The sequence below is a fragment of the Streptococcus sp. HMSC061D10 genome (assembly GCF_001808865.1).
Classification (GTDB): Bacteria; Bacillota; Bacilli; order Lactobacillales; family Streptococcaceae; genus Streptococcus.
This window is the reverse complement of record NZ_KV794988.1, coordinates 92,518-142,591: the sequence shown is the minus strand read 5'-3', so window position 1 is coordinate 142,591 and position 50,074 is coordinate 92,518. Positions and strand designations below refer to the sequence as shown.

Genomic DNA, 50,074 nt, shown 5'->3' with positions numbered 1-50,074 from the left:
CTCTCTGAGAAGGGCTTTGCGGCCTTTAAACCGTTCGTCTGTCCAGAGTTTCGTTTAATTTTTTTCTTACAATAATTGTTTTTTATGAAACACATATCATTTTTTGAAAACATTTCTTCATATTATTCAAGTAACTGTTGCATTCTTGTTTTCAGAAAATTTGAATCATTTCCTCTAAGAGAGCATTGACATAGGTAAACTTGTATTTTATTTTCTATATATCGAAATCTTTGATTTAAATTTGAGTTCCCTTAACTTTTTATAAAAAAACAGAGAAAACTTGTGCCTCCTCTGTTTATAGTATTTAAGATAATTAATTTTCTTCACTCATTTTTGATTTTACTTCATCATAAGATAGTGCATGTGATTCCTCTTCTACTGTTTCAGGCATCTTTCCTGTTTCGTATAGAGATTTAATTTGTGTACTATCCAATGTTTCGTATTTCAATAATGCTTCTGCAATTAGCTTGTGAGTTTCACGATTTGACTGGATAATTTCAGCAGCTTTGTTTCGTGCTTCATTCAATAATGAACGAACTTCTTCGTCAATTTCATAAGCTGTTTGTTCTGAAATTGATTTTTGAGGGGTTTGTGCACCAAACATGGCATGACTTCCTTCATATTGTACTGGACCAAGTTTTTCACTCATACCATACTCTGTAACCATTGCACGCGCCATCTGAGTAGCTTGTTCGAAGTCATTAGATGCTCCAGTTGTTTGGACGTTAAAGATAATCTCTTCAGCTACACGTCCACCCATTAAGCCAGCTAATTGTTCTTTCATATCTTCTTTAGATAGAAGCATTTGGTCTTCCTTAGGAAGTGCAATCATATATCCGCCTGCACGTCCACGTGGTACTATGGTAACTTTATGAACAACACGGGCATTTGACAATACTAGACCGACAATGGTATGTCCTGCCTCATGGTAGGCAACCAATTCACGTTCTTTTTGTGAAACAGTCTTGTCTTTCTTAGATGGTCCAGCGATAACACGATCTTCTGCCTCATCAATATCAGAAGCATCAATCACTGATTTATTGCGACGAGCTGCAACCAAAGCTGCTTCGTTCAATACATTTTCCAAATCGGCACCAACAAAACCTGGAGTTTGTTGTGCTACCAATTTTAAATCTATATCTTCAGCTAAAGGTTTATTTCTAGCATGGACTTTCAAAATTGCTTCGCGTCCCTTAACATCTGGACGACCAACTAATACTTTTCTATCAAAACGGCCTGGACGAAGTAGAGCCGGATCAAGAACATCTGAACGGTTTGTTGCCGCAATGACAATAATTCCTTCATTTCCTTCAAAACCATCCATTTCAATCAAGAGTTGGTTTAAGGTTTGTTCTCGTTCATCATTACCTCCACCTAAACCGACACCACGTTGTCGACCAACGGCATCAATTTCATCAATGAAGATAATAGCTGGTGCTGCTTTTTTTGCATCCTCAAAGAGAGAACGTACACGGCTCGCACCGACACCGACGAACATTTCTACAAAGTCAGAACCTGAAATACTAAAGAATGGTACACCAGCTTCTCCTGCGACTGCTTTGGCAAGTAATGTTTTACCAGTTCCCGGAGGTCCTTCTAAGAGAACACCAGCTGGAATCCGGGCACCCAATTTTGTAAATCGTTTTGGATCTTTTAAGAATTCAACAACTTCAACAAGTTCTTGTTTTTCTTCCTCTGCGCCTGCGACATCTGAGAAGCGAACTTTGATATCTTCTTTATTAGCAGCTTTAGCTTTACTACGTCCAAAGCTCATTGGATTACGTCCACTATTTCCGCCCATATTTCCCATCATAGAGAAGAGGAAGAAGAATAAGATAGCAAATGGTACTACTGAAACCAGGATGTTAATCCACATACCACTTGAGCTTTCGTGTTTCACTTCAATTTGTGTTTGATGTTCACTTGCTAGCTTTTGCAAATCCGCTACAGTTGTATCTGATGGGAGGACAATACTTGTAAATTTCTCTACTTTTGTAGCAGAGGGTGTAAAAAATTGAATTCCCGTTTCCTGTTTCTCTGTCTTAGCAGTTTTGTAGACACCATACACTTCAATAACACTACCACTTGGTTGGTAGGTCATTTCTTTTACATTGTCGTTAGTGATTTCCTGAACCAATTCTGAGTACTTAATTTGTTGACTATGACCAGCAGATCTGCCAGCAAAAAAGTACTGGAATCCTGTCACTAGCAAGAAAATCATCAACAAATAAAGAAATGGATTTTTTATGAAACCATTATTTTGTTTTTGCATTCAAACACTTACCCTTCTATTTTGAGTAAACTTCCTCTTTCAATACACCTACATAAGGAAGGTTACGATAGTTTTCATTATAGTCTAGTCCATATCCTACAACAAATTCATTTGGAATTGTAAAACATGTATAATCTGCTTCGATTTCTACAGTGCGACCTTCTGGTTTATCAAGCATGGTAACAATCTTCACAGACGCTGCTTCTCTTGCAGTAAACATATCTTTTAAACTTTTCAAGGTTTGACCAGTGTCAATGATATCTTCTACAAAGACAACATGTCGACCTTTAATATCTTGAGTTACGTCTTGTTTAATATTAATGACACCACTACTTACAGTCCCACCATGATAGCTAGAGACCATCATAAAGTCCATTTCAAGATGTGTATCAATATATTTCACCAATTCTGCCATAAAAGGAATAGAACCTTTTAAAATTCCAACTAAAATCGGATTTTTACCCTCATAATCTTTTGTCAACTGAGCACCCAACTTTTTAGCTGCTTCTGTAATTTCATCTTGTGAAATCAAAATTTTCTTGATATCTTTTTCTAACATGATTTTACCTATCTATTTTTTCTATATAAAGTACAGTGTTCATTATATCATTTTTCATTTTTTTACTCAAATCACTGATTTCAATTCCTAAAACTGAACAAATTTTTCCAAATTGCTCAATGATAATAGCTTTTTCTCGTCTTTCTTTAGGAATTTTTAAATCAATAAAAAGTCGCCTTAGTTTTTTACGATGACCATTTTTTATCAAATAATCACCAGGCTGTCGATGCCTTAAAATCAACGATGTTTCACGAGAAACATTCATCTTTTGAATATTTTCCCCTTCTAGAGGGATTCCAAATGAAAATAAATAACCTTCATAATGAAGTTGATTTTGATAGTTTAACACACACTCACTACTTTTTTCATCAGACTTTGGTCTGATTTTACAAATTCTAAAGTGCTGGTATTCTTTTACAAGTTCATAACCATTTTTTATATAATGCCGATATTGACTCTTAGTTTTTAAAATATGATGAATTTCTTGAAATTGTTCTCTTGTTACATTTAAATCAGCAAAACAACTAAGGTATTGTTGTAGTAAAATTCGCTGTGTTGCCTCAGAAAAGAATAAAAACTGAGTTAAATCTTCCACATTGACTGTTTGAGATAATTCAGTCAGAGCAATTTGATAGTCAGATACTTCTTTTCCAAACTCAAAAAACGCTCTCTTTACCTGAATATTTTCTTTTTCCAGTTGTGGTAAGTAAATATTACGAACTCGATTGCGAAAATAGTAATTTTCTTCATTCGTCCTATCTTCAAAATGCTCGATTTCAGGAAAATCCTTCTTATAAAAAGACAGCAAAGGACGAATTAATTCTCCCTTATCAAACGTTTGTCTTTCTTTAATAGCTGATAAGTGTTGTAATCTAACACCCCTAATCATTCGCATAAATACCGTCTCAACCTGATCATCTGCATGATGAGCTGTTACAAGGGCTGTAGAGGAAGTTTTCCCCATTACTTTCCTAAAAAATTTATAGCGAAATTGACGAGCATTTGCTTCTGAAAAATCTCCAGTAAAATGAGCTACGTAAATTGGAACTCCAACTTGTTCAGCTAGTTTTATTAATTCATATTCTTCATGATCAGATTCTAATCGTTGTTTATGGTTTACATGAGCTAAAAATAATTCAATCCCAAGTTCTTCTTGGTAAGTTGAAAGGAGATGAAAAAGAAACATCGAATCCAATCCACCAGACAAGGCTAGTACAACTCGTGAATGATCTTTAAAATAACCTTTTTCTAGAAAATGATTTAAAAAATCTCGGTCTCTCATTTTAGGACCTCATAGACATCCTTAGCAATTTTAGAAATGGTATCATAATCAGAATTTTTGGTAAAGATTGAAATAATGAAAGGAGAATCTGTATAGACTATTCCTACATCGTGTTTAAATTCATCTGCATCCCCAATTTTATGGGCTACCTTAGCAGAAATTTTCTTAGCAATCCTCTGATTATCAAAAGCTGTTTGTGATAGGGATTCTAAAACAAAACCATTCTGATTATAAATAGATTCCATAACTTGACCAGCCATTTTAGCTGAAGCCAACTTATCTGTCACATCCCATTCCTCACCTGCGATAGTAGCCATCTCTTTTTTAAAGGCTTCATCTGATTTATTCGTAATATAATAACCAAGAATATTATGAGCTACATTGTCAGATTCTTTTGCAGTTTTTGTGATTAAATCTTTGAGTGTGTATTCTTTATTGTCTGCTGTTTTAGGGAGGCTTCCACTTCCTTCAGGTTTATAAGAACCAGGGAAATCATTAACTTCGGAAACATACTTTAATTTCGTGTCAAGTTGGTAATCACCTTGATTGATTTTTTCTTGAACATAATAAAGATAAGGCAATTTCATAACACTAGCAGCGTACATTTTTTGATCTTCATTAATCCCAGCTTCCTTACCTGTACTCAATTGTTTAATATAAATAGAGAACTGTTCATTTTGATAATTCGCAGATAACAACTCTTGTACTTTCTGGATACGATTGTCATCATCGGAAATATAATCCGTCGAAATCCAACCAGTTTGTTTGATATGTAAAAATTCATGCCCACCCGCAAAAATAGACATATCTACTTCAACATCTTGATAGGGTACCAAAGTAGATTTTAATTCTTGTTTATCATAAGGGCTATTATAGACAATAAATTCAGGTTCTAACCACACTCGTTTAGAAAAATTGTTGACAATTGAACTATCATATAAAAGTCGTTTATCGGCCATCACAAACTGATTATTAGACAATTTAAAGACAGGCTGTCCTTGTTTATTTAATCTCCATTCTAAAACAGATAATTTTGTATCTGCATTGACTTTTCCTGATTCTTTAATCAAATCTTCTGTAGAATAAACAGATGTTTCACCATAAAATTTTGGAGATTCTATAACATCTTGATAGTAAAAATGATACGAAGCGTGGGTTAAGGAATAAACTTCTTGGTTTGGAATGATAACTGGATTCTCAGTGCTTACTACTTGGACACTTTTTAAAAAAATAGGAAGTAGCAATATCACTAAAAATTTACGCATTCTTTTTTTCCTCTTCTTCCTGTAACCGTAACAGATGATTTTTTTGAGCTAACTCTTCTAATTTTTCATCTGATTGACTTAAAAATTGTTCAATAATATCTAATAAATTTTCCATTTTACATTACCTAGGAAGTAAGTCCGGAATAGTATAAACTTCTTCCCATGATTTTGAATAGTAATATTTTGCACGCAAATACTTGGCTGCGTATGTTTCGTCCTTTAATTTGGTTGCAAGATTTGATTCTTTATCTTTTTCATCGCTCAATTCTTGATACTGTTTTTTCAGATCGGCTAACTGTTGGCGACGTTCGAGTAGTTGCTGATAACTTTGAGTCAAATTATAGGTTGGTAGGATGAACAACAACATAATCAAAATCAAAACCCAGCCCATAAAACGATTTCGTCTTTGTCGTTCTTCCATCAAGTATTTACGACGTTGGTGTTCATTTTGAATAAAAGAATTATTCATTTGCACAATTTTTTTATACATCGTTTTCTACCCTTGTTTCACTGATAATTTCATACATACCTGCAGCATCTTCTTTTTTAGTGCTATCTTTCATTTCTAACACTTTTACGAGCAACAATTTATTTCCAAAACGAATTTCAACTTGGTCATTGATTTTTAAATCTGTAGAGCTCTTAGCAAGAATACCATTTACCTTGATACGTCCCTTATCTGCAACTTCCTTAGCCACTGTACGACGCTTAATAATTCTTGATACTTTTAAATATTTATCTAATCTCATTTTTATTACCTCAAATTATTATTGTACCATTTTTCTACCTTTTATAGAAGAAAAAAGATAACTCCTAATGTGACTCTTTTGATTCTTTTATGTTTGCTAATGATTCTCCAAAAGTTAAAAGACCTTCTAAAATCTCATAATCCTTTTTATTACGAATATCAAAAATAACTTCGATTAAACCTTGATTTTCTGAAATATTGGCCTTCAAACTTGTCTGAGATAAAGCCTGGAAATAATCTTGAGTTAAGAATAGTTGTTGAGATATTTTTTCAAATTGAATAACAAGTTTATTATTTCTTCTTTCAACACGATTGACAAATACTTTATCAAGATATGCTTTAGCTAATCCAATTTCTAAAAGGTAAGCAACCACATCTGGATATTCTCCAAAACGATCGATCAACTCATCTTGTAATCCCTCATAGTTGACACGGTTATCAATCTGACGAATTCTCTTGTAAATTTCAATTTTATGTCGTTCATCTGAAATGTACTCATCCGGAAGATAAGCGTCAATTTGTAGAATTAATTCTGCATTTCCTTTTTCACGTTTTTTGTCAGTTCCATTTTTCTTAGCTATCGCTTCTTCCAGCAACTGAGAATACAACTCAAAACCAACAGAATCAATAAAACCAGACTGCGAGCTTCCTAAAAGATTCCCAGCTCCACGAATGGATAAATCTCGCATGGCGATTTTGAAACCGGAACCTAGTTCAGTGAAACCTTTTATGGCTTCTAATCTTTTCTCAGAAACTTCTGTCAGGGTTTTATCTGGACGATACATAAGATAAGCATAAGCAATTCGGTTACTACGACCAACCCGACCTCTTAATTGATACAAGGTAGACAGACCCATATGATCCGCATTTTCAATAAATAAAGTATTTGCATTTGGAATGTCCACACCTGTTTCAATAATTGTAGTGGTGACAAGAATATCATACTGTCCTTCTATAAAGTCAAGTAGCGTATTCTCCAAACGAATTTCACTCATTTGTCCATGAACAAATCCAATCGAAGCTTCTGGAATCAGTTCTTGTAACTCTGAAACCTTCTTTTCAATCGTGTCAACTTTGTTGTAAAGATAGTAAACCTGACCACCACGATCCATTTCTCTCAATACAGCATCGCGAATGACACGATCATTCTGTTCAAGAACATAGGTTTGAACAGGATATCGATTGGTTGGAGGAGTCTCTATGACTGATAAATCTCGGATACCTAACATAGACATGTGGAGGGTTCTAGGAATTGGTGTAGCTGTCAAGGTTAAGACATCAACCTTCTTTTTTAATTCCTTCAAAGCTTCCTTATGCTTAACACCAAAACGTTGCTCTTCATCAATAATCATCAACCCCAAATCAGCAAACTCAACATCTTTAGATAAAACTCGATGAGTTCCTATCAAAATATCTACTTGACCTTTTTTCAATTTTTCAAGTGTCTCAGTCTGCTCCTTTTTACTTCTAAAACGACTCAAAACATCCACATTGACAGCAAATTGTTCAAATCTTTCTTTAAAATTACTGTAATGTTGCTGAGCAAGAACGGTAGTTGGCACTAAAACAACAACCTGTTTATGATCATTGACAGCCTTAAATGCAGCTCGCATAGCTACTTCTGTCTTACCAAATCCAACATCTCCAACTAAAAGTCGGTCCATCGGTTGAGAAGCCTGCATATCTTTCTTGATTTCTTCGATACTTCGAAGTTGGTCCTCAGTCTCTACATATGGGAATGCTTCGTCAAAAGCGTTTTGGTCTTCATCATCTTTTGAAAATGCAAAACCTTTAAGTTGACTTCTCTCTGCATATAACTTAATCAAGTCATCTGCAATATCTTCAACTTGGCTCTTTACTTTTTGCTTCGCTTTTTTAAAACGTCCATCGTTTAATTTGTTTAACTTTGGAGCCTTACCATCACTAGAGACATACTTAGAAAGAGTCTGTATCTGCTCCACAGGAATAGAAATACGATCTCCATTTTGATATAGAACACTTACGTAGTCTCGATGAATTCCTTTGATTTCAATCGTTTCAATCCCTAAATATTGCCCAATACCATGAATTTGATGAACAACATAGTCTCCTTTTTGGAGCTCGTTATAATCCTTTAATCGCTCAGCGTTGCTTATATTTTGTCTTCTATATTTCCGTTTAATCTTCTTTTTAAAAATCTCATATTCAGTGATAAATACAAGATTTTCATCTACAAAATGAAACCCATGTCGCAGATTTCCTTCAACAAGATTGACAGTTCCTTTACAGATTTCACTTTCGTCATTATTGTCAACTTTAATATCGTATTCATCAAGAATCGTTGACAGTTTCTTTAGTTCAGTATTGCTACTTGATTGAAGAACAATCGTATACTTCAATTTTTTATAACGTTCAATTTCCTCTTTCAGAAAAGAAAACTGATTAAAGAACTCCTGCATAGGATATTGATTGAACTGATACAGATGATGAAATTTTAAATTTCCAAGCCCTTTTTGAAAACTTGAAAAGAAAGTCGCTGGTACATATTTTTTAAACTGACTTTCTACATCAGCAAAATATTGTAAACTTGATACTGTTTTACTGTTGTGTAAATCTTCTGTAAAGTAGCTAGCTGTTTCCTTATCAAAAGCATCGTACTGGGTCATGATTTTTTGAAAATCATCAAAGATAATAGGAACTTGATTCAAATAGTCTATCAAGGTCCACTGTTTTTTATAAAATACAGACAACAACTTGCGAATATCTACATGAAGAACTTGCTCTTTCGTACAACTAAAAACTTCTTCTAAGTAAGACTTTAAAGTCGGAGAAAGTGCCTTATCAATCTCATGTTCTAAAAATTTCTGGCCACGATGATAATCTTCATGCGTTAACAAAATATCACTAGCTGGATAGATTAGTACTTGAGTTTGACTCTCTTTTGATAATTGAGTTTCAGTATCAAATTTTCTAATACCATCAATCTCATCTCCAAAAAATTCGATTCGGTAAGGGGATATTTGAGAGGTTTCAAAGATATCCAGGATATCTCCACGAAGGCTAAATTCTCCCTGACTTTGAACTTGTGTAACTCTCTTATAACCAAGGGAAATCAAGTGATTTTTTAATTCTCTTTGTTCGCATTCTTGCCCCACTTGAAGTTCTAAGATACTATCATCAAAAACTTGAGGACTTGGTAAGAATACCCGACTAGCTGCGACGTTACAAACTAAAATCCCTCTTTGAGACTCATCTCTTAGAAACCGTAAAGCTTCAACCCGAGAAAAAATCTTTTCCTGAGATGATACCAAAAATTCAACCATTGGTGAATCATCTACTAGAAATGGATAAACCAGATCAGAACCTAATATGGAGATTAAATCATTAATCAGACGCTCAGCCTCTCCATATGTGGAAGTCATCACTAAAACCTTATCCTGACTCTTCAGACTACTAGCAATCGCTAACGATTTTGCTGAGCCAGAAAGACCTAGCAATAATTGTCTTTGTTGCTGTGGTAAGTTCTTATGCCAAGATAGAATTTGTTTATTTTCTAAAAAGAAATCGATTAATGCCATTTCCTTACCCATTATATTTCTGCATCGTCTTTTCAAAGTTTTTTTCTTGTAAATAATAATTTACAGCATCGTCAACCTTGTCAATTGACTGTAAAATACCAATATAATCTTCTTGATCAAACTTACTCAAAACATGATGAACTACTGACATTCCTTTTTTAGGTCTTCCAATGCCAATCTTTACACGATTAAAAACCTGTGTACCGATATGTTGAATAATCGACTTAATTCCATTATGACCACCAGCTGATCCTTTAGCACGAAGACGAATTTTTCCGACTTCCATGTCAAGATCATCGTAAATAATCAGTAAATCTTCAATATCTAAACCATAGTAGGTTAACAATGCATGAACAGCTTTTCCACTTTCATTCATAAAAGTCGTCGGTTTCACCAGATAAATTTTTTCACCGTTAAGAAAAAATGAGGCTAACTCAGCTTGGAATATCTTATCGTGTGTAAAGGTAACATTCTGTTTTTTTGCTAGTTGGTCAATCAGCATAAAGCCAACATTATGTTTAGTTTCAAAATATTTATCTCCTGGATTTCCCAATCCTACAAGTAATTTTGTCATTTATATTTCCTTTCAAAAGTCAAAAGGGTTGGAATTTTTTTCCAACCTAATTGACATTATTTTAAATACTGATTAAACGTTAAAGCGGAATTCCATAATATCGCCATCTTGCACGACATATTCTTTTCCTTCTTCACGCAAACGTCCAGCTTCTTTTACAGCCTTTTCAGAGCCGTATTTTACCAAATCGTCATAAGACATGGTCACTGCACGAATAAATCCTTTTTCAAAGTCAGAGTGGATGATACCAGCTGCTTGAGGAGCTTTCATGCCACGTTTAAAGGTCCATGCACGAACCTCTTTTTCACCAGCTGTGAAGTAAGTTCCAAGTCCTAGTAGATGATAAGCAGCTCGAGTCAATTTGTCAACTCCTGATTCTGTCAAACCAATGGCTTCAAGAAACTCTTTTTTATCTTCATCGTCTAACTCAGAAATTTCTTCTTCAGCACGCGCAGAAATAACCACTACCTCTGCATTTTCTGTTGCTGCGAATTCACGAATTTGCTTCACATAATCGATAGAATCTGGTTCTCCAACGACATCCTCATCAACATTAGCTACATAAAGAACAGGTTTCGTGGTCAAAAGGAAAAGACCTTTGACTACTTTTTGCTCTTCATCTGTAAATTCAATGGTACGTGCTGATTTACCGTCTTCAAGAACAGGTTTAATCTTTTGAAGAACGTTAAATTCTGCAACTGATTCCTTATCTTTTTGCGTACGCGCCATTTTTTCTACACGCGCATAGCGTTTATTGACTGATTCTAAGTCAGCAAGAATCAACTCTAGGTTAATAGTATCAATATCTGCTAGCGGATCCACAAAGGCATCTTCACGACCTTGCTCACGCATGACATTTTCATCATCAAAGGCACGAACCACATGAACAATCGCATCAACTTCACGGATATTGGCCAAGAATTTATTTCCCAAACCTTCTCCTCTTGATGCTCCTTTTACAATACCTGCAATATCTGTAAATTCAAAGGTTGTTGGAACTGTCTTTTTAGGAGTAATCATTTCCGTCAATTTTTGGAGGCGTTCATCTGGAACTTCTACCATTCCAACGTTTGGATCAATGGTCGCAAAAGGATAGTTTGCAGCCTCTGCTCCTGCTTTTGTAATTGCATTAAATAGGGTTGATTTACCAACGTTTGGTAAACCTACAATACCTGCTGTTAAAGCCATAGTTTCTCATTCTCCGTTCACATTTCAATCTTCAATATTATAACACAAAAAGGGAAAACTTGCTAACTCTCTTACGATGGGGTTTTAGTCGATGATTTTACTCATTTTTCTTTCAAAATCATAGCGACTCATCATGACCACATGATCACAATTGCTACATTTTATTTTGATATCTGCACCAACACGAGTAATTTCCCAGCGATTTGCCTTTTTGCCTGTTGACTTAATCGTACAAGCATGTGTTTTTTTCATTTCAACAAAATTTCCAACTTGATACATAGTTAGTCTCCTTTTTCTTTTTCGATTATATCATAAAAGAGGCGAGCTAGGCTCAACCTCTTTCCATTAATTTGTACGAACTGGCGTGATGAGCTGCATGAAATCTTCATCTGTATCAGCTGGAACCAGAGTAAATGGACGAACTGCAGAAATAAAGCTGATTGTAACCTTTTCGCTATTTAGAGCTTTTAGTGCTTCAATCAAATAAGTTGGGTTGAAACTAATTGTCAAATCAGCACCACTTACATTTTCAGTATCAATTTCTTCGTTTACTTTCCCTACTTCTGGAGAGTGAACATGGGCACTTACAATTCCTTCTTTGATTTCTAATTTAACAGTACCATTTTGTGTCGCACTTGATAAGAGGCGAGCACGTTCCATAGACTGGCGTAGTTTAGCAACGTCAAAAGTCACTGTTGTATTGAAATCTGTTGGAATCAATCGATCGGTATCTGGATAATTTCCTTCTAAGAGACGTGTGTAGAAGCTAATATTTTCACTTCTAAAGAGAATTTGATTATTGGCGAAGAAAATCTCCACTGTTTCGATATCATCAGTAAAAACAGCTGAAAATTCACGTAGCGAACGACTTGGGATGACAACATCAAAATCATCGCTATTTTTTTCAAGAGTCAACTTTTTCTGACTGAGACGGTGAGAGTCTGTCGCAACTGTTTTTAATTCTTTATGATTGCTCAAGACAAAATGTACCCCCGTCAAAATAGGACGGCTTTCTTGGGTGCTAGCTGCAAAAGCTGTTTCATTGATAATCTTTTTAAGAAGTTTTGTTTCAAGAACTAAAGGATTGCTTGCAGAAATTTCCTGAATACGTGGATATTGCTCGCTATCTTTTCCTTTAAGAGTAATCTCTGATTTTCCACTAGTTAAGACAATTTGCTTTTGTTCAATCTCTTTAAAATCAAGTGTTACATCTGGAAGACTTGAAACAACATTGATAAAGAAAGAAGCTTCCAGTAGAACTGAACCTAAAGAGTTAATCAAGAGACCTGCATTTTCATTTTTTTGCGATATAAAATTTTCGATTGAGATTTGACCATTTGATCCAATCAAGGTAATTCCTTCATTGGTAACATCAATTTTTACAGTCGATAAAATAGGAATTGCATTCTTTGAGCTAATAGCTCTCTTTGTTGTATTTAAGGCTTGTAAAAATAAGTTTTTATTAATTGAAAAATGAATCATGGATTCTCCTTTATTCTTTTTATTATTAGAAGGATAATAGTAATAATAGAGTGTGTGAAATCTGTGGAAAAACACTTGTAATCAAGAAAACTCAAGGACAGAGCCTTGTTTAAAAGATGTGGATAAATGAGATATTTTTTTAAAAGTTATCCACAAGTTATTTAATTTTCTTTTTGATGTTTTCAATTTCTATACGTAAATTATCATCTGTTTCAAGCATGGATTTGATTTTTCCATGAGCGTGAATGACCGTTGTGTGGTCTTTACCACCAAACTCTTTTCCAATCTTAGGAAGGCTATTATCAGTCATTTCTCTGGCTAGATACATGGCAACTTGACGGGCTAAAACGATATTTTGAACACGTCTAGTTCCTTTCATTTCCTTGACACTAACACCATAGAAGTTTCCAACTTCTGTTTGGATTTTATCAATTGGAATCACAATCATTTTGCTGACGTCTTGTTTGCGAGCACGAATAGCCTCAGCAGCGATGTCAACTGTGATATTGTTAATCTTTTTGACTTTGGCCATCAAGCTTATGTCGTTGAGTGCACCCTCTAGCTCTCTCACGTTCGAGTCAAATTGTCCAGCCAAATATTCGAGTGTATCATTCTGAAAATGATAATTGAGATGTTCAGTCTTACTCTGTAAAATCGCAATACGTGTTTCAAAATCAGGTGGTGTTATATCTGTTGTTAATCCCCACGAGAAGCGCGTGACCAGACGTTCAGGAAGACTCTCTAAATGTTCAGGTCTACGGTCGCTTGTCAAAACAATCTGCTTATTATTATTGTGAAGGGCGTTAAATGTATTAAAAAATTCATCCTGAGTTTGCACTTTATTTCCACTAAGAGATTGAATATCATCAATAAGAAGGAGATCTAGGCTTCGATAGGTTTTTTTAAAATTCTTCATATCATTAAGTCTCAAATGATCTAAAAATTCATTAATAAAGCTTTCAGCAGGAATATATTTAACACGCGCATTAGGGCTCTTTTTTAGAATTTCATTGCCAAGGGCATTTAGTAGGTGGGTTTTTCCAAGACCAGGCCCTCCATAGATAAATAGAGGATTATAAGTTAGTCCAGGATCTTCAGAAACTGCTAAAGCTGCTGACTTAGCCCAAACATTACCATTTCCTTGGACAAAATTATCGAAAGTATACTTTTCCTTGAGTCCAGTTTCAGAATATGGAATAGTGGAGGGACTTGTCTGATAAACGCTAATAGAATCAGGTTCTATAGCCACTTGAGAGGCAGCTTCTTCAACTTTCGTAAAGATATAATGCGCCTTTATTTCAGTATCATAGATTTCAAAACCTGCTGTTAAAAGGATTCCATTAATATTTCTTTCCCAAAATATCTGCATCTCATCTCGGGGTAAGAAAATCGTTGCAGTGGCATCTTCTACTTTAACCAGGGTTGCATCTAAGATGTAAAAATCATAAACTGATTGAGTCAACCGATCATGCGCAAGTTCTAAAATACGATTCCAAAATTGTTTTTCTTTCAATGATTTTCTCCTCCTTTACTATAGAATTTAAAAGGTTTATTGATAGAATCATTTTACCATAGATAAGATTATTTTTCCACAACTTGTGGAAAACAATTAACAATGTTTTTAACTGTTATCCACAAAATGTGGATAACTAAGAAAAATTCTGAAATATTGGGCTTTTAAAAACTAAAATCAAGTGGATAACTATGTTCGTTAAGAATACTAAAATAACAGCCTTATTTCAGGCTGTTAATAAATTGTTGGTATTCATCTTGGTTATGGAAAGAAATAGTAATTTTACCACTATCTTTTTTTTGTAGCTTAATATGAACTTCTAATCCGAGTATTTTTTTTAATGTTTGCTCTTCCTCTTTGACAAAGTAATCTTTTTCTTTTTTGCTGATCTTCTTTGTTTTTTGTAGTATTTGTTCAACTTGTCGAACAGAGAGATTTTCAGTTTGAATACGATTCAAGAGTTTATCTTGTTTATCACTTGATAATTGAATGAGGAGTCTAGCATGAGCTTGGGAAAGCTTCCCACTTTCAACTTCTGTTAGGATATGTTTAGGTAGCCCTAACAATCGAACTAGGTTTGTAATATAAGGTCGAGATTTCCCCATTTTTTCAGCAATTTCTGTGTGGGTAAAACCTTTATCAATTAAGGACTGATATGCTTTAGCTTCCTCTATAGGATTTAAATTTTCTCGTTGGAGATTCTCAATGATAGAATGAAGCATCATATCTTGATCAGAAAGTTGCTTAACAATGACAGGAACTTCGGCAAGACCAGCAGCTATTGAAGCACGATACCGCCTTTCTCCAGCTAGAATTTCATATCCAAGTACTGGAGATTTTCTAACGATAATAGGCTGAATCAAGCCGTTTTCCTTAATAGATTGTGCCAGTTCTTGTATTTTTTCTTCTGAAAATTCCTTACGAGGTTGATAGGGATTTTTTTGAATATCTTTTATTTGAACAATTTTAAATTCTTCCATAACTCTACATTATCACAACTTAGATATTCTGTAAAGCAACTTTACATATCTGTAAATTACTTATCTAAATCACTAGTACTCTTATCTAATTTAATAGTTGTTGTTTCTTCCTTACCATCACGGTAGTAAGTAACAGTCATACTGTCTCCAATAGAGTGACTATATAGAGCACTTTGTAATTCAGTAGTGGAAGAAATAGCTTTATCATCTATTTTTGTAATGACGTCATATTGTTGCAGATGTCCATTGGCAGGCATATTTTTTTGAACAGAACGAACAGCGACACCAGAAGTAATATTTCCAGGAAGTTTTAGTTTTTGAAGATCAGTTGTACTAAGATTTGATAAGTTAACCATGTGGATTCCAAGAGCAGGTCGAGTTACTTTTCCATCTTTTTCTAATTGTTTAATAATATTGATTACGTCATTTGCAGGAATGGCAAAACCAAGACCTTCGACAGATGTTCCACCATTAGAGGCAATCTTACTTGATGTAATACCGATAACTTGGCCTTGGATATTAATCAAAGGACCGCCAGAGTTACCAGGGTTAATAGCTGTATCTGTTTGAATAGCATTGGTTGAGATAGCTTGTCCGTCTTCAGATTTTAGAGAGACATTTCTATTTAAACTTGATACAATCCCCTGTGTCACAGTATTAGCATATTCAGAACCTAGAGGACTTCCGATTGCAATAGCTGTTTCTCCAACTGTTAGTTGATTAGAATCACCAAATTCAGCTACTGTAGTGACCTTATCTGCAGCAATTTTTACAACGGCAATATCTGAATAAGTATCAGAACCCACAATTTCACCAGGGACTTTTGTGCCATCTGCTAAACGAATATCAACTTTTTTAGCGCCATTAATAACGTGAGTATTGGTTACAAGGTAGGCAGTATCCCCTTCCTTTTTATAAATGACCCCAGAACCTTCGCTGTATACTTGTTCAGCATTGGTATCTGTATCAGTTTCATCAGGTCCGAGTAAACTATTTTGAGAGTTTGATGAGTAAGTAATGACAGATACAACAGCATCTTTAACTTTATCGACTGCTTGTGTAGTTGAGTTTTCATTTTTTACAGCTGTTTTGCTGACAGTCGTTGTAGTTGTCGTACCACTATTTTGTTTTTGACTGAGCTGCAATGTTGTAAAAGTACCTAAAATCCCACTAAAAAAGCTAATGAGAATGACTAATAAAAGTTGTCCCAATTTTTTGGAACTAGTTTTTAAGTTTTTCATAGAAGCCTCCATGTTTTTTCTATCAATGAAAGTATAAAATAGCTAGCTTAATCCAGGCTTAAAAACAAAAAAGTTTTTCACAATCTGTGGATAACTTTCAAAAAACTGTGAATTTATTGAAGTTTTTCAAAATCTTATCTGTGAATAAGATGTGAAATTGAGTGTGAATATGTTAGAATAGAAGAATGAAAATTAAAGTGGTAACAGTTGGAAAACTGAAAGAAAAATATCTCAAAGATGGCATAGCAGAATACTCCAAGAGAATTTCACGCTTTGCTAATCTAGAAATGATTGAGTTGGCTGATGAAAAAACACCAGATCGGGCCAGCGAATCTGAAAATCAAAAGATTTTGGAGTTGGAAGGGAATCGCATTCTTGCTAAAGTAGGGGAACGTGATTTTGTAGTTGTTTTAGCTATTGAAGGAACAACTTTTTCTTCTGAAGAGTTCAGTAAGCAGCTTGAAAGAGCTTCTATCAATGGATTTTCGACAATCACTTTTATCATTGGTGGGAGTTTAGGACTATCTCCAGAGGTGAAAAAGAGAGCCAATCTCTCTGTTAGTTTTGGTAGATTGACGCTTCCTCATCAACTAATGAGATTAGTCTTAGTAGAACAAATTTATAGAGCGTTTTCGATTCAACAGGGCTCTCCCTATCATAAATAGATGATTGACTAAGCTAGCTTTTTTTGATAAGATAGATTAGTAAGGTCTCATAGCTCAGCTGGATAGAGCATTCGCCTTCTAAGCGAACGGTCGCAGGTTCGAATCCTGCTGGGATCAGTGTTAAATCGTAAGCTGGGAAAAAATCCCAGCTTTTTTTGTAAAAATTTGACATTTCAGAATAAAATTTGAGCATTTGAGAAATAATTGTCTATAGGTATCGTAGATTTTATATAATATTTTTGTAAGTTAATTTACAAGAAAAACATTATAGGAGTTTATATTATGAAAAAGAATACAGATTTTGCTCAGATGAAAGATTTCCAACAATTGAACGAAAAAGAACTGCAGGAAATTAGAGGTGGGGATATTAAGAGTTTTAAGTTTTTAAATAAAATATTTCCGAAGAAGTAGTTTATTGAAGTAAGATAGGGAGAACATAATGGATTTATTTGGTGTGGTAATAGCTATTTTTTATGTTTTTATTATTAGTAAAATTTATAAATGGATTTGTAAAGCAACTAGAAAAGAACAATGTATTTTTAGTATTTATATCTTTCTACTACAATTGACAGTGGAAGAAGGTACTTATTTGGTATTTGCTAGTAGTTTTGGATTGTCTAAATTTTTATTTCCTTTCCTTCTATTTGGTTACTTTGTTGGATTTAAGAAGTATGAGAAATCTAAGGGAATTTTTATCAGTCTATTATTTTCTCTTTTATATAATAGTACTAATAACTTTTTATCAGTAACCTTATCATCTATTACAGGAGATGAGTTTGCATTGAAGTATAACAATTATTTTTCTCTATTTATCCTGATCTTAACTTATTTGGTTATTAAAGTTGTTGTTTCTTATTTCCATCTCGAATTTAAATATTTTGATAAAGACTATCTATATCCTTTTCTGAAAAAAGTGCTCTTTACATTTATTTTTCTACACGTTGTCTCTTTCACTTCAGATATCGTGAGTACGATTCGCCACTTAAATGGTTTTGGAAGTATTTTATCATCCATTATTTTTGTTGGCCTACTTTTGACTTTCTTTTCTATGAATTCTCACAAGGTTCAGATAGAAAAAGAGATTGAATTGGAACAAAAGAAGTTTGAGCAAAAACATTTACAAACTTACACGGATGAGATTGTTACTTTATATAATGAAATTCGTGGTTTTCGCCATGATTATACAGGCATGCTTGTCAGCTTAAGAATGGCGATCGAAAGTAAAGATTTACAAGAAATTGACAGAGTTTACAGTGAAGTTCTTGTAAAGGCGAATCAAAAATTACGTTCAGACAAGTATACTTATTTTGATTTGAACAATATTGAGGATTCAGCTCTTCGTAGTTTGATTGCTCAATCTATTGTCAATGCGAAAACTAATGATGTAGAGTACACATTAGAGGTAAAAGATATCATCACACCTTTGTCTATGGAATTATTAGACTTGGTGCGCGTGATGAGTGTTCTGCTCAATAATGCTGTTGAAGGGGCAGTTGAAAGCTATCAGAAACAACTAGAGGTAGCTATCATCAAGTTGGATCTTGAAACCCTAGTTGTCATCCAAAATTCTTGTAAAAAAAGAAAGGTAAAATCCGAAGATTTATTTGAATTAGGATTTTCAACTAAAGGAAGACATAGAGGACTTGGACTCAATAATGTTAAAGAAATTTTAGGAAAATATGACAATGTTATTTTAGAAACAGAAATTGATAATGATGTATTTAAACAAGTGATTAGATTTAAGAGGGAACTGATATGAAAGTATTAATTTTAGAAGATATTATAGAACACCAAGTAAGGTTGGAAACAACTTTGAATAAAATATCTAAGGAAACAAATATTCCTATCTCCTATAAAACAACAGGAAAAGTGAGAGAGTTTATGGAATATGTAGAGCATGATGAAGTTAATCAGCTTTATTTTCTAGATATTGATATCAATGGAATTGAGAGAAAAGGATTTGAGGTTGCTCAATTTATTCGTCACCGCAATCCTTATGCCATTATTGTTTTTATTACAAGTCGATCTGAATTTGCTACCTTGACTTATAAATACAAAGTTTCAGCATTGGATTTCATTGATAAAGAAACCAGTGATCAAGTTTTTAAAAATAGAGTTGCCGACTGTGTGCTTTACACTAAAACTACTTTACTTGAAAACCAATCAGTCGTTGATTATTTTGATTATAGTTATAAAGGAAATGATCTTTGTATTCCTTATCATGATATTCTCTACATTGAGACAACTGGAACTTCTCATAAATTACGAATTGTAGGTAAGAATTTTGCAAAAGAATTTTATGGAACAATGACAGATATTCAAGAAAAGGATAAGGAAACCCAACGTTTTTATCTAGCTCACAAGTCATTTTTAGTCAATATCGGTAATGTGAGAGAAATTGATCGTAAAAAAATGGAAGTTGTATTTTATGAAGATCATCGTTGTCCTATCTCTCGCCTAAAAACTAAAAAATTGAGAGAACTAATGGCTAAAAACCAAAAAAAGTAATTGACAATTTTTGATAAATTGATATAATGGTTATATCTGCTACAGGTAGAGGATCCGTTGGTTAAGAAATCGTCTTTTCATAACGGTAACACGGGTTCGAATTCCGTACGGACTATTTAATCCGCCATAGCTCAGTTGGTAGTAGCGCATGACTGTTAATCATGATGTCGTAGGTTCGAGTCCTACTGGCGGAGTCAGATGAAAGGAACACTAATTTGGTGTTCCTTTTTTTGATTCTTTGTCCGATGTAATGAAGGGAGGCATACCTAACATACGGATAGATAATGATTTGTGTCCGAAAATAAAACTAAGGAAATTGTATTGCCTTAGCCTAATAAGAATAACAAAATAGGCTCCATAATATTCATAGGGGGGTGATTTCCTATAAATATTATAGAGCTTTTTTATTAATTTGTATCCCTTAACATTTTCATTAAAAAGTCTGTGATTTCTTGTGGACTTTCTTTTTTTCCGTGGGCAATCCAGGTTTGACAGACTCCAAAGAGAGCATTTGTCAGGTAGACGCTACTGTATTCTAATTCTATTTCATTTAGTTTGAGTTGCATAAAACGTTTTTGAAGGTCTGTGCTCAGTAGGATGTGAAGTTTATTTCTCAAGAAATTTTGAATTTCCTTGGTTCCATTTTCAGATAAAAGAGCTGCTAGAAGTGGTTCTGATTCTAAGTATTCAAATACTTCTAGAATAGCATTTCGTTTGTGATTAGCATGTTTTTGAAAGATATATTCGAAGGTATGAAATAGTTTACTTTGGTAATGTTCAATCATATCGTATTTATCTTTGTAATGAGTATAGAAACTGGAGCGGCTAATTCCAGCTTTTTGTGCTAATTTAACAGTTGTAATCTGATCGAATGGTTGTTCCATCAATAATTCTACCATGGCATTTTCGATAATACGCTTGGTTTTTAATCGTTTATTACTTTCTTGCATGTTCCCTCCAGATGAACATTTTTAGACAATATGTTCAAAAATAGTTTTTTTATCTTGTCTTTTTAATTTTTTTATGTATAATCTATTATATCAAAAATTTAGACAAGTAGTTTAAAAAAGGAGACAATATGTTTAAAGAATGGAAAGCAATCTTTAAAAAACCGACATTTATTATTGTCATGATAGGAATTTCCTTAATTCCAGCTCTTTACAATATCATTTTCTTATCATCAATGTGGGATCCATATGGTAAACTTTCGGAGTTACCTGTAGCAATTGTTAATAAGGATCAAGCTGCTACTTATAATGATGAAAAACTTACTATTGGTGAAGACATGGTGTCTAATTTAAAAGATAGTAATAGCTTGGATTTTCATTTTGTAGATGAAGGTGAGGGAGAAAGAGGACTGCGGGATGGAGATTATTACATGGTCGTAACGTTGCCAAGTAATCTTTCTGAGAAAGCTTCTTCTATCCTTACAAATCATCCTGAACAGATGACGATTGACTATCAGACATCAAGTGGTCATAGTTTTACTGCAAGCAAGATGAGTGATTCTGCCATGACACAAATGAAACAGACAGTGGCTACTAATGTTACTCAATCTTATACTAAAGCTTTATTTAAAAAGATGGGTGATTTAAAACTTGGTTTATCTCAAGCTGCAAATGCAAGTTTACAATTGGCTGATGGTTCGAATCAGCTTTCTGATGGGAGTCAAACCTTAACAACCAATCTTCAAACCTTAGCTCAATCGAGTCTCACATTTTCTAATGGTGCTGATCAATTATCTACAGGTTTAGGAACCTATACAGCTGGTGTAAATCAGTTAAATCTTGGTCTTGGTAATTTTAATACTGGTTTAAATCAATATACCAGCGCTATTTCACAAATCGACAATGGATTAAACCAACTGAATTCACAGACACCGGCACTGGTATCAGGATTGACTCAACTTGATTCAGGCACACAAGCCTATACAGGTGGTGTTTCTCAACTAAATTCAGGATTAAATCAATTTTCACTTGGTATTGATACTTATACAAATGGAGTTCAAAGTCTATCATCAGGTGCAAATCAGATTTCTAAACAATCAGAGACCTTGCGTACAGGACTTACCCAACTTAATCAAGGAATTCAAGAACTGTCTAGTCAATTAAGTTTATCAACTCAACAAAGAGATAAGATTAAACAATTAGCAACTAGTTTAGAGCAATTGAATCAAGCTATTCAAAATATTCAAACAGCAGATAGTGGAAAGATAACACAAGTAACAAACCAGCTTTCTAGTAGTCTTTCAACCATTGCAAATTCAGCACAAAGTATCATTACTTCAAATCAATCTGAAAAAGAAACTACTTTGTCAACTATTCAATCTACTAGTGCTTATCAAAGCTTAACTCCTGACCAACAGGCAGAAATAACTTCTGTGGTTTCTAATCCATCATCTTCTACTAGTGAGTCAGCACGAACAATTTTAACTACAGTTCAAACGTTACAATCTTCTTTAGAAAATGTAACCACTCAAACAGATAGTCTAACTCAATTAAAGAATCACTCAAGTCAATTATTACCAACTGCTTCTTCAACATTGACAAGTTTGTCAAGTGGATTAACACAGGTTCAAACAGCAATTGATGGTCAGTTATTGCCAGCTAGTCAAACTCTTGCATCTGGTATTGACAGCTATACAAAATCTGTAGACCAAGTAGCTTTAGGAGCAAGTCAGTTGAGTTCGAAAAATTCGAACTTGACAGGAAGTTTCAATAAGTTGCTACAAGGTTCTAATCAGTTGACAGAAAAATCTTCTACATTGACAGGTGCTACTGCTAAGTTAGCAGAGAATGCACCAGAATTAGCAACAGGAATTGATAAACTTGCATCAGGTGTCAACCAAGTAAATAATAAAACATCAGATTTAACCGCTGGATTTAATCAATTACAAGCGGGCTCTCAACAATTAGCTGATAAATCAGACCAGCTAGTTTCTGGTGCAAATCAACTATCTAATGGTTCTGAAAAAATAGCTAGTGGAGCAGATCAACTTGCTCAAGGATCAGAAATTCTACAATCAGGACTTGGAAAATTAAGTGATGGTTCAAGTCAATTAAATCAAGGTTTGACAGAGGCTGAGGGGCAATTGAAACAGGCTTCAACTGAACCAACAAATGCAGATTTACTAGCTGATCCTCTAAGTCTTTCAAAAACTGATAAGGACCAAGTAGCAGTTAATGGAATTGCCATGGCTCCATATATGATATCAGTTGCTCTTTTTGTTGCTGCTATTTCAACTAATATGATTTTTGCTAAATTGCCTTCTGGGCGTCATCCAGAAAGTCGCTGGGCTTGGTTTAAGTCTCGCTTTGAAATTAACGGTATCATTGCTGGTTTGGCAGGAGTATTAGTTTATGGTGGAGTACATTTAATCGGACTGACTGCAGTTCACGAATTCAAGACCTTTGCTTTGATTATTTTAACCAGTCTTGCTTTCATGGCGATGGTAACAGCATTGACAACCTGGAATTCTCGCCTAGGTGCCTTCTTCTCCTTAATTTTATTACTCCTTCAATTAGCATCAAGTGCAGGAACTTATCCTTTAGCTTTGACGAATCAATTCTTTAAAACTATTAACCCATGGTTACCTATGAGTTATTCAGTTTCAGGTCTACGACAAACCATTTCTATGACAGGCAATATTCATAGTCAGATTATTTTCCTTATCTTTACAGTAATGATTTTTGTTATTTTAGGAATGCTTGCCTATCAACCTAAAAAAGTAGAAGAAGACTAAAAACTATCGACCGATTTGGTCGATAGTTTTTTTATATAGAATATTTTTTTCTTTGAATATCATAAAAAATAAAGACAATAATGGCTATAAGAGAACAACTTGCACCAGCAATAAATCCTTTTGGTATAAAGGAAAGGGTAATAGTTCCTTCACCTTCAGGAACATCAATTTTCATAAATCCAGTTTGTGCCTGTTGAATTTGTAATTTTTTACCATTTTGGTAAGCAGACCATCCTCGGTCGTAAGGAATTGTGAAAAAGATCGATGTCTCATTCTTTACCTTATAATTTACAGTGACTTTATTTTTATAAGAGCTCACTTCTACTGGATTTTCTTTTATTTTGCGTATAGCCTCCGTATATTTCTTAGTATCTAAGCGATAGAAAGTTGGAGATTCAAATGATACTTGAGCATTTCCTGGAAACTTAACCTGGATATCAAAAGTTTGTTTGTTTTCTGTATATCCAAGATTAAAAAATGTAAAAGCATTATCTGTGGTAAAGGATTTTTTTTCACCATTGACAATGATGTCAACTTGCTTTTTCTTATCATTTGAAAAATTTAGCTTAGTCATGGAAAGGTAAAACTGACTATTATCAGGTACTTCAATACTGTAGCTGATAGCTGCATCTTCAGTATCAGTTCCGTTTAGATTGACCACGTTGTCACCAGAGTCTGTATGATGATTTATCGGATAAAAGTACTCTTCATTTAAGCCAGCAATTTGATTTAAAAATTGAGTCTGATTATCAAGAGTATGGTCATTGAAAGTGACATCTTTGTAAAGAGACTGTGTAGCAAAAGCAATTGGGAGAGCAACCTGATTTTTATAAAGGGTTAGATTACCTTTTTGATAGCTTGGATGAAAACCATATTTATCTGGATAGGTTTCAGAAATATTATAGCTGATTCCAAATAAACTATCTACAATGATAGTGTTATTTGCATAACGAAGATTAAGGTTGGTACCTGAAGATTTAAAACCCAACTTATCTAACGTTGTACTTGCAGAACGATTACGAACAGATGAAAATTGTGAAATGCCATTGTAGTTAAATTTCATGCTATCATTTCCAGTTTGTGTCTGCAATTTTTCAGTTCGTGTAAATGTATCTGGTTGCTGTTTGGTATACTCCAAAATAGCTTCCATACTTGGAATATCTTTATCATAGGTACTACGAGAAGCAAATCCCCATTCTTTCGTAATTCCATTGAATTGCGATGAAGCATTAAAACTAATTTCACTTACTGTAAAGATCAAAATAAGAATTGAAAAGATTTTTAGAGAAATCTTTTTTTTAATAAGTGTCAATAGTAGCAGTAAGTATACCACTAAGAATTCAAGCGTTAAGAGTATATTTAATTTAGTTAAAAACGAATAATGATTTTTAAAATAAATGGTTGCCAGATAGCCAGATAAAAGTAAAGTTATTGAGAATAAAACGTTCCACAATTTTATATCTTTAACTCTATTAAAAACTTCTGCTGATATATAAATTAAAAGAGTAGAGAAAATCCACGCATAGCGATGAAGAAACATATTTGGTGCGTGCATTCCTTGCCAAAATAAATCTAAGGCTTCTAGATAAAAACTAGCAATGATGATAATGAGTAGAGTTGCATAGCATAGTTTCACGTGAAACTTAATTGATTTTAATGTAAAGAATACAATTGTTAAGATAAAAGGAAGGAGGCCAACAAAAATCATTGGGATAGAACCATATTTAGTTGTATCGAAAGCACCAATAAATTGTTTAGCGAATAGATCTAGATACCAACTGGCATCTGTTTTTATTTTTGTAATAGCGGTTAGTTTTTCACCATGAGTTCTTAAATCAAACAAGGTTGGGAGTGTCATGATGAAACTTATTAAACCAGCGAGTAAGGATGTTAGGAAAAAATCAAGGAAAGAATACTTGCGACTTTTAAAATCCCAGGAAAGTTGGCAAAAATACCAAACTACCAAAAACAGGGCAGTCATATAACCAAAATAGTAGTTTTGGATAAATAATATTGACAAACTTGTAAAGTATAGAATACGATTTTTTTCCGTTATGAGTAGATGTAAACCAGTTAAAATTAAGGGGATTAAAATAAAAACATCTAACCAGGTTTTAATCTCAAGTTGACTAACTGTAAAGCTCATTAAAGCATAAGAGGTAGATAAAGATAATCTGAGTGGTGTTGGTAAATTTTTGAATATTATACTCAAGCTAAAAAAGGTTGACAGACCTATCAAACCAAATTTCAACAAGGTTGAAAGATAAACTGCATCTGGCATGCTTGATACATCAAAAAAATAAACAAGAGGAGATAGAAAACTACCAAGGTAATAACTGGACAAGGCATAAAAATTGAGACCTAGACCGCTGGTAAAAGTATAAAATAGACTATCACTCCCATGTAAAATATTACGAAGATTAAGATCAAAAATAACATATTGATGAAATCCATCCCCTAATAAAGGTGAAGTATCACTATTCCAGTAGATACCTTGAGAAAGATAGACTCCGAACATAATCACTAGGGGAATGATGAAAGAAATAAGATAGGTCCAATAGTTTCTGAAAAATGTTTTCATGTTACCTCATAGAATGTTAGAAAACTCAGTTGGTTAATCCAACTGAGTTTTAAAGTATTATTCAGTCTTTCCAAAGTTCTTTGACTTTTGCTTGTACTTCAGCATTTTCTAGGAATTCATCATAGGTTTCATCGATACGGTCGATTACACCGTTTTTAGATAGGACAATAATGTGGTTAGCCAATGTTTGAATGAATTCATGGTCATGGCTGGCAAAGATGATAGATTCTTTGAAGTTTTTCAATCCATCGTTCAAACTTGAAATAGATTCCAAATCTAAGTGATTAGTAGGATCGTCAAGTACTAGAACATTTGATTTCAAAAGCATGAGTTTCGATAGCATCACGCGCACCTTTTCCCCCCCTGACAAGACATTTACAGGTTTGTTAACCTCATCTCCAGAGAAGAGCATACGACCAAGGAAACCACGCAAGAAGGTATTGTCATCTTCTTCTTTACTTGCAAATTGGCGCAACCAGTCAAGAATAGATTCACCCCCAGCAAAATCAGCTGAATTGTCTTTTGGTAAGTAAGAACGACTAGTTGTAACTCCCCACTTGACAGTTCCTTCATAGTCGATATCACCCATAATAGCACGGATGAGAGCAGTTGTTTGGATATCGTTTTGTCCGATAAGAGCTGTCTTGTCACCTGGACGCAAGATAAAGCTGATGTTATCAAGAATAGTTTCGCCATCAATCTTGACAGATAGATTTTCTACTGTCAAGAGATCGTTACCGATTTCTCGTTCAGCTTTAAAGTTGATAAATGGATATTTACGACTAGATGGCACAATTTCTTCAAGTTCAATCTTATCAAGCATTTTCTTACGTGATGTTGCTTGTCTTGATTTAGAAGCATTAGCAGAGAATCGAGCAACGAATTCTTGGAGTTGCTTAATTTTTTCTTCTGCTTTTGCATTACGGTCTGCTAGCAATTTAGCAGCAAGCTCAGAAGATTCTTTCCAGAAATCGTAGTTTCCGACATAGAGTTTGATTTTTCCAAAGTCAAGGTCGGCCATGTGAGTACATACTTTGTTTAAGAAGTGACGGTCATGGGATACGACAATAACGGTGTTATCAAAGTCAATCAAGAAATCTTCTAACCAAGTAATAGATTGGATATCAAGACCGTTGGTTGGCTCGTCTAGAAGAAGAACATCTGGTTTACCAAACAAGGCTTTAGCAAGGAGAACTTTCACTTTATCTCCATTTGCTAGTTCACTCATATTTTGGTAATGAAGATCTTCAGGGATATTCAAGTTTTGCAAGAGTTGTGAAGCTTCACTCTCAGCTTCCCAACCACCTAGTTCAGCAAATTCTCCTTCAAGCTCAGCTGCACGAACTCCATCTTCATCAGTAAAGTCTGCTTTCATATAGATAGCATCTTTTTCTTTCATGATGTTGTATAGTTTTTCATTACCCATGATAACAACATCAATAACACGTTCATCCTCATAGTCAAAGTGATTTTGACGAAGCACAGAAAGACGTTCATCAGGTCCAAGAGAAACATGACCAGTTGTAGGTTCGATATCACCAGCTAAGATTTTTAAAAATGTTGATTTACCTGCACCGTTAGCACCAATTAAACCATAGGTGTTTCCTTCTGTAAATTTGATGTTGACCTCATCAAAAAGTTTGCGATCACTAAAACGTAGTGAAACATCAGATACTGTTAGCAATTTTTTTCTCCTATTATATGTAATACTCTAATTCTACTAGAAAATCAGCAAATATTCAAATTTTTATCTGTCAATTATTTGTAAAGGATGTTTACAAATAGTTTACATTTGAGTAGTTGAAATCGTAATTATTTGATAAAAAAATTTATCTGTCTTTTTATCAAAAAAATGCTATAATTGAAAGGACCATATCAAAGGAGAATAAGATGAATAAACCCATTATTTTAACAGGAGATCGTCCAACGGGTAAATTACATATTGGGCACTACGTTGGTAGCTTAAAAAATCGTGTCTTATTACAGCAAGAAGATAAATATGACATGTTTGTTTTTTTGGCTGACCAGCAAGCTTTAACTGACCATGCAAAAGATCCACAAACTATTGTAGAGTCTATTGGGAATGTTGCCTTGGACTATCTTGCAGTGGGATTAGATCCTAATAAATCAACGATTTTCATTCAAAGTCAAATTCCAGAATTGGCAGAGTTGTCTATGTATTACATGAATTTAGTTTCTTTGGCTCGTTTGGAGCGTAACCCTACTGTAAAGACAGAAATTGCTCAGAAAGGCTTTGGAGAAAGTATTCCAACTGGATTTTTAGTTTATCCAATTGCTCAAGCAGCAGATATCACAGCTTTTAAGGCTAACTATGTTCCTGTAGGTACAGACCAAAAACCGATGATTGAACAAACGCGTGAGATTGTACGTTCATTCAACCATGCCTATAATTGTGATGTTTTAGTAGAACCGGAAGGAATTTATCCTGAAAATGAAGGAGCAGGTCGCTTACCTGGTCTTGATGGAAATGCCAAAATGTCTAAATCGCTTAATAATGGTATCTACTTGTCAGATGATGCAGATACTTTGCGTAAGAAAGTAATGAGTATGTATACAGATCCAGATCACATTCGTGTCGAGGATCCAGGTAAGATTGAAGGAAATATGGTTTTCCATTATTTAGATGTTTTCGGACGTCCTGAAGATGCTCAAGAAATTGCTGACATGAAAGAGCATTATCAACGTGGAGGTTTAGGTGATGTAAAAACTAAACGTTATCTACTGGAAATCCTAGAACGTGAACTTGGTCCAATCCGTGAACGTCGCCTTGAATATGCCAAAGATATGGGTGAAGTGTATAATATGCTTCAAAAAGGTAGTGAAAAAGCTCGAGAAGTTGCTGGCCAAACGCTATCAGAAGTAAAATCAGCAATGGGTCTAAATTACTTTCATTAATAGATAAAATACGAACTCTAAAACTATCTCTTCTTTAAAGTTAAAGGGATAGTTTTTTTACAGTATCTATTATCAATATAATTGACAAATTTTCATAGAATGGTATGATAGATACAATACAAAAAGCGTCAAGCTCAAAAAGAAAGAAAAGAGGAAACTTCAATGTCTAATTGGGACACTAAATTTTTGAAAAAAGGTTTTACCTTTGATGATGTATTGCTTATTCCAGCAGAGAGTCATGTATTGCCTAATGATGCGGATTTAACAACAAAATTGGCAGATAATTTGACTTTAAATATCCCAATTATTACAGCAGCCATGGATACTGTAACAGAAAGCCAAATGGCTATTGCTATTGCGCGTGCAGGTGGTCTTGGTGTTATCCATAAAAATATGTCTATTGAGCAGCAGGCAGATGAAGTTCGTAAGGTAAAACGTTCTGAAAATGGTGTTATCATTGATCCATTCTTCTTGACTCCAGAGCATACAATTGCAGAAGCAGATGAACTCATGGGACGTTACCGTATCAGTGGTGTTCCAGTGGTTGAAACTCTTGAAAATCGTAAATTGGTTGGTATTTTAACAAACCGAGACCTTCGTTTTATTTCTGACTATAACCAACCAATTTCAAAACACATGACCAGTGAAAACTTGGTTACTGCTCCAGTTGGTACAGACTTAAAAACTGCTGAGAGCATTCTTCAAGAACACCGTATTGAAAAACTTCCACTGGTTGATGAAAAAGGTCGTCTTTCTGGCTTGATCACAATCAAAGATATTGAAAAAGTAATTGAATTTCCAAATGCTGCAAAAGATGAATTTGGTCGCCTTCTTGTTGCTGGTGCGGTAGGTGTTACTTCTGATACATTTGAACGTGCAGAAGCACTCTTTGAAGCAGGGGCTGATGCCATTGTTATCGATACTGCTCATGGTCACTCAGCGGGTGTTCTTCGTAAAATCGCTGAAATCCGTGCGCATTTCCCAGACCGTACACTGATTGCCGGAAATATCGCTACTGCTGAAGGTGCGCGTGCCCTTTATGACGCAGGAGTTGATGTTGTTAAAGTTGGTATTGGGCCAGGTTCAATTTGTACAACTCGTGTTATTGCAGGTGTCGGAGTTCCACAAGTTACAGCTATCTATGATGCAGCGGCAGTTGCGCGTGAATATGGCAAAACAATTATTGCCGACGGTGGAATCAAGTATTCTGGAGATATTGTTAAAGCTCTTGCTGCTGGTGGAAATGCAGTAATGCTTGGATCAATGTTTGCGGGAACAGATGAAGCTCCAGGTGAAACTGAAATCTTCCAAGGACGTAAGTTCAAGACTTACCGTGGTATGGGTTCAATCGCTGCAATGAAGAAGGGTTCAAGCGACCGCTACTTCCAAGGCTCTGTCAATGAAGCAAACAAACTTGTTCCAGAAGGAATTGAAGGACGTGTTGCATATAAAGGAGCAGCAGCTGATATCGTATTCCAAATGATTGGTGGTATCCGATCTGGTATGGGGTATTGTGGTGCAGCTAACCTTAAAGAATTGCATGATAATGCTCAATTTATCGAAATGTCAGGTGCCGGTCTAAAAGAAAGCCATCCACACGATGTGCAAATCACAAATGAAGCACCAAACTACTCAATGTAATAAAAAATCTCCTGTAAAACAGGAGATTTTTTATTGTTCACATCAATGTAAATATCAGTTTACAGATAATTGGCCGTTCTTCACAGTAAATATACTGAGATTATCTGGTAAGTTTTGAAGATGCTCTAAACTAGTTGTTGTAATAAAGGTTTGAATATTTTGAGATATAGTTTCTAATAATTTAAGTTGACGAGTATTGTCAAGTTCACTCATAACATCGTCAAGCAAAAGAATGGGAGACTCCTTAGTGATACTCTCCATCAATTCTATTTCTGCAAGTTTTATAGATAAAACGAGACTACGATGTTGCCCTTGACTTCCAAAGCTTGCGTCCATTCCATTGATTAAGAAAATCATATCATCCCGATGAGGACCAACTCCAGTATTCTTTTTAAATAAATCTCTTGATCTACTTTTTTGAAGTGCTACATAAAAAGATTCTGATAGGTGTTCCTTGTCAGTAAAGTTTACAGATGGTTGATAACAAATTGACAACTCTTCTAATTGGTTTGAAATATCAAAGTGTTTTTTACGACCGAAAGACTCCATTTTTTTGATAAATTCTTCTCTGTGGACCATCACTCGACAACCATAGTCTACTAGCTGGTCATCCAGAACAGATAAAAAGGTTTCGTCAATCTGATTCGCTGACTTTAAGTAGGTATTTCTTTGTTTGAGCACATGGTTGTAGCTTGACAAGTCTGACAAGTATATGGGTTTGATTTGCCCTAGCTCCATATCTATAAACTTACGTCGGATAGCTGGTGCTCCTTTGACAAGTTGTAAATCTTCGGGTGCAAATAGTACAACATTCATGTGTCCAATATAGTCAGATAGCCGAGCTTGCTTTAAGTGATTGACTTTAGTAATCCGACCTTTTGGGGTTAAGTCAATCTCAAGTGGAACAGTAGTCGTTCGTTTTTGAAGAATTCCAGAAACTTGAAGTTGTTCTTCTTCAAATCGGATTAAATTCTTGTCTGTCTTTGTTCGATGACTTCTAGTTAAAGCTAAAAAGTAAATACTTTCCAGAAGATTGGTTTTGCCTTGTGCATTTCTACCAACAAATACATTCAATTTAGGATTAAACTCAATCTCAGTATCCTGATAGTTTCTAAATTGCTTGATGGATAAGTTTTTTAGCCACATACTTATCTACCTGGGAAACGTGGTGCAGTTTTTGTTTCAGCTTTCTGGGTCTTTTTTGTTGGCTTTTTTTTGACCGTCTTATTCATTTCTTTGACAAGTTTAGCCACACGTTCTTTCTCAAGTTTTTCTTGGAGATATTCTTCCTGTTCTTCTAAGCTCGGTTGCGTCAGAATGATTTGGATTTTCATGTCAGGAATGTCAATAGAGTCTCCGATTCTTACTTTTTTCCCACGACGATTTTCTAATTCCCCATTAAAATAGACAAGATGCTCAGCTAAAAAGGATTTAATAGCTCCGCCACTGTGTATAATACCAAGTTCTTTCAAGAGAGCTTGGAGAGTGATAAATTCTTCAAATAATTTGTATTCCATAGTTCACCTCAATCTTTGGTATTATACCATATTTTACCTTGAAATGGCAGAGGTAAATTCGTTAGAAATGAAAGCGATTTTAATTCTAAAAGGGGTAAAGAGAACAAGAAAAATTTCTCTTTTCATGGTATAATAGAACTCTATGTAGAAGGAGGTAAGCGATGGAGTTAGTACCTGGAATTGCAGTGCATTTTATCCAATCAAAAAAATTTAAAACTAATAAAATTACTGTGCGTTTCACAGCTCCATTGTCTTTGGATTCAATTTCAAGTCGCATGTTAAGTGCCAGTATGCTTGAAACTGCCAACCAAAGTTATCCAACTGCTCAACTATTTCGAAAACGTTTAGCAACCTTGTATGGAACTGATTTGTCAGCGCACGCCTATCGAAGAGGACAAAGTCATCTTGTGGATTTGAGTATTTCCTATGTGCGTGATGAATTTTTAAGTAAGAAAAACGTATTAACTTCTCAAATTTTAGAATTATTGCACCAGGTTCTGTTTACACCATTGTCGGATGAGGATGGATTTGAGAAAAATGCTTTTGACATCGAGAAAAAACAGATCTTATCAAGGCTAGAATCAGAATTGGAAGACCCATTCTTCTTTGCACATAAAGAGTTAGATCAATTGTTTTTCCAAGAAGAATCAATGCAGCTAGTTCCTAAAGATTTGATTTCTAGAATTTCAGAAGAGACTCCAGAAACATGTTTTTCAAGCTATCATAAAATGCTAAAAGAAGACCAAATAGATATTTTCTTCTTGGGTGATTTTAATGAAATTGAAGTTTTAGAATTTTTACATAAATTTCCTTTAGTAGGTCGTAAATCAGCTGTAAACATTCAATATCAGCAACCCTATTCTAATATTTTTAGAGAAGGTATTGTTAGAAAGAGATTAGGACAGTCTGTTTTAGAGATGGGCTACCATAGTTCAGTGGCATATGGTGATGAAGCACAGATGGCAGTGCTTCTTGTCAATGGTCTTTTAGGAGCCTTTCCTCATTCGAAACTGTTTACCCAAGTGCGAGAAAAGGAAGGGCTGGCCTATACTGTATCGAGTCATTTGGATCTTTTTAGTGGATTTTTACGATTGTTTGCTGGAATCGATCGGCAAAATAGAAATAGAGTAAGAAAATTGATGAATCATCAGTTGATTGACATAAAAAATGGCAAGTTTACAGATAAGGAAATTGATCAGACCAAACAAATGATTCGTCGATCCTTACTACTAGCTCAGGATAATCAAGATTCTATTGTCGATAAATATTATCTGTCAACTTTTTTTGGGAAAGCGAATCTTGATACAAAAACTTTAATCGATAAGCTTGAACAAGTTGATAGAGAAGCGATTTGTGAAGCAGCAAATAGTTTTAAGTTGCAGGCTATTTATTTTATGGAAGGAGCAGAATGACCAGACCTACTTTTCAAAAGAAATATTATCCTGCTGTAAAAGAAACTTTGTATCAAACTAGATTAGAAAATGGTTTGACAGTTACTTTACTACCTAAAAAGGATTTTAACGAGGTTTATGGAGTTGTGAGTGTCCAAGTCGGTTCTGTTGACACAATGTTTACAGTAGATGATAAGAGCTTACAACAATATCCTCAAGGGATTGCTCATTTCTTAGAACATAAACTTTTTGAAAGAGAAGATTCTGGAGATGTTATGGCAGCTTTTACAGAGCTAGGGGCTGAAAGTAATGCCTTTACGAGCTTTACAAATACTAGCTATCTTTTCTCGACCTCTGAAAATGTTCTAGAGTGCTTAGATTTGCTTGAAGAACTCGTCACTACTTTCAATATGACTGGAGAATCTGTGGAGCGCGAAAAGGATATCATTCAACAGGAAAGAGAGATGTATCAGGATGATCCGGATTCTTGTCTATTTTTCAAGACTTTGGCAAATCTCTATCCAGAAAGTCCTTTAGCTTCAGATATTGTTGGTAGTGAAAACTCTATTGATACTATTTGTTTGGAGGATTTAGAAGAGAACTTTAAAGAGTTTTACAGACCTGTCAATAGTAATATCTTTTTAGTGGGGAATTTTGATTTTGAACTCCTTGAAGATTATTTTGCTAAGAAATCTCATCCTCAAGAAAAAGAACATGAGTTTAAGAGAGAAAAAATACCTTTACATCCTGTAAAGACTACTGAAAGTTTACGGATGGACGTGGCTTCTCCAAAACTAGCGATTGGTATTAGAGGAAATAAAGATATTGGAAATCTAGATCAGTATCGTTATCATCTTTTATTGAAATTGTTGTTTACAATGATGTTTGGTTGGACTTCACAAAGATTTCAAAGATTATATGAGTCTGGAAAACTGGATGCTTCTTTATCTCTAGAAATAGAAGTGGATCCTCGTTTCCACTTTGCGATGTTGACAATGGATACAAAGGAACCTGTGGCACTTTCTCATCAATTTCGTAAAGCTATTCGCAATTTTATGAAAGATGAGGATGTAACAGAGGATCATTTGGATATTGTAAAAACTGAGATGTATGGGGAATTTCTTCATAGTATGGATTCCTTAGAATATATTGCTACTCAGTATCATCCAACTGAGACAGGCTCGACCCTGTTTGACCTTCCTAAACTTTTGCAGGAAATTACTTTAGAAGATGTTCTAGAAGCAGGACATGATTTGATAGATAATAGCGATATGGTTGATTGTACAATTTTCCCGATATAATCGCTAGAAAATACACTAGAAAGAAGGAATGTTAAGTATGAGAAAAAAAACAATTGGTGAGGTCTTACGTCTTGCAAGAATTAACCAAGGACTGAGCTTAGAAGAATTGCACAGAAAGACAGATATTCAGCTGGATTTGTTGGAGGCAATGGAGTCAGATGATTTTGATAAACTACCGAGTACTTTTTATGCTCGTTCATTTTTGAGAAAGTATGCTTGGGCTGTTGAATTAGATGAAAATATCGTTCTAGATGCCTATGATTCGGGAAGTATGATTACTTATGAAGAAGTTGATGTAGATGAGATTGAACTTTCAGGACGTAGACGGTCTAATCGAAAGAAAAATTCATTTCTCCCGCTATTTTACTTTGTTCTTTTTTCTTTATCAATTTTAATTTTTGTAACCTACTATGTGTGGAATTATATTCAAACCCAACCAACTGCGTCTTCTGCAGCAACTTATAGTGTTGTGAGTTCAACAAGTAGCTCTAGTAGTGTAGCATCAAGTAGTAGTCAAGCTACTAGTTCATCAAGTTCGAGCGAGGCAACTACTTTGACTGTTTCAGGCCAGGGAGATGCTTTATCAGTGGAATATAAGACATCTAAAGATTCTGCGGAGCTTCAATTATCTGTTACAGATGCAACAAGCTGGATTAGTGTTTCGGATACTGATTTAGCAGGAGGAGTGACTCTTGAACCTAATAATAAAACAGCTAAAACAACCATTTCTAAAGGATCTCCAGTAACCATAACATTGGGTGTTGTTAAGGGAGTGTCAGTGAAAATTGATAATAAGGAAATTGACACTTCAAAATTAACTGGTCAAACTGGTTGGATTACTCTAACATTAAGTTCAAACTAAAGGAAGGATAACATGAAAAAAGAGAATATTCCTAATATGCTTACGCTTGGTAGAATTTTATTTATTCCGATTTTTATTCTCCTTCTATCAGTTGGACCATCTCCAGTGTTACATAAAATAGCAGCAGTTATTTTTGCTATTGCCAGTATCACTGATTATCTAGATGGTTATTTAGCTAGAAAATGGCAAGTGGTTAGTAATTTCGGAAAGTTTGCAGATCCAATGGCTGATAAATTATTGGTCATGTCAGCCTTTATCATGTTGGTCGGTCTAAAGATGGCACCAGCTTGGGTGGTAGCAGTTATTATCTGCCGTGAACTTGCAGTCACTGGTTTGCGCTTGCTCTTAGTTGAAACAGGAGGTACCGTTCTAGCTGCTGCTATGCCTGGAAAAATCAAGACATTTAGTCAGATGTTTGCGATAATATTCTTGCTACTTCACTGGAATGTACTTGGTCAGATAACTCTTTATATTGCCTTGTTCTTCACAGTTTATTCTGGTTATGATTATTTCAAGGGAAGCGCATATTTGTTTAAAGGAACCTTTCGTTAGATATGGAATCGATTATTGAGATAAAAGACCTGTCTTTTCGATATCAGGCAGATCAAGAACATTATGATGTTCATAACATTACGTTTCACGTGAAACGTGGAGAATGGTTGTCAATCGTTGGTCATAATGGTAGTGGAAAATCAACGACAGTTCGCTTGATTGATGGTTTGCTCGAGGCTGAATCTGGAGAAATTTGGATAGACGGTGATTGCCTAACTCCAGAAAATGTCTGGGAAAAAAGATGTAAGATTGGTATGGTTTTTCAAAATCCTGATAACCAATTCGTAGGAGCAACTGTTGAAGACGACGTTGCTTTTGGACTGGAAAATCAAGGAATCCCACTTGAAGAGATGAAGAAACGCGTTTCTGAAGCTTTATCATTAGTTGGGATGGCTGAATTTGCTAAAAAGGAACCAGCTCGCTTGTCAGGAGGTCAGAAACAGAGAGTAGCTATTGCAGGTGTTGTTGCTCTGCGACCAGATATTTTAATCTTGGATGAGGCTACAAGTATGTTGGACCCTGAGGGACGATTAGAGTTGATTAAGATAGTCCAGAAGATTCGCCGTGATCATCAGATGACAGTCATCTCCATTACACATGATTTGGACGAGGTGGCCATGAGTGACAGAGTTTTGGTGATGAAAAAAGGAGAAATCGAGTCAACTAGCACTCCTAGAGAGTTATTTTCTAGATCAGATTTAGATCAAATTGGCTTAGATCAACCCTTTGTCAACCGATTAAAAGAATCACTACGTACCAGTGGCTTGAAATTATCAGAGCACTATCTGTCCGAAGAGGAGCTCGAGGAGGCTTTATGGGAATTATTCTAGACAATGTTAGTTATACTTATCAGGAAGGAACACCCTTTGCCTCAGCTGCCTTGTCAGATGTCAGTTTGACCATAGAAGATGGTTCCTATACTGCTATTATTGGGCATACAGGAAGTGGGAAATCCACAATTTTGCAGCTTTTAAATGGTTTGCTAGTTCCCACAGAGGGAAGTGTTCGTGTCTTTGATACATTGATCACACCAACATCGGTCAATAAGCAAATTCGTCAAATTCGTAAACAAGTTGGGTTGGTGTTTCAGTTTGCAGAGAATCAAATTTTTGAGGAAACTGTCCTAAAAGATGTGGCTTTTGGCCCTCAAAATTTTGGAGTTTCTGTAGAAGAGGCAGAAGCTATTGCGCGTGAAAAACTAGCTTTAGTAGGAATCGATGAATCACTCTTTGAACGAAGTCCATTTGAACTCTCAGGTGGCCAGATGAGAAGGGTTGCTATTGCTGGGATTTTGGCAATGGAGCCTAGCATTTTGGTCTTAGACGAACCAACAGCTGGTTTGGATCCAATTGGTCGAAAAGAGTTGATGGCCTTGTTTAAAAAGCTTCATCAAGATGGCATAACAATTGTTTTAGTAACCCACCTTATGGATGACGTGGCCGAATTTGCTGACCAAGTTTATGTGATGGAAAAAGGGAAACTAGTTAAGGGTGGGAAGCCAAGTCTTGTCTTTCAAAATGTCGAATTTATGGAAAAAATCCAATTGGGTGTTCCTAAAATCACACGATTTGCTCAAAGGCTAGTTGACAGAGGAATTTCTTTCGAACAATTGCCGATAACGATAGAGGAGTTTAAGGAGTTTATCAATGGATAATATGATTTTAGGTCGATACATACCAGGAAATTCGATTATTCATCGTCTAGATCCTCGTAGTAAGTTAGTAGCAATGATTCTATTGATCATTATCGCTTTTTGGGCCAATAATCCAATTACAAATCTCATACTCTTCATTGCAACAGGCATATTTGTCGTTTTATCAGAAGTTCCCTTATCTTTTTTTATAAAAGGTTTGCGATCTATGTTTTTTCTGATTGCTTTTACAACCCTTTTTCAACTGTTCTTTATCTCTGGTGGTCACGTCTTGTTCGAGATGGGATTTATAAAAATCACAAGCTATGGTATTGAGCAGGCTGGAATCATTTTTTGCCGCTTTGTGTTGATTATCTTTTTCTCAACCTTGCTTACTCTGACCACCATGCCACTAAGCCTGGCAACAGCAGTTGAATCCTTGCTTGGACCTTTAAAAAGATTTAAGGTTCCAGTTCATGAGATTGGGCTCATGTTGTCTATGAGTTTGCGATTTGTACCAACCTTGATGGATGATACGATTCGCATTATGAATGCTCAAAAGGCGCGTGGTGTTGATTTTGGAGAAGGAAATGTAATCCAAAAAGTTAAGGCTATGATTCCTATTTTGATTCCTTTATTCGCTACGAGTTTGAAACGAGCGGATTCTCTTGCTACAGCCATGGAAGCTAGAGGCTATCAAGGTGGAAATGGACGCAGTCAGTATCGACAGTTAAATTGGATGAACAGAGATAGTATAGCGCTATTATTTGTTTGTGTATTGGGTGCAATTCTATTTTTGCTAAAATCTTAGAATGTAATATAAGGTAGAGGTATGAACCGTTTTAAAAAATCAAAATATATCATTGTTCTATTTGTCGTTGTATTAGTAGTATCCGTTTTTTTAGTGACAACACAATCAAGTGCAGTTGTAACAAAAGCTGGAGATGGAATTTCATTAGTCGATAGAATAGTGCAAAAGCCTTTTCAATGGCTTTCTTCCGTAAAATCTGATTTAGGTCGTTTGACCAGAACCTATAACGAGAATGAAACTCTCAAAAAAGAACGCTATCAGATGAAGAAGGAAACGAATGAAGCAGACAGTCTGAAGGAAGAAAATGAGCAACTACGTCAGTTATTGGATATGAAGTCAAAATTGAATGCAACCAAGTTAATTGCTTCTGACGTCATCATGAGAACTCCTGCAACCTGGAAACAAGAGTTGACAATTGATGCAGGTTCTCAACAAGGCGTGACAAGCAATATGCTTGTTATAGCTGGTGGGGGACTGATTGGAAGCGTGGGAAAGGTTGAAGATAACTCTACTGTGGTTAACTTATTGACCAACGCGGAAAATACGGAGAAAATATCCGTTAAAATCCAACACAGTTCTACTAGTATATATGGCATTATCATTGGGTACGACAAAGAAAAAGACTTGCTTAAAATAAGCCAGTTAAATAGTAGTAGTGATATCAGTCAAGGAGACAAGGTAGTAACAGGAGGTCTGGGTAACTTTAAAACAACAGATATTCCCGTAGGAGAGGTTGTATCAGTTACCCATAGTAGTGATTATCTAACAAGAGAAGTTATGGTCAAACTCAATGCTGATCCAATGAACCTAAAAGTCGTAGAATTAGTGGGGAATCCATCATGAGACTGTTGAAGCAGATAGGGATGTTTTTACTCTTGCCTATAGTTGTCTTAATAGACAGTCATTTAGGGCAGTTTGTAAATAGTTTTTTTCCACATTTTCAAATTGTGAGCCACTTTATCTTCATCTTCTTGTTGTTTGAAACTATTGAAGTATCGGAGTATCTATTTTTAGTTTATTGCTTATTTATTGGTCTTATATACGATATTTATTTTTTCCATTTAGTAGGTATTGCTAGTCTTCTTTTTGTGATTATTGGTGCAATCATTTATAAAAATAATGCGATCGTCTTATCAAATAGATGGACTAGACTATTAGCTATTTTAATGATGACTTTCTCTTTTGAATTTGGCAGTTTTCTTCTAGCGCAAATGATTGGCTTAACTGCTGAAAGTATAACAGTTTTTATCGTTTATGGTCTAGTTCCATCAATGATATTAAACTGTCTATGGATGTTAATTTTTCAGTTTATTTTTGAAAAAATATATCTATAAGAAAGAAACAAAACTGTAATAAAGGCGTAATATTTATTAGGCCTTTTTTTGATATACTAGTATTGTCTTAAAAGAAGGAGTATTCACACTTATGAAGAAAAAAATCCTAGCATCACTTTTGTTAAGTACAGTATTAGTCTCACAAGGAGCTGTTCTTTCAAGTGTTAAAGCAAATACAACAGATGAAAAGATTGCTGCTCAAGATAGTAAAATTAGTAACTTGACAGCTCAACAGAAAGAAGCTCAAAAACAAGTAGACGAAATTCAAACTAAAGTTTCAGCTATTCAATCAGAGCAAGAAAAATTACAATCTGAAAACGAAAAACTTCAAGAAGAATCTAAAAAACTTGAAGGTGAAATCGCAGAGCTTTCAAAAAATATCGTAGCACGTAATGAATCACTTGAAAACCAAGCTCGTAGTGCACAAACGAACGGAACTGCTACAAGTTACATCAATACGATTATTAACTCTGACTCAATTACAGAAGCTATTTCTCGTGTAGCAGCTATGAGTGAAATCGTATCAGCAAACAATAAAATGTTGCAGCAACAAAAAGAAGATAAGAAAGCTATTTCTGAAAAACAAGTTGCAAACAACGAAGCAATCAATACTGTCATTGCTAACCAACAAACGCTTGCTGACGATGCTCAAGCTTTGACGACAAAACAAGCAGAATTGAAAGTAGCTGAGTTAAATCTTGCAGCTGAAAAAGCTACAGCAGAAAACGAAAAAGCTAGCTTGCTAGAGAAAAAAGCAGCAGCAGAGGCAGAAGCCAAAGCAGCAGCAGAGGCAGAGGCAGCTTATAAAGCTAAACAAGCAAGTCAACAACAATCACTTGTAGCTTCGGCTAACACAACCTTTGCTGCACAAGTACAAGCAACTTCAAGTTCTTCATCATCTTCATCATCAGATGAAGAATCAAGCTACACACCTGCAGCAACTACTGTAAGTCAACGACCAACTTATAGTTCAAATGCTTCAAGTTACCCTGTAGGTCAATGTACATGGGGTGCTAAGACTTTGGCTCCATGGGCTGGTGATTACTGGGGAAATGGTGGTCAATGGGCTGCAAGTGCAGCGGCTGCAGGTTTCCGTACAGGTTCTACACCACAAGTTGGAGCAATTGCTTCATGGGATGATGGAGGATACGGACATGTAGCAGTTGTTACAGCAGTTGAATCATCAACTCGTATTCAAGTTTCTGAATGTAACTATGATGGTAGTGGAACCCAACCAATCGGAAATTATCGTGGATGGTTTAATCCGACAGCATCAAGAGGTACTGTAAGATACATTTATCCAAACTAATATATTAATTATTATGAAATTTAGGGTGAGGTTTTATTAATCTCACCCTTTGTATAGTATTAATAAAAAATTTTCATCAGAATGTTTTTGTCATTATGGAATTAAAGATGGGATGAAAATTATCGGATATGTAGCTAGGATAAGTATGTTTATCTAACGAAATAATATGTTTTTAAGAGAGTTGGTACTGGAATTATGTTTACTTATAAAATGAATGTTGATGTTCAAGAGTGGGATTTATTTTTAGAAAATCATCCTCAAGGGAATTTATTGCAGAGTAGTGATTGGGCCAAGATAAAGGATACTTGGGGGAATGAGAGAGTTGGATTTTATAAAGAAAATCAACTAGTTGGAGTAGCGAATATCTTAATTCAGCCTCTTCCATTAGGATTTTCCATGTTCTATATTCCAAGAGGCCCAGTTATTAATTATGAAGATAAAGAACTTCTGAAATTTGTGATTTTAACATTGAAAAAAATTGCTAAAAAAAGCAATGCAATAATGGTTAAATTTGATCCAAGCCTTTTTATCAGTCGAAGTCTGATCGACCAAAAAACTATTCAAAATTCTAAAACTTTTGAAATTGTTGAGGAATTGCAAAAAAATAAAGTTCATTGGACAGGATTGACAAAGGATATGGCAGAAAACATACAACCTCGTTTTCAAGCTAATATTCATAAAGAAAACTTCTCGCTGGATCAACTGTCCAAGTCTACTCGACAGGCAATCCGAACTGCAAGAAATAAAGGATTGGAAGTGAAATTCGGTGGACTTGATTTATTAGATGAATTTTCATTTTTAATGAAGAAAACAGAGTCTCGTAAGAATATCAGTTTACGAGGAAAAGATTATTATCAAAAGTTATTGACTACTTATCCTGATCATTCCTTTATCACACTGAGCTATTTAGATTTACCTAATAGACTGAAAGAAGTTGAGCAGCAACTCGAAAAAAATCTTAAAATAGCGCAGAAATTCACTGATAAAACGAAAGAAGGTAAAATAAAAGAGAATCAGCAAGAAAGAAAACGATTAGAGGAAGAAATTTCTTTTCTTAAGAGTCATATTGATAGAGGGGACAGTGTCGTTCCATTGTCTGGAACTTTGACCATCGAATTTGGGAAAACTTCTGAGAACTTATATGCTGGAATGAATGAGGAATTTAGACATTATCAACCTGCTATTCCAACATGGTTTGAGACTGCTCAACATTCATTTGAACGCGGGGCAGAAACTCATAATATGGGTGGAATTGAAAACAACTTAGAGGGTGGGTTATTTAATTTTAAATCTAAGTTTAATCCCACTATCGAGGAATTTGCTGGTGAGTTTAATTACCCAACTAGCTCATTGTATTTCTTGTTTAATATAGCCTATAAAATCCGTAAGAAACTTCGAAGTAGCAAGTAGCAAGTCAAAGACTTATTGGCAAGTTTAATCTTTAGTAATTGTTTTTTCGATAACATAGAGTATGAAGATATGATACTTGCTATAAAAAAATATAAAGTAGATTCTTTCATATCAAAACATTTCGAAATATTTTGTATTTATCTGAGTCTCAACATAAGCAGTTATTGCACATTTAGCAGTAACCAATTTATGTTGGGATGCTTTTTATTTAAAGTTGATAAATTTTTTTAAAATTTCAGTTGGGAAGTTACGTTATGAAGGAAAAACTAGCACAATTACTTGAAAAAAAGGTTCAACTATGATATAATGTAACCTGTCGTGTAAACGATAATACTCATTCTTGATGAATTGTGAAGCTGTTGCCTTCGGGTCGTTTTGCAAGCTGAAATCAAGAAGAGGAAAAAAACAAAAAGGAGAAATACTCATGGCAGTAATTTCAATGAAACAACTTCTTGAGGCTGGTGTGCACTTTGGTCACCAAACTCGTCGCTGGAACCCTAAGATGGCTAAGTACATCTTCACTGAGCGTAACGGAATCCACGTTATCGACTTGCAACAAACTGTAAAATACGCTGACCAAGCATACGACTTCATGCGTGATGCTGCAGCTAACGATGCAGTTGTATTGTTTGTTGGTACTAAGAAACAAGCAGCTGACGCAGTTGCTGAAGAAGCAGTACGTTCAGGTCAATACTTCATCAACCACCGTTGGTTGGGTGGAACTCTTACAAACTGGGGAACAATCCAAAAACGTATCGCTCGTTTGAAAGAAATCAAACGTATGGAAGAAGATGGAACTTTTGAAGTTCTTCCTAAGAAAGAAGTTGCACTTCTTAACAAACAACGTGCACGTCTTGAAAAATTCTTGGGTGGTATCGAAGATATGCCTCGTATCCCAGATGTAATGTACGTAGTTGACCCACATAAAGAGCAAATCGCTGTTAAAGAAGCTAAAAAATTGGGAATCCCAGTTGTAGCGATGGTTGACACAAACACAGATCCAGACGATATTGATGTAATCATCCCAGCTAACGATGACGCTATCCGCGCAGTTAAGTTGATTACAGCTAAATTGGCAGACGCTATCATCGAAGGTCGCCAAGGTGAAGATGCTGTTGCAGCAGTTGAAGCAGAATTTGTAGCTTCAGAAGCTCAAGCAGATTCAATCGAAGAAATCGTTGAAGTTGTAGAAGGCGACAACGCTTAATTCATAATAAATAGTAATTACCTAGGAGGGCGGGGCTTAGCCCGGCTCTCCTATTTTTAAAAAATATAGGAGAATCAAAATGGCAGAAATTACAGCTAAACTTGTTAAAGAGTTGCGTGAAAAATCTGGTGCTGGTGTTATGGACGCTAAAAAAGCATTGGTTGAAGTGGAAGGCGATATCGAAAAAGCGATTGAATTGCTTCGCGAAAAAGGTATGGCAAAAGCAGCTAAGAAAGCTGACCGTGTTGCTGCAGAAGGTTTGACTGGTGTTTATGTTGACGGTAACGTTGCAGCAGTTGTTGAAGTAAATGCTGAAACTGACTTCGTTGCGAAAAACGCTCAATTTGTTGAGTTGGTAAACGCAACAGCTAAAGCAATCGCTGAAGGAAAACCAGCTAACAACGAAGAAGCACTTGCTTTGACAATGCCTTCAGGTGAAACTCTTGAAGCAGCTTACGTGTCTGCAACAGCGACTATCGGAGAAAAAATCTCATTCCGTCGCTTTGCTTTGATTGAAAAAACAGATGCACAACACTTCGGAGCATACCAACACAACGGTGGACGTATCGGTGTTATCTCTGTAATCGAAGGTGGAGACGAAGCACTTGCTAAACAAATTTCAATGCACATCGCTGCTATGAAACCAACAGTTCTTTCATACAAAGAATTGGATGAGCAATTTGTTAAAGATGAGTTGGCACAATTGAACCACGTTATCGACCAAGATAATGAAAGCCGTGCTATGGTTGGTAAACCAGCTCTTCCACACTTGGCATACGGATCTAAAGCTCAATTGACTGATGAAGTAATCGCTCAAGCTGAAGAAGCTATCAAAGCTGAATTGGCTGCAGAAGGTAAACCAGAAAAAATCTGGGATAAAATCATCCCAGGTAAAATGGATCGCTTCATGCTTGACAACACTAAAGTTGACCAAGCTTACACACTTCTTGCACAAGTTTACATCATGGATGACAGCAAGACAGTTGAAGCTTACCTTGAATCAGTTAACGCTTCAGTAGTTGAGTTCGCTCGCTTTGAAGTTGGTGAAGGTATCGAAAAAGCTGCAAACGACTTTGAAGCAGAAGTTGCAGCTACAATGGCAGCAGCCTTGAATAACTAATAAAAAAGTAAGGAAGCAAATCAGCTTCCTTTTCTTTTGTTGGAGGGGGATTCAGAGGTTTATTTTAAAAGGTAAACAAAAAGCCCTATACAAGGGCTTAGTGTATTTAGGAGACTATACTTCAAACTCATAGAGAGCTGTAGATAGGTAACGCTCACCGTTATCTGGTGCGAGAGCAAGGACTTTTTTGCCTGCTCCAAGTTTTTTAGCAACTTCAATTGCTGCATAGATAGCTGCAGCAGAAGAAATTCCAACAAGGAAACCTTCTTTTCCACCGATTTCACGGCCAAGTGCAAGAGCATTATCTGATGTCACACGAACGATACCATCGTAAGCTTTTGTATCAAGTGTATCTGGAATGAATCCAGCAGAGATACCTTGAATTTTGTGAGGACCTGGTTTTTCACCTGACAAGATAGCTGACTCGTCTGCCTCAACTGCAAAAACTTGAATGTTTGAGTTAGCAGTTTTAAGAGCATGAGAAACACCTGAAATAGTTCCTCCGGTACCAACACCAGCAACAAAGGCATCTAAACCATCAGCTCCGAAATCAGCTAGAATTTCAGCTCCTGTTGTTCTTTCGTGAACTTCTGGGTTAGCTTGGTTAATAAACTGTAATGGTAGGAAACCATCACGCTCAGCAGCAATTTCCTGCGCTTTTGCAATCGCACCTTTCATTCCTTCGCTACCAGGAGTGAGGACTAGTTCAGCTCCATAAGCTTGGATAATTTTACGACGTTCAACACTCATGGTTTCAGGCATAACAATAACAACTTTATAGCCTTTAGCAGCACCAACCCATGAAAGTCCGATACCAGTATTTCCACTTGTTGCTTCCACAATAGTAGAACCTGGTTTCAGTTTACCTTCTTGTTCTGCTTTTTCAATCATACTTAGGGCGATGCGGTCTTTAACGGATGATCCTGGGTTAAAAGCTTCAAGTTTTACATAAACATCTGCTGCACCTTCGGGTACAATGTTGTTTAATTTAACAATCGGTGTTCTACCGATGAGTTCTGTGATGTTGTTATAAATAGCCATATAAGCACCTCTTTATATAAGATGCTACTAGTATAACGCTAACTTTAACTTTTGTAAAATATAGAAATCCTATCGGAGTGATAGGATTTCTTTATATCAGTGATTCAAACCGTTAATATTTAAACGATTGTGATAAGCTAATTCAAATAGATAAGTATAAAGAGGTACGATATCTGTTTTCTTTGGAAATTCAAATTTGTGAGAGTTAAAGTGCTCATTATGAGCTTTTAGAAAGGCATTTTCTAAGTAAGTAATCGTAATCTCGCTATCATCAATCCCAAGTCCAGCAGTTTCCATCTCAACATTAACGATGTTCATGAGGAAAATTGATTTGATAGACATCTTCCGTCCGGTTGCCCCTTGTTTATCTGTAAAGATGATTCGGATATTTGTAAAGATAATTGAGTCACGAATGAGTTTATATCCACTTTGAATTTCTTCATTTTCTAATAAATATTGTCCAAACTCCTTGGTAAGAGCTTCTTTACTTTGCTCACTGAAGTTTCCAGCGAGTCCCTGAATTAATCTTCCAAAAGCCATATGATATTTCCTTTCTTTACGATAGGTTTACAGGTGCTTCAACTTCACGTAAACCTTTGTCAGTTAGAGTAACTTTTCCATTGAAAAATTCAATGAGATCAGCCTTGATACCGTCTTTCTTTTCTTTATCAATGAAAATCATAGTGTCAACTTGATCTGTAAAGTTTGTCTCTAATTCTATGAGATTATGCTCTTTAAGAAAATTCCCATATTCTTGATACTGGGCATAGGTCATGTGAATCTGTATCCCTGCCTGCTCTTTGATTTCAATAATGCCAATTTCTTTAACTGCTAGGGCAACACTACCAGCATAAGCGCGTATCAAACCACCAGCCCCTAGTTTAATACCACCAAAATAACGAGTAACTACTACACAGACATTAGTAAGGTTGTGATTCTCCAAAACTCCTAGCATAGGAATACCAGCAGTTCCACTAGGTTCTCCGTCATCACTGGTTCGCTTGATTTCACTACGTTCACCGACAATAAAGGCAGAGCAGTTGTGGGTTGCTTTATAGTGTTCTTTTTTGATAGCTGTGATAAAATCACGAGCCTCTTCTTCACTATAGACACGCTTGGCATGACAGATAAAGCGTGATTTTTTAATTTCTTCTTGGACTTGACCGTCCTCTTTTATAGTTCTATATTCCATATTTTTATTGTACTAAAAAATAGCGTAAAGTTCTACATTTTACGAATAAAGAAATATGAAAGTCAATCCAAATTACCTCGGTCGCCTTTTTACGGAACAAGAATTAAGTCTTGAGGAGAGACAACGAGCAAAACAAATTCCATCCATAAAAAAAGAGAAGGGCCAACAATATTGTCAGCGTTGTGGTAGTCAGATAAAAGAAGAATGGCATTTGCCTGTTGGTGCTTTTTATTGTCGAGAATGCTTGATTATGAAGCGAATAAGAAGTGATCAAAAACTCTATTACTTTCCGCAAGAATGTTTTCCCAAGCAAGATGTACTCAAATGGTCAGGTCAACTGACTCCATTTCAAGAGCGGGTATCACAAGGACTCCTTCAGGCGGTAGATAAGAAGGAGGCCACCTTGGTACATGCAGTGACAGGAGCTGGTAAGACAGAGATGATCTACAAAGTTGTCGCTAAGGTGATAAATCAGGGTGGAGCTGTTTGTCTGGCCAGTCCACGAATTGATGTTTGCCTAGAGCTCCATAAACGATTACAAAATGATTTTGCATGTGAGATTGCACTACTACATGGGGAATCGGATCCCTATTTTCGTACACCTTTAGTTGTAGCAACCACTCACCAACTATTAAAATTTTATCAAGCTTTTGATTTATTGATTGTGGATGAAGTGGATGCCTTTCCTTATGTTGATAATCCAGTGCTTTACCATGCAGTCAACAATTGTGTAAAGGAAAATGGATTGAGAATATTTTTAACAGCAACGTCAACAGATGAGTTAGACAGAAAAGTTAAACAAGGGGAGTTAAAGCGTCTCAGTTTGCCACGTCGCTTTCATGGAAATCCTCTCATTGTTCCCAAGCCAATCTGGTTATCGCATTTTAATAGATATTTAGAAAAAAATGGCTTACCTCCAAAATTAAAACTTTACATTGAGAAACAGAGAAAGACGGCATATCCCTTATTAATCTTCGCATCTGAAATAAAAAAGGGAGAAAAGCTAAAAGAAATATTGCAGGAGAAATTTCCAAATGAGAAAATAGGCTTTGTATCCTCAATCACGGAAGACCGATTAGAGCAGGTACAAGCCTTTCGAGATGGAGAGTTGACGATATTAGTAAGCACAACTATATTAGAGCGTGGAGTTACCTTCCCTCGTGTAGATGTTTTTGTGGTGGAAGCCAATCATCAACTCTTTACCAAGTCAAGTTTAGTACAAATTGGTGGGCGAGTTGGAAGAAGCATGGATCGTCCTACTGGAGAACTTATATTTTTCCATGACGGACTCAATCAGTCTATTAAGAGAGCCATAAAGGAGATTAAACAAATGAATCAGGAGGCAGGAGTATGAAGTGTTTATTGTGTGCTAAAAGCTTGCAAACAGAGGTAAGCTTTACTAACCTGCTCTGTTTTAAAAAGGAGGAGGAACTAGTATGTGAATCCTGTATTTCGTCTTTCGAGAGCATTGGTGGTAATCATTGTCCTAGTTGTTTTAAAAAAGGAATGTCAATCATCTGTCAAGATTGTCAATTTTGGTGTAAAAAAGGTGTAAAGGTTGATCATGTAGCTCTTTATTCCTATAATCAGGCCATGAAAGAGTATTTTAGTCGCTATAAATTTGATGGTGATTATCTTCTTAGAAAGGTATTTTCTGATATATTACAAAAAGAGTTAAAGAAGTATAAGGACTATCAGATTGTGATTGTTCCTCTGAGTGGCCAGCGTTTTAAAAGCAGAGGCTTTAATCAAGTTGAGGGTTTGATAAAGGATACTGGGTTATCATATCTTGATATTTTGATTAAAAACGAAGTTGAAGCTAGTTCTTCAAAAAATCGATCAGATCGTTTACTTACAGTATTTCCCTTTTTGTTGAAAGATGGAGTGAAGCTTCCAGAGAATATCTTACTATTTGATGATATCTATACAACTGGAACTACCTTGAATCGTCTTAAAAGTATGCTATTAGAGGCTGGTTGTCAGAATATTAAAACTTTTTCCCTCGCAAGATGAGGAAAAAGTTTGCAAAAAAAATATGAAAGCGTTATAATGTAATTAGAAAAACAAATATGTTTAGAAAGAAGGTACTTATATGATTAAATATAGTATCCGTGGTGAAAACCTAGAAGTAACAGAAGCAATTCGTGATTATGTAGTTTCTAAACTCGAAAAGATCGAAAAATACTTCCAAGCAGACCAAGAATTGGATGCGCGAGTTAACTTGAAAGTTTACCGTGAAAAGACTGCTAAAGTAGAAGTAACCATTCCGCTTGGATCTATTACTCTTCGTGCAGAAGATATTTCTCAAGATATGTACGGTTCTATTGATTTGGTGACAGATAAGATTGAGCGTCAGATTCGTAAAAACAAAACTAAAATTGAACGTAAGAACAGAAATAAAGTATCTACAAGTCAACTCTTTACAGATGCTTTAGTTGAGGACTTAGATGTAGCACAACCAAAAGTTGTTCGTTCAAAACAAATTGATTTGAAACCAATGGATTTGGAAGAAGCTATCTTACAGATGGATTTATTGGGACATGACTTCTTTATCTATGTAGATGTTGAAGATGAAACAACAAATGTTATTTATCGTCGTGAAGACGGAGATATTGGTCTTCTAGAAGTTAAATAATCTTAAAAATTAGTCTGTAAAAGTGGTTTACACTAGTGTAAACCACTT

The 50,074-nt window shown here is 35.3% G+C and carries 46 protein-coding genes and 2 tRNA genes; 25 read left to right on the top strand and 23 right to left on the bottom strand.

Annotation, left to right across the window (positions count from 1 at the left end; all coding sequences use genetic code 11):
- Positions 1-313: 313 nt before the first annotated feature.
- The 15 genes from ftsH to HMPREF2728_RS00860 form a co-directional block, all read right to left on the bottom strand.
- A complete protein-coding gene (gene ftsH / locus HMPREF2728_RS00925) occupies positions 314-2,272 on the bottom strand; it encodes an ATP-dependent zinc metalloprotease FtsH (protein ID WP_075226793.1) in 1,959 nt (652 codons plus the stop codon).
- A 16-nt stretch (positions 2,273-2,288) separates the two neighbouring features.
- Positions 2,289-2,831, bottom strand: a complete 543-nt coding sequence (gene hpt, locus HMPREF2728_RS00920) for a hypoxanthine phosphoribosyltransferase (protein ID WP_000890189.1) — start codon at positions 2,829-2,831, stop codon at positions 2,289-2,291.
- Between the two features lie 4 nt (positions 2,832-2,835).
- Entirely contained in the window at positions 2,836-4,113 is a 1,278-nt protein-coding gene (gene tilS, locus HMPREF2728_RS00915; protein WP_075226792.1) for a tRNA lysidine(34) synthetase TilS, read from the bottom strand.
- A complete protein-coding gene (locus tag HMPREF2728_RS00910; protein WP_075226791.1) occupies positions 4,110-5,378 on the bottom strand; it encodes a serine hydrolase in 1,269 nt (422 codons plus the stop codon). The genes tilS and HMPREF2728_RS00910 overlap by 4 nt, the downstream gene beginning before the upstream one ends.
- Positions 5,371-5,493 (bottom strand): SP_0009 family protein, encoded by a 123-nt coding sequence (locus HMPREF2728_RS10900; protein ID WP_000429332.1) that lies wholly within the window; start codon positions 5,491-5,493, stop codon positions 5,371-5,373. The genes HMPREF2728_RS00910 and HMPREF2728_RS10900 overlap by 8 nt, the downstream gene beginning before the upstream one ends.
- 6 nt (positions 5,494-5,499) lie before the next feature.
- Positions 5,500-5,868 carry a septum formation initiator family protein gene (locus HMPREF2728_RS00905; RefSeq protein WP_000277028.1) on the bottom strand — a complete coding sequence of 123 codons (369 nt, stop codon included), beginning with the start codon at positions 5,866-5,868 and terminating at the stop codon, positions 5,500-5,502.
- On the bottom strand, positions 5,861-6,127 hold the full coding sequence (locus HMPREF2728_RS00900) for an RNA-binding S4 domain-containing protein (RefSeq protein WP_001234970.1): 267 nt from the start codon (positions 6,125-6,127) through the stop codon (positions 5,861-5,863). The genes HMPREF2728_RS00905 and HMPREF2728_RS00900 overlap by 8 nt, the downstream gene beginning before the upstream one ends.
- A 64-nt stretch (positions 6,128-6,191) precedes the next feature.
- A complete protein-coding gene (gene mfd, locus HMPREF2728_RS00895; RefSeq protein ID WP_083280532.1) occupies positions 6,192-9,695 on the bottom strand; it encodes a transcription-repair coupling factor in 3,504 nt (1,167 codons plus the stop codon).
- Positions 9,688-10,257, bottom strand: a complete 570-nt coding sequence (gene pth, locus HMPREF2728_RS00890; protein WP_045613244.1) for an aminoacyl-tRNA hydrolase — start codon at positions 10,255-10,257, stop codon at positions 9,688-9,690. The genes mfd and pth overlap by 8 nt, the downstream gene beginning before the upstream one ends.
- 72 nt (positions 10,258-10,329) lie before the next feature.
- Positions 10,330-11,445 (bottom strand): redox-regulated ATPase YchF, encoded by a 1,116-nt coding sequence (gene ychF / locus HMPREF2728_RS00885; protein WP_049530395.1) that lies wholly within the window; start codon positions 11,443-11,445, stop codon positions 10,330-10,332.
- Between the two features lie 84 nt (positions 11,446-11,529).
- Entirely contained in the window at positions 11,530-11,724 is a 195-nt protein-coding gene (locus HMPREF2728_RS00880) for a DUF951 domain-containing protein (protein ID WP_075226790.1), read from the bottom strand.
- A gap of 66 nt (positions 11,725-11,790) precedes the next feature.
- Positions 11,791-12,927: a DNA polymerase III subunit beta gene (dnaN, locus tag HMPREF2728_RS00875; RefSeq protein WP_049503816.1), complete on the bottom strand. Its 1,137-nt coding sequence runs from the start codon at positions 12,925-12,927 to the stop codon at positions 11,791-11,793.
- A gap of 157 nt (positions 12,928-13,084) precedes the next feature.
- Positions 13,085-14,440 carry a chromosomal replication initiator protein DnaA gene (gene dnaA, locus HMPREF2728_RS00870; RefSeq protein ID WP_075226789.1) on the bottom strand — a complete coding sequence of 452 codons (1,356 nt, stop codon included), beginning with the start codon at positions 14,438-14,440 and terminating at the stop codon, positions 13,085-13,087.
- Positions 14,441-14,661: 221 nt separating this feature from the next.
- Positions 14,662-15,420 (bottom strand): ParB/RepB/Spo0J family partition protein, encoded by a 759-nt coding sequence (locus HMPREF2728_RS00865; protein WP_075226788.1) that lies wholly within the window; start codon positions 15,418-15,420, stop codon positions 14,662-14,664.
- 56 nt (positions 15,421-15,476) lie between these two features.
- A complete protein-coding gene (locus HMPREF2728_RS00860; protein WP_075226787.1) occupies positions 15,477-16,661 on the bottom strand; it encodes a serine protease HtrA in 1,185 nt (394 codons plus the stop codon).
- Positions 16,662-16,846: 185 nt separating this feature from the next.
- Here HMPREF2728_RS00860 and rlmH point away from each other — a divergent pair, with 185 nt between their 5' ends.
- The 6 genes from rlmH (at position 16,847) to HMPREF2728_RS00835 (ending at position 20,028) form a co-directional block, all read left to right on the top strand.
- A complete protein-coding gene (rlmH, locus tag HMPREF2728_RS00855) occupies positions 16,847-17,326 on the top strand; it encodes a 23S rRNA (pseudouridine(1915)-N(3))-methyltransferase RlmH (RefSeq protein ID WP_000695942.1) in 480 nt (159 codons plus the stop codon).
- Positions 17,327-17,369: 43 nt separating this feature from the next.
- A tRNA-Arg gene (locus HMPREF2728_RS00850) sits at positions 17,370-17,443 on the top strand.
- 165 nt (positions 17,444-17,608) lie between these two features.
- Positions 17,609-17,737, top strand: a complete 129-nt coding sequence (locus HMPREF2728_RS10480) for a bacteriocin (RefSeq protein ID WP_148130237.1) — start codon at positions 17,609-17,611, stop codon at positions 17,735-17,737.
- Positions 17,738-17,765: 28 nt separating this feature from the next.
- Entirely contained in the window at positions 17,766-19,085 is a 1,320-nt protein-coding gene (comD, locus tag HMPREF2728_RS00845) for a competence system sensor histidine kinase ComD (RefSeq protein WP_075226786.1), read from the top strand.
- A complete protein-coding gene (comE, locus tag HMPREF2728_RS00840; protein ID WP_049530388.1) occupies positions 19,082-19,834 on the top strand; it encodes a competence system response regulator transcription factor ComE in 753 nt (250 codons plus the stop codon). Before comD ends, comE begins: the two co-directional genes overlap by 4 nt.
- 120 nt (positions 19,835-19,954) lie before the next feature.
- Positions 19,955-20,028, top strand: a tRNA-Asn gene (locus tag HMPREF2728_RS00835).
- 213 nt (positions 20,029-20,241) lie between these two features.
- Here HMPREF2728_RS00835 and HMPREF2728_RS00830 read toward each other — a convergent pair.
- A complete protein-coding gene (locus tag HMPREF2728_RS00830) occupies positions 20,242-20,784 on the bottom strand; it encodes a TetR/AcrR family transcriptional regulator (RefSeq protein ID WP_070458211.1) in 543 nt (180 codons plus the stop codon).
- Positions 20,785-20,912: 128 nt separating this feature from the next.
- Here HMPREF2728_RS00830 and HMPREF2728_RS00825 point away from each other — a divergent pair, with 128 nt between their 5' ends.
- Positions 20,913-23,576 carry a YhgE/Pip domain-containing protein gene (locus HMPREF2728_RS00825; protein WP_075226785.1) on the top strand — a complete coding sequence of 888 codons (2,664 nt, stop codon included), beginning with the start codon at positions 20,913-20,915 and terminating at the stop codon, positions 23,574-23,576.
- 31 nt (positions 23,577-23,607) lie between these two features.
- On the opposite strand, the gene HMPREF2728_RS00820 is transcribed toward HMPREF2728_RS00825, so the two are convergent.
- Complete coding sequence (locus tag HMPREF2728_RS00820) at positions 23,608-26,157, bottom strand: YfhO family protein (protein ID WP_075226784.1); 2,550 nt, start codon at positions 26,155-26,157, stop codon at positions 23,608-23,610.
- A gap of 61 nt (positions 26,158-26,218) precedes the next feature.
- A complete protein-coding gene (locus HMPREF2728_RS00815) occupies positions 26,219-27,841 on the bottom strand; it encodes an ATP-binding cassette domain-containing protein (RefSeq protein ID WP_045762408.1) in 1,623 nt (540 codons plus the stop codon).
- Positions 27,842-28,047: 206 nt separating this feature from the next.
- Between HMPREF2728_RS00815 and trpS the strand changes: the two genes are divergently transcribed.
- Together trpS and guaB are read left to right on the top strand one after the other, a co-directional pair.
- The gene (gene trpS / locus HMPREF2728_RS00810; protein WP_001039667.1) at positions 28,048-29,073 is read left to right on the top strand and encodes a tryptophan--tRNA ligase; all 1,026 of its coding nucleotides are present in this window, start codon (positions 28,048-28,050) and stop codon (positions 29,071-29,073) included.
- 162 nt (positions 29,074-29,235) lie between these two features.
- Entirely contained in the window at positions 29,236-30,714 is a 1,479-nt protein-coding gene (gene guaB / locus HMPREF2728_RS00805) for an IMP dehydrogenase (RefSeq protein ID WP_000073437.1), read from the top strand.
- Positions 30,715-30,768: 54 nt separating this feature from the next.
- Here guaB and recF read toward each other — a convergent pair whose 3' ends face one another.
- Positions 30,769-31,860, bottom strand: coding sequence for a DNA replication/repair protein RecF (gene recF / locus HMPREF2728_RS00800; RefSeq protein ID WP_075226783.1), 1,092 nt, complete (start codon positions 31,858-31,860; stop codon positions 30,769-30,771).
- Positions 31,861-31,862: 2 nt separating this feature from the next.
- A complete protein-coding gene (gene yaaA / locus HMPREF2728_RS00795) occupies positions 31,863-32,231 on the bottom strand; it encodes a S4 domain-containing protein YaaA (RefSeq protein WP_000455870.1) in 369 nt (122 codons plus the stop codon).
- A gap of 161 nt (positions 32,232-32,392) precedes the next feature.
- Here yaaA and yfmF point away from each other — a divergent pair, with 161 nt between their 5' ends.
- From yfmF to tsf, 13 genes are all read left to right on the top strand, one after another.
- Complete coding sequence (gene yfmF, locus HMPREF2728_RS00790) at positions 32,393-33,643, top strand: EF-P 5-aminopentanol modification-associated protein YfmF (RefSeq protein WP_075226782.1); 1,251 nt, start codon at positions 32,393-32,395, stop codon at positions 33,641-33,643.
- Positions 33,640-34,923, top strand: a complete 1,284-nt coding sequence (gene yfmH, locus HMPREF2728_RS00785) for an EF-P 5-aminopentanol modification-associated protein YfmH (RefSeq protein WP_075226781.1) — start codon at positions 33,640-33,642, stop codon at positions 34,921-34,923. Before yfmF ends, yfmH begins: the two co-directional genes overlap by 4 nt.
- A 37-nt stretch (positions 34,924-34,960) precedes the next feature.
- Positions 34,961-35,785 (top strand): cytoskeleton protein RodZ, encoded by an 825-nt coding sequence (gene rodZ / locus HMPREF2728_RS00780; protein WP_075226780.1) that lies wholly within the window; start codon positions 34,961-34,963, stop codon positions 35,783-35,785.
- 12 nt (positions 35,786-35,797) lie between these two features.
- Entirely contained in the window at positions 35,798-36,337 is a 540-nt protein-coding gene (pgsA, locus tag HMPREF2728_RS00775) for a CDP-diacylglycerol--glycerol-3-phosphate 3-phosphatidyltransferase (protein WP_049530373.1), read from the top strand.
- A gap of 2 nt (positions 36,338-36,339) precedes the next feature.
- Positions 36,340-37,167, top strand: a complete 828-nt coding sequence (locus HMPREF2728_RS00770; RefSeq protein WP_075226779.1) for an energy-coupling factor ABC transporter ATP-binding protein — start codon at positions 36,340-36,342, stop codon at positions 37,165-37,167.
- Positions 37,152-37,991: an energy-coupling factor transporter ATPase gene (locus HMPREF2728_RS00765; RefSeq protein WP_060954966.1), complete on the top strand. Its 840-nt coding sequence runs from the start codon at positions 37,152-37,154 to the stop codon at positions 37,989-37,991. The genes HMPREF2728_RS00770 and HMPREF2728_RS00765 overlap by 16 nt, the downstream gene beginning before the upstream one ends.
- Positions 37,984-38,778 carry an energy-coupling factor transporter transmembrane component T family protein gene (locus HMPREF2728_RS00760; protein ID WP_000369587.1) on the top strand — a complete coding sequence of 265 codons (795 nt, stop codon included), beginning with the start codon at positions 37,984-37,986 and terminating at the stop codon, positions 38,776-38,778. Before HMPREF2728_RS00765 ends, HMPREF2728_RS00760 begins: the two co-directional genes overlap by 8 nt.
- 21 nt (positions 38,779-38,799) lie before the next feature.
- Positions 38,800-39,621 carry a rod shape-determining protein MreC gene (mreC, locus tag HMPREF2728_RS00755; protein ID WP_075226778.1) on the top strand — a complete coding sequence of 274 codons (822 nt, stop codon included), beginning with the start codon at positions 38,800-38,802 and terminating at the stop codon, positions 39,619-39,621.
- A complete protein-coding gene (gene mreD / locus HMPREF2728_RS00750) occupies positions 39,618-40,112 on the top strand; it encodes a rod shape-determining protein MreD (protein ID WP_060954963.1) in 495 nt (164 codons plus the stop codon). Before mreC ends, mreD begins: the two co-directional genes overlap by 4 nt.
- 91 nt (positions 40,113-40,203) lie before the next feature.
- Positions 40,204-41,421: a peptidoglycan hydrolase PcsB gene (gene pcsB / locus HMPREF2728_RS00745; protein WP_075226777.1), complete on the top strand. Its 1,218-nt coding sequence runs from the start codon at positions 40,204-40,206 to the stop codon at positions 41,419-41,421.
- Between the two features lie 195 nt (positions 41,422-41,616).
- Entirely contained in the window at positions 41,617-42,831 is a 1,215-nt protein-coding gene (locus HMPREF2728_RS00740) for an aminoacyltransferase (protein ID WP_075226776.1), read from the top strand.
- 424 nt (positions 42,832-43,255) lie between these two features.
- Positions 43,256-44,038 carry a 30S ribosomal protein S2 gene (gene rpsB, locus HMPREF2728_RS00735; RefSeq protein ID WP_075226775.1) on the top strand — a complete coding sequence of 261 codons (783 nt, stop codon included), beginning with the start codon at positions 43,256-43,258 and terminating at the stop codon, positions 44,036-44,038.
- A gap of 79 nt (positions 44,039-44,117) precedes the next feature.
- Complete coding sequence (tsf, locus tag HMPREF2728_RS00730; protein ID WP_000808093.1) at positions 44,118-45,158, top strand: translation elongation factor Ts; 1,041 nt, start codon at positions 44,118-44,120, stop codon at positions 45,156-45,158.
- A gap of 114 nt (positions 45,159-45,272) precedes the next feature.
- Here the strand turns inward: tsf and cysK are convergent, their stop codons facing one another.
- From cysK to HMPREF2728_RS00715, 3 genes are all read right to left on the bottom strand, one after another.
- The gene (gene cysK / locus HMPREF2728_RS00725) at positions 45,273-46,199 is read right to left on the bottom strand and encodes a cysteine synthase A (protein WP_075226774.1); all 927 of its coding nucleotides are present in this window, start codon (positions 46,197-46,199) and stop codon (positions 45,273-45,275) included.
- Positions 46,200-46,295: 96 nt separating this feature from the next.
- Positions 46,296-46,739 (bottom strand): PH domain-containing protein, encoded by a 444-nt coding sequence (locus tag HMPREF2728_RS00720; RefSeq protein ID WP_075226773.1) that lies wholly within the window; start codon positions 46,737-46,739, stop codon positions 46,296-46,298.
- Positions 46,740-46,755: 16 nt separating this feature from the next.
- Positions 46,756-47,391, bottom strand: a complete 636-nt coding sequence (locus tag HMPREF2728_RS00715; protein WP_075226772.1) for a YigZ family protein — start codon at positions 47,389-47,391, stop codon at positions 46,756-46,758.
- A 55-nt stretch (positions 47,392-47,446) separates the two neighbouring features.
- Here HMPREF2728_RS00715 and HMPREF2728_RS00710 point away from each other — a divergent pair, with 55 nt between their 5' ends.
- The 3 genes from HMPREF2728_RS00710 to hpf all read left to right on the top strand — a co-directional run bounded on the left by HMPREF2728_RS00710 (position 47,447) and on the right by hpf (position 50,026).
- A complete protein-coding gene (locus HMPREF2728_RS00710; RefSeq protein ID WP_075226771.1) occupies positions 47,447-48,745 on the top strand; it encodes an ATP-dependent helicase ComFA in 1,299 nt (432 codons plus the stop codon).
- Entirely contained in the window at positions 48,742-49,404 is a 663-nt protein-coding gene (locus tag HMPREF2728_RS00705; protein ID WP_061863878.1) for a ComF family protein, read from the top strand. Before HMPREF2728_RS00710 ends, HMPREF2728_RS00705 begins: the two co-directional genes overlap by 4 nt.
- A gap of 79 nt (positions 49,405-49,483) precedes the next feature.
- Positions 49,484-50,026 carry a ribosome hibernation-promoting factor, HPF/YfiA family gene (hpf, locus tag HMPREF2728_RS00700; RefSeq protein WP_045762429.1) on the top strand — a complete coding sequence of 181 codons (543 nt, stop codon included), beginning with the start codon at positions 49,484-49,486 and terminating at the stop codon, positions 50,024-50,026.
- Positions 50,027-50,074 lie beyond the last annotated feature (48 nt).

Excerpts from the sequence above, each read along its gene's own strand:
- pgsA (WP_049530373.1), top strand. The coding sequence starts at position 35,798 with ATGAAAAAAGAGAATATTCCTAATATGCTTACGCTTGGTAGAATTTTA.
- HMPREF2728_RS00710 (WP_075226771.1), top strand. The coding sequence starts at position 47,447 with ATGAAAGTCAATCCAAATTACCTCGGTCGCCTTTTTACGGAACAAGAA.
- rpsB (WP_075226775.1), top strand. The coding sequence starts at position 43,256 with ATGGCAGTAATTTCAATGAAACAACTTCTTGAGGCTGGTGTGCACTTT.
- yaaA (WP_000455870.1), bottom strand. The coding sequence starts at position 32,231 with ATGGAATACAAATTATTTGAAGAATTTATCACTCTCCAAGCTCTCTTG.
- mfd (WP_083280532.1), bottom strand. The coding sequence starts at position 9,695 with ATGGGTAAGGAAATGGCATTAATCGATTTCTTTTTAGAAAATAAACAA.
- HMPREF2728_RS00820 (WP_075226784.1), bottom strand. The coding sequence starts at position 26,157 with ATGAAAACATTTTTCAGAAACTATTGGACCTATCTTATTTCTTTCATC.
- pcsB (WP_075226777.1), top strand. The coding sequence starts at position 40,204 with ATGAAGAAAAAAATCCTAGCATCACTTTTGTTAAGTACAGTATTAGTC.
- tsf (WP_000808093.1), top strand. The coding sequence starts at position 44,118 with ATGGCAGAAATTACAGCTAAACTTGTTAAAGAGTTGCGTGAAAAATCT.
- HMPREF2728_RS00880 (WP_075226790.1), bottom strand. The coding sequence starts at position 11,724 with ATGTATCAAGTTGGAAATTTTGTTGAAATGAAAAAAACACATGCTTGT.
- HMPREF2728_RS00865 (WP_075226788.1), bottom strand. The coding sequence starts at position 15,420 with ATGGAAGAATTTAAAATTGTTCAAATAAAAGATATTCAAAAAAATCCC.
- HMPREF2728_RS10900 (WP_000429332.1), bottom strand. The coding sequence starts at position 5,493 with ATGGAAAATTTATTAGATATTATTGAACAATTTTTAAGTCAATCAGAT.
- comE (WP_049530388.1), top strand. The coding sequence starts at position 19,082 with ATGAAAGTATTAATTTTAGAAGATATTATAGAACACCAAGTAAGGTTG.
- HMPREF2728_RS00705 (WP_061863878.1), top strand. The coding sequence starts at position 48,742 with ATGAAGTGTTTATTGTGTGCTAAAAGCTTGCAAACAGAGGTAAGCTTT.
- rlmH (WP_000695942.1), top strand. The coding sequence starts at position 16,847 with ATGAAAATTAAAGTGGTAACAGTTGGAAAACTGAAAGAAAAATATCTC.
- HMPREF2728_RS00830 (WP_070458211.1), bottom strand. The coding sequence starts at position 20,784 with ATGCAAGAAAGTAATAAACGATTAAAAACCAAGCGTATTATCGAAAAT.
- guaB (WP_000073437.1), top strand. The coding sequence starts at position 29,236 with ATGTCTAATTGGGACACTAAATTTTTGAAAAAAGGTTTTACCTTTGAT.
- ftsH (WP_075226793.1), bottom strand. The coding sequence starts at position 2,272 with ATGCAAAAACAAAATAATGGTTTCATAAAAAATCCATTTCTTTATTTG.
- yfmH (WP_075226781.1), top strand. The coding sequence starts at position 33,640 with ATGACCAGACCTACTTTTCAAAAGAAATATTATCCTGCTGTAAAAGAA.
- cysK (WP_075226774.1), bottom strand. The coding sequence starts at position 46,199 with ATGGCTATTTATAACAACATCACAGAACTCATCGGTAGAACACCGATT.
- HMPREF2728_RS00715 (WP_075226772.1), bottom strand. The coding sequence starts at position 47,391 with ATGGAATATAGAACTATAAAAGAGGACGGTCAAGTCCAAGAAGAAATT.
- mreC (WP_075226778.1), top strand. The coding sequence starts at position 38,800 with ATGAACCGTTTTAAAAAATCAAAATATATCATTGTTCTATTTGTCGTT.
- HMPREF2728_RS00825 (WP_075226785.1), top strand. The coding sequence starts at position 20,913 with ATGTTTAAAGAATGGAAAGCAATCTTTAAAAAACCGACATTTATTATT.
- trpS (WP_001039667.1), top strand. The coding sequence starts at position 28,048 with ATGAATAAACCCATTATTTTAACAGGAGATCGTCCAACGGGTAAATTA.
- HMPREF2728_RS00720 (WP_075226773.1), bottom strand. The coding sequence starts at position 46,739 with ATGGCTTTTGGAAGATTAATTCAGGGACTCGCTGGAAACTTCAGTGAG.
- hpf (WP_045762429.1), top strand. The coding sequence starts at position 49,484 with ATGATTAAATATAGTATCCGTGGTGAAAACCTAGAAGTAACAGAAGCA.
- comD (WP_075226786.1), top strand. The coding sequence starts at position 17,766 with ATGGATTTATTTGGTGTGGTAATAGCTATTTTTTATGTTTTTATTATT.
- HMPREF2728_RS00740 (WP_075226776.1), top strand. The coding sequence starts at position 41,617 with ATGTTTACTTATAAAATGAATGTTGATGTTCAAGAGTGGGATTTATTT.
- dnaN (WP_049503816.1), bottom strand. The coding sequence starts at position 12,927 with ATGATTCATTTTTCAATTAATAAAAACTTATTTTTACAAGCCTTAAAT.
- tilS (WP_075226792.1), bottom strand. The coding sequence starts at position 4,113 with ATGAGAGACCGAGATTTTTTAAATCATTTTCTAGAAAAAGGTTATTTT.
- rodZ (WP_075226780.1), top strand. The coding sequence starts at position 34,961 with ATGAGAAAAAAAACAATTGGTGAGGTCTTACGTCTTGCAAGAATTAAC.
- HMPREF2728_RS00770 (WP_075226779.1), top strand. The coding sequence starts at position 36,340 with ATGGAATCGATTATTGAGATAAAAGACCTGTCTTTTCGATATCAGGCA.
- recF (WP_075226783.1), bottom strand. The coding sequence starts at position 31,860 with ATGTGGCTAAAAAACTTATCCATCAAGCAATTTAGAAACTATCAGGAT.
- mreD (WP_060954963.1), top strand. The coding sequence starts at position 39,618 with ATGAGACTGTTGAAGCAGATAGGGATGTTTTTACTCTTGCCTATAGTT.
- yfmF (WP_075226782.1), top strand. The coding sequence starts at position 32,393 with ATGGAGTTAGTACCTGGAATTGCAGTGCATTTTATCCAATCAAAAAAA.
- HMPREF2728_RS10480 (WP_148130237.1), top strand. The coding sequence starts at position 17,609 with ATGAAAAAGAATACAGATTTTGCTCAGATGAAAGATTTCCAACAATTG.
- HMPREF2728_RS00900 (WP_001234970.1), bottom strand. The coding sequence starts at position 6,127 with ATGAGATTAGATAAATATTTAAAAGTATCAAGAATTATTAAGCGTCGT.
- pth (WP_045613244.1), bottom strand. The coding sequence starts at position 10,257 with ATGACAAAATTACTTGTAGGATTGGGAAATCCAGGAGATAAATATTTT.
- HMPREF2728_RS00765 (WP_060954966.1), top strand. The coding sequence starts at position 37,152 with ATGGGAATTATTCTAGACAATGTTAGTTATACTTATCAGGAAGGAACA.
- HMPREF2728_RS00910 (WP_075226791.1), bottom strand. The coding sequence starts at position 5,378 with ATGCGTAAATTTTTAGTGATATTGCTACTTCCTATTTTTTTAAAAAGT.
- hpt (WP_000890189.1), bottom strand. The coding sequence starts at position 2,831 with ATGTTAGAAAAAGATATCAAGAAAATTTTGATTTCACAAGATGAAATT.
- HMPREF2728_RS00860 (WP_075226787.1), bottom strand. The coding sequence starts at position 16,661 with ATGAAAAACTTAAAAACTAGTTCCAAAAAATTGGGACAACTTTTATTA.
- HMPREF2728_RS00905 (WP_000277028.1), bottom strand. The coding sequence starts at position 5,868 with ATGTATAAAAAAATTGTGCAAATGAATAATTCTTTTATTCAAAATGAA.
- HMPREF2728_RS00760 (WP_000369587.1), top strand. The coding sequence starts at position 37,984 with ATGGATAATATGATTTTAGGTCGATACATACCAGGAAATTCGATTATT.
- ychF (WP_049530395.1), bottom strand. The coding sequence starts at position 11,445 with ATGGCTTTAACAGCAGGTATTGTAGGTTTACCAAACGTTGGTAAATCA.